This window comes from Caulobacter sp. GW456-12-1-14-TSB4, from assembly GCF_059424195.1.
The window spans coordinates 108,997-163,065 of the sequence record NZ_JBWKZF010000010.1; the positions used below are offsets into that span (position 1 = coordinate 108,997).

Below are 54,069 nucleotides of genomic sequence, written 5' to 3' on the forward strand. Positions count from 1 at the left end.
GGCATGTCGGTCGCGATGGCCGCGGCCAAGATCATCCAGAGCATGAACGTCCCCCTCGTTGAGGTGACGCTGCCAACGCACGGTGGCGGAATCTTGACGCGCCACCCAGGGGCGATCCGCGTCAGAGGAAATCGTCGATCGCCTTGCGCTTGGCCTTCGCTTTCGGCCGTTCCCACATCACGCCGGGATAACCCTTCAGCGGGACCAGCTTGCCGCCGCCGTATGCCCAGTCCGGGGCTTGATCCAAGGCGGTGTGGTAACGCGGCTCGCGGCCGGTCCGCGTGTCGAACAGGGCGCGCGGCAGGTTGATCATGGTCGGGGCGCGCTTGCGCTCCATGAAGATCGGCGTGCCGCAGCGTGAGCAGAAACCGCGCGTCGTGCCCTCATGTTCGTGGTGCGTGACGAGCTCCTCGCCCTCCAGCCAGCGGAAGCGGCTGCGATAGCTGGCGGTGTAGGTGACATAGGCGCAGCCCTGGGCGCGGCGGCTGGCGGCCGAATGGTCATGGAACGACCACCGCGCCGGCACGCCGATGGCCACCCGCACCGCGCCGCACGCGCACGCCCCCTCGGCTTCCTCGGCGGGCGGTTTGAGGGGCTTGGGCATGGCGGTCTCCGGCTGGTCGATTCCGGATAGTCCTTGCTGCTGCCGTATCTGTCAGGAGGGTAACTTGACCCGACGACGATCCTCCCGGCTCTCTTGAGGGTAGGGGAGAAACACATGGCCACCTGGTACGAACGCAACATCCTGCCCAAGCTGCTGTGCTGCGCCTGCGGCGCGCCGGCCATCCGCGAGCAGCGCGAGAAGATCGTGCCGCTGGCGCAGGGGCGCGTGCTGGAGCTGGGCATCGGCGGCGGCTTGAACCTGGCCTTCTACGACCCCGCCAAGGCGACCAGCGTCACCGGCGTCGATCCGCATCCCGAACTCCGAGCCATCGCCCAGGCCGCGCCGCGCGCCGAAGGCCTGGCGGTCGATGTTCAGGCCGGCGAAGCGGAGACCCTGCCGTTCGAGAACGCCAGCTTCGACACGGTGCTGTGCACCTTCACCCTGTGCTCGGTGCACTCGCCGTCGGCCGTGCTGTCCGAGGCCAAGCGGGTGCTGAAGCCTGGCGGCAAGTTCCTGTTCTGCGAGCACGGCCTGTCGCCCGACGCCGGCGTCTCGCGCTGGCAGCGGGGCCTGGAGCCGCTCTGGAAGCGGCTGGCCGGCGGCTGCCACCTGACCCGCCCCGTCACCACCGCCATCGAGGCGGCCGGCTTCAAGCTGGACGAGGCGCGCCGGTTCTATGTCGACAAGACCCCCAAGCCGCTGGGCTGGTGCGAACAGGGCGTCGCCAGCCTAGCCTAGGATTTTCTCGACCCAGGCCGGCACGACCTCACTGGCTGGGCCGTAGACCTTCTCGTCGAACACATAGGCATTCGCGGAAGGCTCCAGATTGATCTCGCAGGTGGCGATCCCCATCGCCCGCGCCTCATCGACGAAACCCGCCGCCGGATAGACCGAGCCCGAGGTGCCGATCGAGACGAAGAGGTCGGCTTCGGCTAGCGCGTCCCCAATCTCCTCCATGAACAGCGGCATCTCGCCGAACCACACCACGTGCGGCCGCGCGCCCTCGGCCCGGCCGCAGGCCTCGCAGACCGCCTCGGCCGTCAGCGGCTCGGCGTCCGGCCGCGTCGCCTGGCAGTGATGGCAGCGGGTCACCGCCAGCTCGCCGTGCATGTGGATCACGCGCTTCGATCCGGCCTTCTCGTGCAGGTCGTCGACGTTCTGGGTGCAGAGGAAGAGGTCATCGCCCAAGGCGGCCTCCAGTCGCGCCAGCGCGACATGGGCCGCGTTCGGTTGCGCGTCCGCGAGATTGGCGCGGCGGGCGTTGTAGAAGTCCCGCACCAGGGCCGGATTGCGCGCGAAACCCTGCGGCGTGGCGACCTCCGACAGGTCGTACTTCGTCCACACTCCATCCTTGTCGCGGAAGGTGCCCAGGCCGCTCTCGGCCGATACGCCGGCCCCGGTCAGCACGAAGATCTTCATTCCGTCCTCTGATTTTCCGCGCCGCAGCAAAGGTGACGCTGCCGTCATTTTTAATTTGACCCGCCCGCTCACTTGAGTTGACAGTGTTTAGATCGCCGAGAGACCGCGCAAGACGGACCCGGCGGGATGGACGTCACCCAGGCCGACAGGGAGCGCCGACATGACCGACAAGAACATCACCAAGGACGCCATGTACGACGCGGTCGCGCCGGACGATTTCGAGTCGATGCTCGAACTCGACCGCTACGGCAACCGCTCCAGCGCGTTCGACAAGATCATTTCCGCGACCCACGACCACTTCTGGGATCCGCTGGACAAGACCTATATCGACTTCGACGAGCCGTTCGACATGGAGAACCAGGCCCTGGTTCCCGAGGACATGGTCATCGCCCTGTCGACCGACTACGTCTCCAACCACCTGTCCGACCCGAAGACGCGCATCCGCTTCATCAACCAGTCGGTGCTGCGCAGCTTCTCGTCGATCCTGCACGGCGAGCAGGGCGCGCTGAACCTGTCGGCCAGCCTGTGCCACGTGCTGAAGGACCAGGGCGCGCAGGAATACGCCGCCAACCAGACGCGCGAGGAAGCCCGCCACGTCACGGCCTTCGCCAAATACATCAAGGCCCGCTGGGGCAAGCCGGTCGAGTGCGGCCCGGCCCTGAAGACCCTGCTGGTCGAGATCATCGGCGCGCCCGAGGTCTACAAGAAGATCATCGGCATGCAGATGCTGGTCGAAGGCCTGGCCATGGGCGCCTTCGCGACGTTCTACAACAATATCAACGACCCGGTCGGCAAGAAGCTGTTGCAGCTGGTCATGACCGACGAGGCCTTCCACCACAAGTTCGGGAAGATCTGGGCCGACCGCACCGTGCCCAAGCTGACGCCGGAAGAGCACGCCATCATCGAGGACTGGGCGGCGCACTGCTTCCAGACCCTGCTGTTCAACCTGGTCTCGCCGCACCAGCAGCTGGACCTCTATGCCGCGTTCGGCCTGGATCCCGACAAGGTGGTCGAGGAGTACGGGAAGATCATGACCGACGACGTACGTCGGGAGAACATGAAGGAGCAGACCAACATCTTCCGGGTGCTGGTCAAGACGCTGCTCAACGCCGGCATCATCACCGACCGCACCAAGGCCTTCTACGCCATGTACGTCGACATCGACGAACTGAAGAGCGAAGGCGACCGCATGGTCGGCGACGACATCGCCGAGGAAGGCATCCGCCACCTGCAGGCGATCAACTTCAAGGATCGGCCCCTGTCGGGCGTGAGTATCGCGGCCGAGTAAGAAAAAGGTCGGGCGTGAGCATCGCCGCCGAATAGTCGGAACTTCCGACAACCCACCGCGTTTGGGCGGACCGAGGCAAAGGTCCGCCCATGCTTTTCTCCAAGACCCTCGTGCTGATCCTGGCCGCGTCCGCGTTGAGCGGCAGCGTGGCCCTGGCGGGCGCACAACCGCCCGCCAAGCCCATCGCCGCCACGTTCTATTCCGGCCGCTGGTACGAGATCGCCCGCACGCCCAACGCCGGGCAGCGCGACTGCGAGGCCCCGACCACCGACTTCACGACGGAAGGCGGCAGCTTCAAGGTCCGCCAGATCTGCCATCGCGGCTCGGCCCTGGGTCCGGAGAAGGTGTTCTCGACCACCGGCAGGATCATCCAGGGCAGCCAGAACACCCGCTTCACGATGAGCTTCCTCGGGGGGCTGAAGAAGCAGGAATACTGGGTCCTCGACTGCGCCAACGACCACAGCTGGGCGATCATGGCCACGCCGGGCGGCAACTATGTCTGGCTGATCGCCCGCGCGCCCGACATGCCCGCCGCGTCGCAGGCCGTGGCGGTCGAGCGGGTTCGAGAACTGGGCTACGGCAAACTGGAATTCCCGCAGCACCCGCCTGGCGGGGCCGGCGCGTGAGGCCGCTCCTCGCCGCCTTGAGCGCCCTGGCCCTGACCGCCTGCGTCGCCGGCCCGGTCGGCAATCCCAACCCGCCGCAGCCGGCCAAGAGCGTCGACCTCGATCGCTATGCCGGCCGCTGGTACGAGGTCGCGCGCTACGACATGCGCTTCGAAAAGGGCTGCGAAGGCGTCACCGCCGACTATTCCAAGCGCCCCGACGGCCTGATCCGCGTGCTCAACACCTGCCATCAGGGCGCGGTCGATGGACCGGTCAAGGTGTCCGAAGGCAAGGCCAAGATCGCGGACGCGGCCACCAACGCCAAGCTGAAGGTCAGCTTCTTCGGCCCGTTCTTCGGCGACTACTGGGTGCTGGACCACGCCGACGACTACAGCTGGTCGATCGTCGGCGAGGGCTCGGGGAAGTACCTCTGGCTGCTCTCGCGCAAGCGCCCCGCCGACGCCGACCGCGCGGCGCTGACGGCCCGGGCCAAGGCGCTGGGCTATGACACGGCGCTGCTGCGGCCGACGAAACAGCCCGCCCCCTAGTCGATCAGGCCCAGCGCGATCAGGCTCTCCGCCGAGGCCACGATCGCCTCCTCGGCCGGGCGTGGCGACCAGCCCAGCAGGCGGATGGCCTTTTCGCTGGTGGCGTTCATGGTGACGCCCAGGAACGGGACCAGGGCCTTGAGGGCCGGATTGCCGGCCGCGGCGCCCAGGCGGACGACCGTGTTGGGGATGTCCTTGGTCGTGACCTTGGCGGCGGCCGCGCCCATCCGGCGCTTCAACACCGCCGCCACTTCGCGCATCCACAGACTCTCGCCGGCGATGGCCAGGAAGCGCTCGCCGTTGGCGGCCGGGTGGGTCATGGCGCGCAGGTGCAGGTCGGCCACATCCCGAGCGTCGACGAAGCCGGAATTGACCTTCGGGCAGCCCGGCAGGCCATCCAGCATCTGCTTGATCAGCCGGATGGAGTGCGAATAGTCCGCGCCCAGCACCGGACCCATGACGGCGGTGGGGTTGACGGCCGACAGCTCCATCCCCCGCCCCTCGGCCCGGATGAACTCCCAGGCGGCGCGTTCGGACAGGGTCTTGGATTTCTGGTAGGGCGCGACCTTGTCGTTCAGCTCGCTCCAGTCGGTCTCGTTGAACGGCCGCGTCATCGGCGCGTGGCCCATGCCGACCGCGCCGAAGGCCGAGGTCAGCACCACCCGCTTGACCCCCGCGTCCCGCGCCGCCCGCAGCACCCGGAAATTGCCCTCGACGGCGGGGACGATCCATTCGTCCTCGCTGGCGTAGTCGCCCGACGGCGTGGGCGAGGCGCCGTGCAGGACATAGGCGCAGCCCTCGACGGCCTCGGCCCAGCCGCGATCGTCCTCCAGGTCGGCCGTGGCGAACTCCAGGCGCTCGCCCGGCTCGGCGCCGCCGACTTTCAGATAGGCCCGCACCTCGGCCTCGCGGGCGGGCGTCCGCAAGGTGGTGCGCACGCGATAGCCTTGGGCCAGCAGGGCCAGAATGCAGTGCTGGGCGATGAAGCCCGTGCCGCCGGTCACCAGAACCAGATCGTCTCGCATGGATGTCTCCTGATCGATGGCCAGAAGCTATCGACCGACGTCGGGACGGAGAATGCTTGTCGATCCGCATTACTTTCGCGAAAATCCGAGAATGATCATCGACCCGTTCTCCGAGATCCTCAGCCTGACCCAGGCCCGGGCCGTCCACGCTGGCGGCTTCTCGGCCGGCGGGCCGTGGGCCATCCGCTTCCGCTCGCGCCACCGCATCAAGATGTCGGTCGTGCGGCATGGCGGCTGCTGGTTCTGGTTCGAGGACGAGCCGGAGACGGCGGTGCGGCTGGAGGCCGGCGACATCGGCCTGCTCACCGCTCAGCGCACCTATGTCATGGCCAGCGCGCCCCAGAGCGCTTTGGGGCTCGAGCCCGTCGAGGCGACCAGCCTGTTTCCCTCGACGGGCCTGGTGAACGAGGTGCTGGGCGACGGCGCGGACTTCGGCTTCATCGGCGGCCATCTCCTGCTCAATCCATTGAACGGCGGACTGCTGGCCGACGTCCTGCCGCCCTGGCTGCACATCAAGGGCGGATCGCCGGAGGCCGCCGCCTTCGGCTGGCTGCTCACCCGGCTGATCGACGAGGCGGCCGGCCAGCGGCCCGGCGCCCAACTGGCCTCGGAGCACCTGGCCCAGCTGCTGTTCACCGAAATCCTGCGCTCGCACCTCGACACCGGCGGGCCGCTGCCGGCCGGCTGGCTGCGGGCCCTGGCGGACGCACGGACCGCCCCGGCGCTGCGCCTGATGCACGGCGAGCCCGGCCGGGACTGGGGCCTGGAGGACCTCGCCAAGGCCTGCGCCATGTCGCGGACCTCGTTCGCCGCCCACTTCAAGACGGTGTCGGGCAAGGCGCCGCTGACCTATCTGACGGAATGGCGGATGCGCCTGGCCGAGCGGGCGCTGCGCGAGGACACCACCGCCGTGGCGGTGATCGGCCAGTCCCTGGGCTATTCGTCGGAAAGCGCCTTCAGCAACGCCTTCAAGCGCGTGACCGGCAGCTCGCCGCGCGCCTATCGCGGCCTCGCGAGGCAGGCGTGGGTCGCGGCCTAAGTCCACTTGTCACGCGAACAAAGCTGGAACATGATCGCGCCGTGGACGTGATCATCGACATGCGGCCGTCGCGGCCCGAGACGACCCTCACCGTGACCCGCGGCGCCGCGCGGCTGCTGATCGACCTGGGCTACGCGCCACTGGCCGAGGTGACCTTGCCGAACGGACGACGGGCCGACCTGATGGCGCTGGGTCCCAAGGGCGACGTGCTGATCGTCGAGGTGAAGTCGGGATTGGAGGACTTCCGGGTCGACCGGAAGTGGGGCGAATACGCGCCCTATTGCGACGCGTTCTATTTCGCCGTCGCGCCGCATTTTCCGGAAGGCATCCTGCCGGACGAACCGGGGCTGGTCGTCGCCGACGGCTTCGGCGGCGCGGTCGTGCGCGAGGCGCCGGTCACGCCGCTGGCGCCGGCCCGTCGCAAGGCGCTGACGCTGGCGTTTGCGCGCCTCGCGGCCTTGCGGGCCGCGGGCGTGAACGCGGAGCGGTTGACGCTCTGAAGGACCGAAACCCCGCCTGGAGTTTATCCTCGGGCCGACCTTGGTCGGACCCGGGGGACAAGCTCAGGGTGAGGTTTCTAGTGATCCGCAGTCGTCCTCATCCTGAGCTTGTCGAAGGACGAGGACGGGCCCGCTAGTCCAGATTCCGCGCGATCAGGAAACCAACGCCGAGCCCGATCGCGAACGCGCCGAGCGCGACACCAACCGGATGCTCTTCAGCGGCGTGGTGAGCCACCTGCGCCTTGTCGCGGGCATAGGCCGCGCCGACCTTGGCCTTTTCCGAGGCGAAGGTGCGGGTCTGCTGGGCGACTTCGCTGGCGGTCTCGCGGGCCGACTTCACGGCCTTGGTGACCGCTTCCTTGGCCTGCTTGGTCTTTTCGGCGGTCGTCTTCTTCGCGCCATCCAGCGCGGCGGCGGCCGACGAGGTGTCGGGGGTGAAGCTGCTGATATCCGTCATGGGGGAGGCTCCTCGGCTTGACTGGGACCTAACCCCTGGGACGCGGTTTAGTTCTCTCGCACCACCTTCAAAACCGCTTCCCCATAACGGTCCAGCTTGCCTTGGCCGACCCCACCGGACTTGCCGAGCGCCGCCAGGGTGGCCGGGCGCGCGGCGGCGATCTCGGCCAGGGTGGCGTCGTGGAAGATGACATAGGGCGGCACATGCTGGGCCTGGGCCTGCTCCTTGCGCCAGGCGCGCAGGGCCTCGAACAGGAGCTGGTTCTCGAGCGGGATGGTGAGAGCCTTGCCCTCGCGGCGCTTGCGCGCGCCCGTGGCGCGGCCGGTCTCGGGGGCCTCGGCCATCTGGCGCAGGGCCACGCGGCGCTCGCTGCGATAGACCTGGCGCACGCCCTCGACGTCGCCCAGACCGATCAGCGGCCGGCCGTCATTGGGGTCCTCGCGCAACAGGCCCTCGAAGATCAGGGTGTCGAAGAGGTCGCGCCACACCGGCTGGCTGAACTCGCGGCCGATGCCGAAGGTCGGCAGTTGCGCCTCCTGCGGCGTGACGTCCTTGGTCTTGCCCATCAGGTGCTCGATCAGCCGTCCGCGCCCGAACCGGCCGCCCATGCGGTGGACGGCCGACAGCGCCTTCTGGGCCGCCTCGGTGGCGTCGATCCCGGTCGGCGGCGCGACGCAGATATCGCAGACGCCGCAGGGGGCCACGCCCTCCTCGCCGAAATAGCGGCGGACAGCGGCGGCGCGGCAGGTGACGCCCTCCATCATCGAATAGAATTGGCGCAGCTTGCGCGACTGGGCGTGCTTGACCTCGTCGGGCGCGTCCCTGGTGTCGATGCGGCGGCCGGCCCAGGCCATGTCGGCGGATCCGTAGAGGGTGATGCCCTCGGCCGGCTGGCCGTCGCGGCCAGCGCGGCCGACCTCCTGCCAATAGGCCTCGATGGCGGCCGGCGGGTCGGCGTGGATCACGAAGCGGACGTCGGGCTTGTCGACGCCCATGCCGAACGCGATCGTCGCCACCATCACCGCGGCGTCGGCCTCCAGGAAATCCTCCAGCCGCTTGGCGCGGACGGCCTTGTCGAGGCCGGCATGGTAGGCCAGGGCCGCGACGCCCTCGGCATTGAGCTTCTCGGCCAGCTTCTCGGTGGAGTCGCGGCTGCCGGCATAGACGACGCCGGCCCGGCCGGGACGCTCCAGGACGAGCTCGACCACGCGGTCATGGCCCTTGCCGCGCTTGCGCTCGGCGCTCAGGGCCAGCTCGGGGCGAGCGAAGCTGTCGACGAACTCGGCCGCGCCCTGCAGGCGCAGTTCGGCGCGGATGTCGTCGCGGGTGCGGGCGTCGGCGGTGGCGGTGACCGCCAGGCGCGGCACATTGGGGAACAGCTCCGCGAGACGACCCATCATCCGGTATTCGGGCCGGAAGTCATGACCCCACTGGCTGACGCAGTGGGCCTCGTCGACGGCGATCAGGGCCAGGTCCGTGCGCGACAGCCGGTCCAGCATCCACGGCTGCATCAAGCCCTCGGGCGAGAGGTACAGCATGTCGACCTCGCCGGCGTTGACGCGCCGCCAGATGTCGCCGCGCTCTTCCATCGAGACGTTGCTGTCCAGCCGTTCGGCCGCCACGCCCGCCTGGCGCAGGCCCTGGACCTGGTCGGCCATCAGGGCGATCAACGGCGAGATCACCAAACCGAGGCCAGGCCGGATCAACGACGGGATCTGGTAGCACAGCGACTTGCCGCCGCCGGTGGGCAGCACGGCCATGGCGCTGTGGCCGGCCAGGATCTCGCTGATCACCCCGGCCTGCATGCCTCGGAAGTCGGCATGGCCAAAAGTGCGCCGCAGGACGTCGCGGGCGTGGTCGAGTTCGGGGGATTCGGGAGGAACGTACACGGGGGCTCTTTTGACAGCCTCGGGCGGCGAGGCCAAGCACGACTGGTCGCCGTCTGACGGAGCTAGGAACGCCATGGTCGTTCGCCGTTTGTTTCCTCAATTAGAAGTGGCAACATGGCGCCGAGAGAGCGCCGCCACAAGCGCGCCTTAAGCTTCGTTCACTTCTCGTCAATCTTGTCGCGCGTTGTGTGGGCTTGGGCTAAACGAAACGCGCTTGAGATCGACGCGCGGGATACAGGACGACCATGGCGAACGGACCCTTCGGCGGGAACAAGGCGGCTCGGCCGCAGCGCACCCCGCTCCAGGCGCTCGTCTATTGGAGTACGGTCCTGGGCGTCTGGGGCCTGATCTTCGTCGTCGCCTTCTTCGCGGTGTTCGCCAGCGACCTGCCCGACACGTCCAAGCTCTACGACGTCAAGCGTCAGCCCTCGATCAACTATCTGGACCGTTCGGGCGCCCTGCTCGCGGTGCGCGGCAGCCAGTACGCGCCGCCGGTCGATATCGACGCCCTGCCGGACTATGTGCCGGCCGCCTTCGTGGCGATCGAGGACCGCCAGTTCTATCACCACATCGGCTTCAACCCCTGGGGCATCGTCCGGTCGCTGGCGTGGAACGCCACCCATGACGGCCCCCAGCGCGGCGGCTCGACCATCACCCAGCAGCTGGCCCGCAACCTGTTCCTGAGCCCGGCCCAGAACTATCGCCGCAAGGCCCAGGAGCTGATCCTGGCCGTCTGGCTGGAGCTGAAGTTCAGCAAGAAGCAGATCCTGGCCCTCTATATGAACCGGGTCTATTTCGGCGCCGGCGCCTACGGCATCGAGGCCGCCTCGCAGCGCTATTTCAACAAGCCCGCCAAGGACCTGACCATCGGCGAGTCGGCCCTGCTGGCCGGCATGATGAAGGGCCCGGCCCGCTATTCGCCGGTCTCGGCCAAGGAACGCGCCGCCCGCCGCGCCACGATCGTTCTCGATGAGATGGTGCGCATCAAGGCCATCACGCCCGAGCAGCGCGACGAGGCCTTCAAGACCCCCGTGCAGGTCTCGGCCACCCTGGCCAACCAGCGCGCCCAGTACTTCACCGACTATATCGACGCCCAGGTCCGCTCGCTGGTCGGCGAACCGACCGAGGACCTCGTCGTCGAGACCACTCTGGACCTGCCGATCCAGGTCTCGGCCGAGCGCGCCGTGAAGCTGGGCGTCGACGGCCACGAGGCGCAAGGGGTGCAGCAAGCGGCCCTGGTCGCCATCGACGGCGAAGGCCGCATCCGCGCCTATGTGGGCGGCGCCGACTACGCCGAGACCCAGTTCGACCGCGCCACCACCGCCCGCCGCCAGGCCGGCTCGGCCTTCAAGCCGTTCGTCTACCTGACCGCCATGGAACAGGGCCGCACGCCCGCCGTGATGGTCGTCGACGAGCCGGTCAAGATCGGCAACTGGGAGCCGAAGAACTACACCAACAAGTACCTCGGCCCGATCACCCTGCAGACGGCCCTGGCCCAGTCGATCAACACGGTCGCCGCGCGCCTGGCCAACGAGGTCGGCACCAGCAACGTCGCCGCCACCGCCCGTCGCCTCGGCATCACCAGCAAGATCCAGCTGGACCCGTCGATGGCGCTGGGCGCGGTCGAGGTCTCGCCGATGGAGATGGCCCAGGCCTACGCCCCGTTCTCGAACGGCGGCTTCCTGGCCAAGGGCTACGGCATCGAACGGATCCGCACCGCCAGCGGCAAGGTCCTCTATGACCATGGCGTCGACAAGCAGGCCCGCTCGGCGGTGATCGGCTCGCCGGCCCTGCAGTACATGAACCAGATGATGCGCCAGGTCGTGGCCTCGGGCACCGGCACGCGCGCCAAGGTCGCCGGCTACGACATCGCCGGCAAGACCGGCACGACCAGCGACTACAAGGACGCCTGGTTCGTCGGCTACACCGGCGGCTTCGTCACCGCCGTCTGGACCGGCAAGGACGACAACACGCCCATGAAGCGTGTCACCGGCGGCGGCGCGCCCGCCGAGGTCTGGCGCACCTTCATGGCCGCCGCCCTGCCCCGCCTGAAGGCCACCCCGATCCCGGGCGGCACGGTCGAGCCGCCTCCGGTCGAGAACACCGACCCGATCGGGGATTTGATGAACCCGACGCCGGGACCGGAAGGTCCCGCCGCCGAGACCCCGGCCGGCACCGCCCCGCCGGTGGATCAGCTGCCTTACTGATAGATGCTCCCCTTCCGGGGGAGCTGTCGCGGAGCGACTGAGGAGGCCATCTGGGCATAGGCCGCGCTGCCCCTCCGCCCCTCCAGGCCACCTCCCCCAACGGGGGAGGATCTTCCATCCTAGGCCCCGATCGCGTGCAGCTCCGCCGCGTGGGCGCGCAGCCACGCGCGGTGGGGCGCTGGATCACCGGCCAGTTCCTCGCACAGCGCCCAGAAGCGCGGCCCGTGATTGGCCTCGATCAGGTGGGCGCATTCGTGGGCGGCGACGTAGTCGGCCACCACCGCCGGGGCCAGGATCAGCCGCCAGCTGTAGCGGATCGCCGCCGGCGTACGCGAGGTGGCCGGACGGCAGGAGCCCCAGCGCGCCTTCGGATCGGCCACCGCCACCGACGGCATCGGCCGGCCGAGCGCCGCCGCATGGATGGCGGTGCGCTCGGTCAGCACGGAAAGCGCCTCGCGCTTGGCCAGGCGGATGACCTTCAGGCTCCAGTTGGCGTCGTCGGGCGCGACGATGCGGTCGCCGTCGATCCTGGCGCGGCCGGAACCGACCTCCAGCCGATAGGCCTGGTCGTTCAGGCGCAGGACGCCGCCGGGGGCCAGGTTCATCCGCTCGGGCAGGGCCGCCAGCTGCTTGGCGATCCAGCCGGACTTCTCCTGGGCGAAGGCCACGGCCTCGTTCAGGCGCTTGAGGTTGGGGGCCAGGGCGACGATCTCGGACTTGGCCCTGTCGACGCGCAGCGAAATCCGCCGCGCCCGGCCGTCCACCCGCAGGCGAACCGGCCAGCCGCCGATCTCCAGTCGATCACCGTCGGAAAAACGTTGGGCCTTGAGCGCGAACATCAGCGCCTAAGATCGTGTGCGCCGAGGCTCGCCGCAAGCGTCCTTAGCGTTACGCCTCTTCCTCGAAGTGCGGGTCGCACTTGCGGATGAACTTGCGCACGCGCGGATAGATCTCTTCCCGGAAGCGGCGGCCGTTGAACACGCCGTAGTGGCCGACATTGGGCTGGACATAGTCCAGCTTCAGGTCGTCGGGAATGTTCGCGCACAGGGTGTGGGCGGCTTGGGTCTGGCCGATGCCGGAGATGTCGTCGTTCTCGCCCTCGACCGTCATCAGGCCGATGTCGGTGATGGCTTCCGGCTTCACCAGGGTCCCGCGATGCATCAGCTCGCCCTTCGGCAGCAGGTACTGCTGGAAGACGATGTCGATGGTCTGGAGGTAGAACTCCTCCGTCAGGTCCAGGACCGACAGATACTCGTCGTAGAACTCCAGGTGCTTGTCGGCGCTGTCGCCGTCGCCCTTCACCAGGTCGGTGAAGTAGCGACGGTGGGCCTCCTGGTGACGCTCGGCGTTCATGCTCATGAAGCTGGCCAGCTGCACGAAGCCCGGATAGACGCGCCGGCCCGCGCCCGGATAGGGCGGCGGCACCGTGTAGATCATGTTCGACTGGAACCAGGTGAACGGCTTTTCCTCGGCCAGCTGGTTGGTCACGGTCGGCGACAGGCGCGCGTCGATCGGCGAGCCCATGAAGGTCATGCTGGCCGGGCGCGACGGGTGGTTCTGCTCGGCCATCAGGGCGGCGGCGGCCAGCACCGGCGGACCCGGCTGGCAGACGGCCACCACGTTCGGACGCGGGCCCAGCGCGGCCAGCATCTGGATGATGTGGTCGATATAGTCGTGGAAGTCGAAGCGGCCTTCCAGCACCGAGACGTTGCGGGCGTTGACCCAGTCGACGATGAACACCGAATGGTCGGGCAGGAACGCCTCGACCGTACCCCGCAACAAGGTCGCATAGTGGCCCGACAGCGGCGCGACGATCAGCACGGCGGGGTCGAGGCTGAACTTGCCGGCCCGGCGCATGTCGGCCATGTCTCGGTCGAACTGGATCACGCGCGCCCAGGCGCTCTGCCAGACGATGGTCTCGCGGACGCGGACGTCGACCTGACCGATCTTGACCGTGTCGATGCCCCACTTCGGCTTGCCGTAGCGCCGGGTGATGTTGGCGAACAGGTCCGCCCCGGCGTGCAGGCGCCGGCCCACGGCCGTGTCGGCGGCCGGATTCAGCGGCGATCCCCAGAAATCCCGGGCCGCCAGCGCCATCTGGCGCATCGGGGTGGAGGCGTAATAAGCCGCTTCGTGAAGAGCGTAGAGCATGGCGCATCCGCGATGTTGCATCGCAACATAGCACGTCAGAACCTAACGGAGTCTACCTTTCGCAGCGATTTGCGCCGCGTCATGGCGTCGCTTCACGGTGAGGTGGTAGCGGTCACGGGGCTCGCCGCTTCAGAGCGCCGCCCGCAGCCAGACGAGATCATCCAGGCCGGTAGCCTTGAGATCGATGTCATCGCCTGCCAGCGTTCCGTACTGAAAGCCTTCCAGACAGTCCGGGTACCCGTCCTTCAGCCACAGGACGAAGCCCATGATCAGGACCTCGCCTCCGACCCCGATCTCGGCGTTGGGCGCATCGACCATCTGCATCGCCACGGGCGGCAGGACCCTCTCGACCTCGAACGTTGTGTAGAAACCGTGGCCGGTATTGTCCCGCTCGGTCAGCCTCGCCGTCGCCAGAAGTGCGCCCAACCATTCAGCGACGCCGGGCTCAGCGTCGCACATCTGGGCGAAAACCGTCCGCTCGAGACCCGTGAACTCCAAAGGCGCTCCTACCCCTCGCGCATCGCGTCCGAAATCCGCCGTGCGATGTCGGCCGGCGGCAGGTTGTAGGGGATCACCGTCTTGAAGCGGCCCTTCTCGTCCATCAGGTAGATCGCCGTCGAGTGGTCCATGGTGTAGCCGGGGCCGTCGCCGACCTTGGCGTAATAGACCTTGTAGGCCTTGGCCGCCGCCTGGACCTGTTCCTGGGTCCCCGTCAGGCCGATCGTCGTCTTGGGCACATAGTCGGCCGACAGGTAGGTCTTCATCTGCTCGGGCGTGTCGCGGGCCGGGTCGATCGAGATGAAGACGATCTGCAGGTCCTTGGCCTTGGGGCCCAGCTGGTCGGTCGCCGCCGACAGGCCTTGCAGCGTGCCCGGGCAGACATCGGGGCAATAGGTGAAACCGAAGAACACCGCGCTCCATTTACCCTTCAGCGCCTTCTCGGTGGTCGGGGCGCCGTCCTGGTTCACGAGCTGGAACGGTCCGCCCACCGTCACGGCGGGCTCGGACTGAAACACCCCGGCGCGCCACGCCAGGCCAGCGGTCACCGCGAGGCCCACGACGCAGGCCAGGATCAGGAGAAGGCGATGACGAGGCATGTGCATTTCATCCTTTTATTGCCGCTTGTCCTTTTGCTCTCGCAAAGCGCGCAATTCTGGACAATCCTGCGACCATGACTGACGTATCGTTCGCGAGAACGCCCGACGATCAGCGTCACAGAGGGCTCGATAAGCCCGGTGACGAACCGGCGCAAGACGACGCCTGGTCCTGGACGGCTCCAGGGCTGCGTCGCGGACGCTTAAGGGTACGCACACTTCTGGCGCAGCGCTGGCTATGGGTGGTCGGCCAGACCGCCGTCCTGCTGATTTCCGGCCTGGCCCTGAAGCTGCAGGTGCCGTGGGCGCTGTGCTTCACCCTGATCGCCCTGTCGGCCTGGCTGAACGTGCTGCTGGGCCTGGCGTCCAGCGGCCAGCGCCTGGCCCGAGACGGCGAGGCCACCGCCCAGATCGCCTTCGACATCCTGCAGCTGTCGGGGCTGATCTACCTGACCGGCGGGGCGCACAATCCCTTCGCCCTGCTGCTGATCGCGCCGGTGACCCTGGCGGCGGCGACCCTGCCGGCCCGCTACGCCATCGGCCTGGGGGCGCTGGCCATCGCCTCGACGGTTCTGCTGGCCCTCTTCCACATGCCGCTGCCGATCGTGAACGGCCAGCCCTGGCCCTACACCCCCAGCCCGCTGATGCTGTGGACCATCGTGGCGGCGCGGATCGTCGGCATCATCCTGACGGCGGCCTATGCCTGGCAGGCGGCCAGCGAGTCCGCGCGGATGGAGCTGGCCCTCAACGTCACCGAGACCGTGCTGGCCCGCGAGCAGAGGCTCTCGGCCCTGGGCGCCCTGGCCGCCGCCGCCGCTCACGAGCTGGGCACGCCGCTGGCGACCATCTCGGTCGTGGCCCGCGAGATGGCGCGCGGCGCGCCCGACGACCAGACCCGCGAGGACGCCGAACTGCTGATCGGCCAGGCCGCCCGCTGCCGCGAGATCCTCCAGCGCCTGACCGAGATGCCCGAGGCCACCGACGCGGTGCACGAGCGCATGAGCCTGGTCCAGCTGGTCCAGGACGTGATCGAACCGCACCTGGTGCACGGCGTGCGCGTGGAGGCGGTCGTCAACGGCCCGTCCGGCGAGACCGCGCCCGACATCTGGCGGCGCCCGGAAATCATCCACGCCATGACCTCGATCGTCGAGAACGCCGTCGATTTCGCGCGTGGCGAGGTGCTGGTGATCGCCCGTTTCGACGCCCGCTACATCGTCATCGAGGCGCGCGACGACGGTCCGGGCTTCTCGCCCGAGGTGCTGGCCAAGCTGGGCGAGCCCTATGTCACGACACGTCCGGGCGCGGAAGGCTCGCGGACGGGGCATATCGGCATGGGTCTAGGCTTCTTCATCGCAAAGACCTTGCTGGAACGAACGGGCGCGACGGTGGATTTCCGTAATGGTCGCCGGGGTGGGGCGGTCGTTTCGGCGCGCTGGCCTCGGCCGGCCTTAGAGGCCCCCGGCTTTACGGGGGCTTGAGTGTTTCGCGGAAGCGCGAAAGTATGGGTTGTTATTTGGCCTGTTGAGTATTGGCGCTGGGGAGGCGCGGACTTCTATGGCGGATATCGGTGAGCTGGTTTCGGCGCTGCCGGACAAGACGCTGCTACTGTTGGACGATGACGCTCCGCTGCGGACCCGATTGGGTCGCGCGCTGGAGCAGCGTGGGTTCGAGGTGACCTTGGCCGCTTCCGTGGCCGAGGCCCTGACGATCCTGCGCAGTCATGCGCCGGCCCACGCGGTGCTGGACATGCGGCTGGAGGATGGCTCGGGCCTGAAGGTCGTCGAGGCCGTGCGCGACGCCCGCGCCGACGCCAAGGTCATCATGCTGACCGGCTATGGCAACATCGCCACGGCGGTGGCGGCGGTGAAGGCGGGGGTGGTCGATTACCTGTCCAAGCCGGCCGACGCCGACGACGTGGCTCGCGCCCTTCTGGCCGCCAAGGACGCCGCCCCGGCCCCGCCGGAAAACCCGATGAGCGCCGACCGCGTGCGGTGGGAGCACATCCAGCGCGTCTACGAGATGTGCGGCCACAACGTGTCGGAAACGGCCCGGCGGCTGAACATGCACCGGCGGACCTTGCAGCGGATCCTGGCGAAGCGCGCGCCGCGGTAGATGCTCCCCCTTCGGGGGAGCTGTCGCGGAGCGACTGAGGGGGCAGCGCCGGCATAGGCAATGCTTGGCGCGATCTGGGTTAGCGCCGCGCTGCCCCCTCCGGCCCTCTGGGCCACCTCCCCCAGCGGGGGAGGAGAACCCGTCAGCGCATCACATCGCCGATATACCCCCGTCGACCTTGATCTCGGCGCCGGTCATGAACTTGCTCTCGTCGCTGGCGAGATAGAGCACCGCGTTGGCGATGTCGTTCGGCTCGCCGATGCGGCCCAGCGGCACCTGGCGGGCCAGCTTGGCGAAGGCCTCCTCCTTGCCGAACCGGGCCGAGAACCCGTCCAGGATCGGCGTGTCGATGAAGGTCGGGTGGATGGAGTTCGAGCGGATGTCGAGCTTCATCTTGGCGCAGTACAGCGCGATGTTCTTGCTCAGCAGCCAGACCGCCGCCTTCGAGGCGTTGTAGGCCGGCGAATTGCCGTTGGCGATCAGGCCGGCGATCGAACTCAGATTGATGATCGAGCCCGGCTGATGGGCGCGCATGTGAGTCAGGGCGTGCTTGGCGCCCAGGAACACCGAGTCGACATTGACCGACATGACCTTCTTCCAGAGCCCGAAATCCAGGCTCTCGATGGGCCCATCGCCGCCGATGCCGGCGTTGTTGACCAGCACCGAAAGGCCGCCCAGATCGCCGGCGGCCTTTTCCAGCACCTCGATCCACTGGTCTTCCTGGGTGACATCCAGCTGATAGGCGAAGGCCGTGCCCGCGCCGTGGGCGGCGTTGATCTCGTCGGCCACGGCCTGCGCGCCGGCCAGGTTCAGGTCGGCCAGGGCGACCTTGGCGCCTTCGCTGGCCAGCATCCGCCCGGCCGCCGCGCCCAACCCTTGCGCCCCGCCGGTGATGAAGGCCTTCTTGCCGGCGACCCGGCCCGTGCTCTGCGCCATGCGGCGTCCTCCCGATTATAATTCAAACGGGAGTTTGAACTGGGATGGAACGCGAGGGAAGGGCCGATCTTGAGCGCCCCCTCCGTCACAGCGCGTATTCGCGCCACGCCACCTCCCCCGTTTCACGGGTGAGGAGAAGACACCCATCTCCTCCCCTGCGAAGCGGGGGAGGTGGATCGCTGCGGATACGCAGCGAGACGGAGGGGGCGCTTAGGCCGCCGCCCCGTCCATGAACTTCGCCAGTTGCACGTCCAGTTCCGTCACGCCGTCCGCGTCATGCGTCGTCAGCAGCACCTCGACGCGGTTGTAGACGTTGAACCACTCGGGGTGATGGTCGAGCTTGTCGGCCATCAGGGCCACGCGGGTCATGAAGCCGAAGGCTTCGTTGAAGTCGCCGAACTTGAACGTCTTCGCGATCGCGTCCTTGTGGTCCGGCGCGGCGCTCCAGCCGTCGAGCTGGGCGATCGCGGCTTGCGCGCCGATCTTGGGACGGGACATGGGCTTCCTCCGAAGGTTTGACCCTCAGAACGACAATCCGGTCGCCTTCGCAAGGTCGTCCAGCAACTGATCCTCGGTCGAGACCTTGATCGCCTTCATGCCCAGGGCCGCCGCCGGCTTGCAGTTGATGCCGAGGTCGTCGAGATAGACGCAGGCCTCCGGCGCGACGTCCAGCCGCTCGCACATCATCTGGTAGATGCGCGGGTCGGGCTTGCGGACACCGGCCTTGGAGCTTTCGATCACCGCGTCGAACAGGCTCATGATCTCGCCGACCGCCAGGGCCTTGTCGGCGCTCTGGGCCATGCCGGGGCCGTGGCCGGTCGGGACGTTGTTGGTGATGCAGCCGACCTTGAACCGCGCCTTGCAGGCCTTCAGCGCCTGCAGCACCCGGGGCCGCAGGTCGCCATAGAGCAGCGGCAGCACCTCGGACCCGCGCACGGCGTGACCCAGGCGCGTGGCCTCCTCCAGGAACAGGGTGTCGAAGGCCGCCGCGTCGATCTCGGCCCGCTCGAATTTCGCCCAGGCGTTCACGTCGCCATCGGTGGCGTTGACCGTGCGGATGAAGTCCTTGGGCAGGCCGCGTTCGGTCTCATAGCGACGGAAGGCCTCGAACGGCGAGGTCGTGAACACCCCGCCGAAATCCCAGATCACCGCCTCGATCGCCATGGCCGCCCTCAAACAGATGTTTGATCCACGCTACTCGTCCCGGCCGACGAGGGAAAGCCCGTCACGGCTACGCTCGCGCGATGGGTGAAAGCGCGGTTGCGATCCCTCCGGAAATGTTTTGTTAACCACTGTCCGGAGTCGCCCATGCCTATATTTCGCCGCCTGACCACGATCGCCCTCGCCACGGCCGCCGCCTTGACGGCCGCGCCGGCGCTGGCCGGCTCGCACCATGGCGGCGTCGGCGGACCTCCGGGCCCGGAAATCCTGCCGCCCAACGCCGCGCCCGGCCAGTGCTTCACGCGCCGGGTCACGGGGCCAGGCGGCGCCTACCGCTGGGACCGCACCGAGTGCGACAGCGCCTATAGCGGCTACGGCCACGGCTATGGCCAGTCGGGCTATGGCGGTCGCCTGGATGTCCAGACCGGCTACGACTATGGCTACCAAGGCGGGAGCGGTTACGCGCCCGACTGCGGCTGCAGCGGCTATGGCGGGGGCTATACCGGCGGCGGCTACCAAGGCGGCTACGCCTATGGCGGCGGTTACGCCGGCGATCGCTACGGCGAGCGCCGCTACGACAGCCGCTCTTCCCAATCTCAGTACGAGTACGAGCGCAGTTCGTATGACAGCGGTTACGCCTATGGCCGTGGGGGCCAGGGCGTGAACTATCCGCCGTCGTATGGCTACGACCCTCGTTTTTACGGCTATGGCGCCGCCGGGCGCGACGAGGCCGGTTACCTGATCTGGCCCGGAAAGGCGCCCTAAACCCAAACCGGGTGGCGCCGCCCTTGCGCCGAGAGCGTCGAAACGCACCAAAATGGGACGGGGGAACTTTCAATCATGCGCACGCCAAGCCGGCCGTTTTTCAAGGCCTATGAACTGGTCGCCATCGCGGTCTTCATCGTCGCGGGGGTGGTCGTCTGTCGGATCGGTCTGATCTACTGACGCACTGATCGCGAAGTCGGCGGGGGCCGCTTCGCTTCAAATTGGAACAGGATCGCCGGGCTCACGCGTTGTGTGGGTTCAACCGGAGCCACGATCCTGTCCACCGCCGACGTCATGCCCGCGCCCAAGCCGCCCCGGAACCCGTTCCGAGGGCTGTCCAAAAGCGCGCGCATCGGCATCGGCGCGGCCCTGACCCTGGTCGCGGCGATCGTCATCTTCCTGTGGATCTTCGACTGGAACTGGCTGCGTGGTCCGATCGGCCGCTACGCCTCGGCCCAGCTGCAGCGCGAGGTGGTGATCGCCGGCGACCTGCGCGTCCACCCGTGGTCGTTCTCGCCCAAGGCCGAGGCCTACGGCCTGCGCATCGGCCAGCCGGCCTGGGCCAAGTCGGTCGATCCGCAGGCCGGCCAGATGGCCCAAGTCCAGCGCGTGGCGGTGCAGATCAAGATCCTGCCGCTGCTGCGCGGCCAGGTCATCCTGCCGTTCCTGGCGGTGGACAAGCCGCAGGTGCGCCTGCTGCGCGCCCAGGACGGCCGGGCCAACTGGACCTTCGGCCCGAAGAAGAGCGATAAGCCGCTGAAGCTGCCGGCCATCCAGCGCTTCGTCATCAATGACGGCCAGCTGCGCGTCGATGACCGCAGCCGTGGCGCGCTGTTCGTCGGCACGGTCAACGCCCAGGAACGCGCCGGCGAGAAGGGCGGCCGCTTCGTGCTGGAGGGCAAGGGCAGCCTGAACAAGGCCGGCTTCGTGGCGCAGGTCAGCGGCGGCCCGCTGCTGAACATCACGCCGGACAAGCCCTATCCGTTCGACGCCCAGATCCAGGCCGGCTCGACCCGCATCACTGCCGAGGGCGCGGTCAACAAGCCGTTCGACCTGGGCCGCTTCGAGACCCAGGTCAGCATCTCGGGCGCGGACCTGAACCGCCTGCACGACCTGATCGGCCTGACCCTGCCCAACACCCCGCCCTACAAGATCTCGGGCCACCTGGTCCGCAAGGGCGACCGCTACGACTTCGAGAAGCTGGCCGGCCGCGTCGGCGACAGCGACATCAGCGGCGACCTCTTCGTGCTGACCGGGCGCGAGCGGCCCTATCTGGAGGCCGACCTGCGCTCGCGCCGCCTGGACTTCGACGACCTGGGCAGCCTGTTCGGCGCGGCACCCGCCACCGGTCGCGGCGAGACCGCCTCGGCCGGCCAGAAGGTCGAGGCCGCCCAGCGCGACGCGACCCAGCGCCTGCTGCCCGACGCCACCCTGCAGGTCGACCGCATCCGCGCCATGGACGCCAAGGTCAGCTACCGCGCCGAGACCGTGAACGCCCCCAACCTGCCGCTGCGCAAGGTCAGCGCCGAGGTCGTGCTGGACAAGGGCGTGCTGACCGTCGATCCGCTGGCCCTGACCTTCTCGCGCGGCGATTTGAAGGGGAAGGTCCGCCTGGACGCCCGTCCCGAAGTGCCGAAGACCGACATCGACGTGCGCCTGCTGAACGCCCGCCTCGAGGACTTCATCCCGTTCAAGAGCGACGGCAAGCCGGCCATCGAGGGCGCGGTCCTGGCCCGGGCCAAGCTGACCGGCACCGGCAACAGCGTCCATCGCGCCGCCTCGACGGCTGATGGCTCGGTGACCCTGGTCGCCCCGCGCGGCCAGATCCGCCAGGCCTTCGCCGAACTGCTGGGCGTCAACGCCTCCAAGGGCCTGCTGCTGCTGCTGTCCAAGAGCGACAAGGAGACGCCGGTGCGCTGCGCCGTCGCCGACTTCGACGTCAAGAACGGCGTCATGACCACCAGCACCCTGGTCGCCGACACCGGCGTGGTGCTGGCCAAGGGGCGTGGCACCGTGAACCTGGCCACCGAGCGGATGGACTTCCGCATCGAGGGCGACAGCAAGAAGCCGCGCCTGGTGCGCCTGTTCATCCCGATCACCATCAAGGGCCCGATCATGGCCCCCAAGCCGGGCCTGGACGTCAGCAAGACCGTGGGCCAGGGCGGCATCGCCGCCGCGCTGGGTTCGCTGGTCAACCCGCTGGCCGCCCTGCTGCCCTTCGTCACCACCGGCGAGGCCAAGGACGCCGACTGCGCCGGCCTGGTCAGCGCGGCCCGCCAGCAGGGCGCGCCGGTCAAGGCCAGCCAGACCACCCCAGCCAAGGCGAAGAAATAGCCAGGTTACGATCCACGATTGCAAATGGCGAGACTTTCACCCTAACGTGAAGCTCTGTTGAGCGACCGGAGGGGGACCATGAAGAACCTCGTCATCTGCTGCGACGGCACCTGGCAGGAACTGAGCCAGAAATTCCCCACCAACGTCACCCGCCTGACGCGGGCGCTGGCCTCGACCGCCACGCAGGGCGCGACGAAGGTCCCGCAGATCACCTTCTATGACGACGGCGTCGGGGTCGGGACCGGGGTGCTGGACAAGGCCACGCGCATCCTGGGCGGGGCGCTCGGTCGGGGCCTGGACCGCAAGATCGCCGAGGCCTACGAGTTCCTGGTCCTCAACTACGAGCCCGGCGACCGCATCTACATCTTCGGCTTCAGCCGCGGCGCCTACACCGCCCGCAGCCTGGCTGGCCTGCTGCGCCAGGTCTGGATCCTGAAGCGGATCAACGCCTCCGAATGCGAGCGGGCCATCGAGCTGTACCGCTCGCACGACAAGGACGCCGTCGAGATCCGCCGCTTCCGCCAGAACTTCTGCCACGAGGCCGCCACGGCCCTGGAGGAGCGGACGTTCAACCCCGACAGCCCGGCCAAGACCGTCGCCGCCGCCAAGCGCGAGGAGACCGGTTGGATCCAGTTCCTGGGCGTCTGGGACACCGTCGGCTCGCTGGGCATCCCGCGCGGCCTGCCGTTCTCCGAACAGATCAACGGCAAGTACGAGTTCCACGACACCAGCCTGTCGCGCTTCGTCTTCAACGCCCGCCACGCGGTGTCGATCGACGAGAAGCGCGAGACCTTCACGCCGACCCTATGGACCAACCTGGACGGCCTCAACGCCAATGCCGACGCCAGCGGCCTGCCTTACGAGCAGCGTCCCTACCAGCAGCGCTGGTTCCCCGGCGGCCACGGCGCGGTCGGCGGCGGCGAGTCGGACGGCGGCATCTCGTTGCCGCCCTTGCTGTGGATGATCGAGAGCGCCCAGCGCGCGGGCCTGGCGTTCGATCCCGACCAGGTGGCGACGTTCGAGGGCGCGGCCGATCCGCTGGCGTCGCTGCGCTCGGGCGACCGCAATGTCGGCTCGATCATCCTCGAGGCCGTCGGCCAGAAGGACCGCGACGGCCCGACCACGCTGGACGAAGTCTCCGAGGCGGCCCGCACCCGCTGGAAGAAGGCCGATCCGGCCTATCGGCCCAAGACCCTGTCGCATGTGGCCGGGGCGCTCAACGCCCTGCCCTAAGCGTCTTGCCACAAAACAATCACAGCCCAAGGTGGAGCTTTTGATCGCCTGGCGTGTTTAGGCCAGGCCGAGCCGTGTAGCTCGCGCCAAAGCTTAAGGACGCATCATGGCTTTCATCCCCCTGCTCGCGCTCGTCGCCGGCCTCGCCGCCGAACCGCCGATCCAGATCACCGGCATCGAGCAGCGGAACACGATCGCCTGCGACGGCCGCTCGGTCATCGTCGCGGGCACAGACCACGAGCTGACCTTCACTGGCGCCTGCGCGGGGCTGAAGCTGACGGGCACGGGCAGCACGGTGACCATCGACCTGGCGCCGGGCGCGGTGGTGTCGGTGACCGGCACGGACCAGACGGTGCGCTGGCGTTCGGCCAAGCCGCCGAAGGTCAGCATCACGGGTGTCGACAACCATGTGAGCAAGGCGCCGTAAAAGCCTAAATCCGTTCTTCCCGGCGAAGGCCGGGACCCAGCTGGAGGAGCGCTGACTGGGTTCTAGGGGCTCAATGCTTCTCCATCCCACCCCAGCGCTTTGAGATCTGGGCCCCGGCTTTCGCCGGGGAGACGGCTGCTGGGCGTTCGCGCGGACTTGCCCACTGGCAACCCACCGCTATCTTCCCCGCACCAACCTCTCTTTGTGTGGTTCATGTCCGAGATTGTGCGCGAGGCGCGGGCCTAACAGGCTCCGAGCTTCGGTTCGAAAGTCGATAGGCCCGCTATCCGCCCGCGCTCCGCTGGCCGGATGCGCGATCGTATGCCTCGATCTCTCGGACAACCCCTTGAACATCTCCAAACCGCAGCAACGCACGCTGCACGCCCTGGCCCAAGGCGGCCGGATCGAACTCGAACGCGACGACCACGGCAAGATCGTCGCGGCCGACTGCATCACCCGCGACGGCTGGGCGCTGACCGACTGCTCGGTCGGCGTCTTCCAGTCGCTGAAGCGCAAGCGGCTGATCGCCAGCCAGGACGGCGGGCCCTACCGTATCACCCGGCTGGGGCTGGGCAGCCTGCGGGCGCAGCTCGACAACCGGGTGGGGGCGAGGGCGTGGTGAGGCCGCCCACCCCCACTTGTCATCCCGGAAGCGCGTAGCGCTGTCCGGGACCCAGGGGCCGGCGCACTGCGGTGACCCCTGGGTCCCGGCTCTCCGCTTCGCTGCGGCCGGGATGACAAGCTATTGGGACGGTTGGAATTCTACAGCAGCTTATAAAACAGCACCCGCGCGGCGCCGTAGTCGCGCGCGTCGATCTGCTCGAAGCCCTCAAGCACAGGGTCCACCTCCCCGCGTCCCCGCTCGAACATCACGATCGCGCCGGCGGCCAGCCACTCGTGGGCTCTCATCTCAGCGACGGCCTTCTCGCCCAGGCCCTTGTTGTAGGGCGGGTCGAGGAAGGCGATGTCGAACGGGGCGCCGGCGCTGGCGGGACGCGGCCCCAGGTCGGTGGCGTCGCGGCGGTGAACGCGGGTGACGCCGAACAGGTGCATGGCGTCGATGTTCTCGCGGATCGCGCCGCGCGCGGCGTCGTCGGTCTCGACGAACAGACAGAACCCGGCTCCGCGCGACAGGGCCTCCAGCCCCAGCGCGCCCGAGCCGGCGAACACGTCGATGACCCGCGCGCCGTGCAGCTCCGGCGCCCAGGCGGCGTGCTCCAGGATGTTGAACACGGCCTGACGGGCGCGGTCGGAGGTGGGGCGGGTCGTGCCGCCTGGCGGCGTGACGATGGCCTTGCCGCGATATTGGCCCGAGACGATGCGCATCAGGCGGCGGCTTCCGGAGCTGACTTAGCGGCCAGGCGACGGCCGATGAAGTTCAGGCCCAGGACCAGCGCCGCCAGCAGGGCCCAGCCCCACGGCTTGACCAGGCTGAAGATCGTCAGGCCGCACATCAGGCCCGGCAGCAGCGCCACGCGCAGCAGCACGAACAGGGCCTCGCCCGTGGGCATCGGCTCGGTCAGCTTGCCGACGAAGGCCGCATAGGCCCAGACCAGGCCCATGGCCAGGCCGATCAGCGCCACGTGGCCGACATAGATCAGCACGGCCTCGCCGTCGGGCTTTTCCCACAGCATTTCGGTGCTCAGCGGCAGCAGGGCGATCAGGCCCAGCACCACGAAATTGAAGACATCCAGGCCGCCATTGGCCCGGAGCAGTCGGGCGAACACCCGGCGGTGGCTGAACCAGGAGACCCCGATCGTCGCGAAGCTGACAGCATAGGCGGTCAGCTTGTGGCCCATCTGATGGAACAGGTCCGGCACGCCATGCCAGTGCTCGGGCGGGTGGATCTCGATGGCCAGCAGGGTGATGGCGATCGCGAAGACGGCGTCCGAAAACAGCACCAGCCGATGCAGATGCCCCGCGCCCGTGTCGCCCTTGCCCGAAACCCCGTCACTCATGCCCATTCCCCATACTTGGCCCTTACAACCCGTAACCGGATGTGTGCCGTCCTCCGCGCCCTGCGGCAAGCACGCGCTTTACAAGATCGCGGCCCTTCCCTCTTAGTCGCCCAGATAGCAAGGCGATCAAGCAGAGGCGATCGGGCGATGCGGATGGGCGAGCTGATGGAGGCGGTGAAGCGTTCGCGTTTCCTGGCCGACCTGTCGCCCTATGACCGCGACCCGTGGCGCACCGTGTTCGCCGTGCCGGTCGGCATGCTGGCCGGCGCCGTGGCGGGCCTGCTGGGCGCGATCACCGCCACCCTGATCGGCCTGCTGGTGGTCAGCGGCCTGGACGGCGCGCCGGCGGCCGGCGATCTCTTCAGCATCTTTTCCGATCCGAACCTGACCGAGCCGACGGCGCGGCAGTCGCTGTTCTTCCTGGCCGTGCTGGCGGGGGTGAACCTGGGCGCGGCGGTCGGTTTCGTGTTCGCGGCGGGCGCGATCCACCACCGCCGCATCACCGACTACGTCAATCGCGGCCAGCCGGTGCGCTGGCGGCTGCTGGTCGGCGGCCTCGTCTTGGTCGGCGTGGTGATGGGCGCCATCGCCGGAATCGCCGGCGCCCTGGGCCAGCCGCTGGACGCGCCGCTGTGGAAGGTCTCGCCGAACCTCGTGGGCCGCACCCTCTATGCGGCCCTGGCCATCGCCCTGCTGGTCCTGGCCTCGGCCGCCGAGGAGCTGGTGTTCCGAGGCTGGCTGCTGAAGCAGAGCGCGGCCTATATCCGCGACCCCATCGTGCTGATGGCCCTGAACGGCCTGCTGTTCGCCGCCATCCACTTCGACCCCAACATCGACGCCTTCCTGGTCCGCGCGGCCATGGGGGCGGGCCTGACCTGGATGGCGCTGCGCCTGGGCGGCATCGAACTGGGCATCGGCGCCCACGCGGCCAACAACGCCGTGATCCTGCTGCTGATCCGGCCGATGACCACCCGCCCCGACGCCCCGCACGAGTTCAAGGCCGGCCTGATCGCCAGCGCTCTCGTGGTGCTGGCCGGCTTCATCGGCGTCGCCGAGCTGTCGGTCCGCTGGCCGGCCCTGCGCAGGTGGACGCGGACGTCCTCGACGCCGGCGGCGGCTTAGCCGCCAGAGCGCCCCCTCCGTCACGCTGCGTATCCGCAGCGCGCCACCTCCCCCGTTTCACGGGTGAGGAGAAGATAGCTACTCTCCTGCCCCGCTTGCGGGGGAGGTGGATCGGCGCGGATACGCGACGAGACGGAGGGGGCGCTGCTGCGGTGGGTTCGATTTACCGCTTCGGACCACCGCGCGGGGGCGCGGAGCCCCGCGACGGCTTGGCCGCGCCCCGACGCGGGGCCGCGCCCGGACGCGGGGCCGCGCGACCCGGCTTTTCCGACACGCGACGCGCCGCGCCGTCAGCCGGTTTCGCGCCAGGACGCGCCGCCGCCGGCTTGCCGCGCATGGCGGGCTTGCCGATGTCGATGAACTTGCTCTCGATCGACTTGGGCGCGCGCTTGGCCTTCGGCGCCGCGATGCCCTTGCTGGCGCCCTTGGCCGGGGCGTGGGGCGAGACCTTCTTCTTCGGCTTGGCCCAGCCGGCCTTGTAGACCGGCTTCTCGGACTTCTCCGGCGCGTCGAGCACCACCGCGCGGTCGGCGCGCGGCGCGCCCCGGCGCTGCAGGTCGCCGCCGCCCGGCGTGCCGGGGGCCTTCACGGCCGCGGCGATGCCGCCAAACTTCGGACGATCGCCGGTCGGCATGTTCTCTTCGGAGACGATGCCTTCCATCAGCTCGCGGATCACCCGGGGGCCGACCTCCTCGATCTGGCCGGCTTCCAGCGGGCCCAGCGCGAACGGGCCGTAGGACATGCGGATCAGGCGGTTGACCTTCAGGCCCAGGGCTTCCAGCACCTTGCGGACTTCGCGGTTCTTGCCTTCCGACAGGCTGACCGTCAGCCAGATGTTCTTGCCGCCGCCGGCCTTGTCGTGGGCCTTGTCGATCTTGGCCTCGATGGCGCCGTAGGTGACGCCCTCGACAGTGATGCCGTCCTTCAGCTTGTCGAGCTTGGCCTGGGTGGTGTCGCCGAAGGCGCGGGCGCGATAGCGACGGACCCAGGCGTTGCTGGGCGTCTCGAGCGCGCGCGACAGCTCGCCGTCATTGGTCAGCAGCAGCAGGCCTTCGGAGTTCAAGTCGAGACGACCGACCGAGATCAGGCGCGGCAGCTCCTTGGGCAGCGAACCGAACACCGTCGGCCGGCCCTTGGGGTCGTTGTGGGTGGTCATCAGCCCGGTGGGCTTGTGGTAGCGGAAGATCCGCGTCGGCTCGCGCTCGGCCACCAGTTGGCCGTCGACGGTCAGGAAGTCGCCGGGCTGGACCTTCACCGCCGGGGTGGTCAGCACCTTGCCGTTGATCGCCACGCGACCGGCTTCGATCAGCCGCTCGACCTCGCGCCGCGAGGCCACGCCGGCCCGCGCCAGGGCCTTGGCGACCCGTTCGCCGGGACCGCCGTCCAGCTCTCCGTCTTGACCGTCGAGGTGAGGCTCGTACAGGGGATCGTGTGGCTTGGTCATTTTCGGCGTCCTTCTCGGGCTGGGCGCATCTCTCGATGGGCTTTTTCAGCTAATGCACACCGATCAGGACCAGGATCAAGACCACCGCATGATGCGCCTGGCGCTGGACGCCGCCCGCGCGGCGGCCGAAGCCGGTGAAACCCCGGTCGGCGCGGTGATCCTGGATCCCAAGACCGGCGAGGTGATCGCCACGGCCGGCAACGGCCCGATCGCCGCCCACGACCCCACGGCCCATGCCGAGATCGCGGCGATGCGGGCAGCCGCCGCCAAGCTGGAGAACTACCGCCTGACCGACCTCACCCTGGTCGTGACGCTGGAGCCCTGCGCCATGTGCGCCGGGGCGATCAGCCATGCGCGGATCGGACGGGTGGTGTTCGGGGCCGAGGACCCCAAGGGCGGCGCGGTCGTGCACGGCCCGAAGTTCTTCGCCCAGCCCACCTGTCACTGGCGGCCGGAGGTGACCGGCGGTGTCTTGGCCGAGGAGAGCGCCGATCTGCTGCGGAGCTTCTTTAGAGCTCGAAGGAAATCCAAGACCTAACCCCCCATCCGCTCATCCCCGCGAAAGCGGGGACCCAAGCGGCGTGAAGGGTCTGACCCACGGCCTCACCACAACCCGATCATCAGCTTGGGTCCCCGCTTTCGCGGGGATGAGCGGGATTGGTTAGCTGAGCAGGGTCGAGCCGATCAGAACCTTGGCGCCCGGCTTGCCGACCACCTGGTCGCAGGCCTTCTGCAGCTCACGCACCACATAGTCCATGTCCGGAGCCACGCCGCCACGCAGGCCGGCGGCATAGACCATCAGCACCTGGGCGAAGGCGGCGCGCAGGCGCGGGGTCGAGGCCTGGGCGCGGGTCATCAGCACGGGGTCCTTGGCCTCGATGCCGGTCTCGACCGTCATCACGCCCCGGCGGCCGTCGCGGCGCAGGACCACCGCATTGATCGGGTCCAGCGCGAAATAGGTCGGCGGGGCCTTCTTCTCCTCGCCGCCGCCATGGCCGGCGAAGGCGACGCTGGGCGCGGCCAGGGAGCCGCCAGCGAGGGCGGCGATCAGGGCGATCGGGAGGAGGCGTGTACGGCGCATGCCGCCTTGTATCGCGTCGTGGTTGACGTCCTCTTTACGTCTGCGGGCGTACGCAAAGGCGTTAACCACGAGTCGTCGCGACGCCCCCAAAGCGATCGGGAAGCGCGCGCACGTCGCAGGAGGCAGACCTTGGGCCGTTTTTCCCCCAAATCCCTCGATCTGGACGGCAAGGTGATCCTGGTCACCGGGGGCACCGGCTCCTTTGGCCGGCGCTTCATCGAGACCGTCCTTCGCCGCTATACGCCGCGGAAGGTGATCATCTATTCCCGCGACGAATTGAAGCAGAGCGACATGCAGCTCGAAATGCGCGAGCAGTTCGACGAGGCCACCTACGGCAAGCTGCGCTTCTTCCTGGGCGACGTCCGCGATCGCGAGCGCCTGACCCTGGCCCTGCGCGGCGTCGATATCGTCATCCACGCCGCGGCCCTGAAGCAGGTGCCGGCGGCCGAATACAATCCGTCCGAGTGCATCCACACCAACGTGCTGGGCGCCGAGAACGTGGTCTGGGCCAGCCTGAACAACGCCGTGAAGCAGGTCGTGGCCCTGTCGACCGACAAGGCCTGCAACCCGACCAACCTCTATGGCGCGACCAAGCTGGCCTCGGACAAGACCTTCGTGGCGGCCAACAACCTGTCGGGCGACATCGGCACGCGCTTCTGCGTCGTGCGCTACGGCAATGTGGTCGGCTCGCGCGGCAGCGTCGTGCCGCTGTATCGCCGTCTGCTGAGCCAGGGCGCGACCGAGCTGCCGGTCACCGATCCGCGCATGACCCGCTTCTGGATCACCCTGAACGAAGGCGTCGACTTCGTGCTGTCGTCCCTGACCATGATGCGCGGCGGCGAGATCTTCGTGCCGAAGATCCCCTCCATGGCCATGCCCGACCTGGTGAAGGCCATGTCGCCGGACGCCGGCATGAAGGTGGTCGGCATCCGCCCCGGCGAGAAGCTGCACGAGATCATGATCAGCGCCGATGACGCGCGCTCGACCGTCGAGTTCGAGGACCGCTTCGCCATCGAGCCCAACTTCGCCGAGTTCGGCCGCACGCCCTATTCCGCCGCCGACGGCGCCAAGCCGGTGGCCGAGGAGTTCTCGTACAGCAGCGACAACAACCACGACTGGCTGAGCCCCGAAGGCCTGCTGGCCATGCTGGAGGAAAAGGCGGCGCGATGAGCGGCTTCCTCCCCTACGGCCGCCAGACGATCGAGGACGATGACGTCGCGGCCGTCGCGGAGGCCCTGCGCGGCGACTTTCTCACCACCGGCCCGACGGTCGAGGCCTTCGAGACCGCCTTCGCGACGAAGGTCGGGGCGGAACACGCCATCGCCGTCTCGAACGGCACGGCGACTCTGCACCTCGCCATGCTGGCCCTGGGGATCGGTGAAGGCGATGTCTGCGTCGCGCCGTCGGTCACCTTCCTGGCCACCGCCAACTGCGCCCGCTATGTCGGGGCCGAGGTGGTGTTCGCCGATGTCGATCCCGACAGCGGCCTGATGACCCCCGACACGCTCGCCCGCGCCCTGAACGGCGCGCCGGGCAAGCGGATCAAGGCGGTGCTGCCCGTCCATTTGCGTGGCGACGTCTGCGACCTGCCCGCGCTGAAGGCCATGGCCAGCGCGTCCGGCGCGGTGCTGGTCGAGGACGCGCCCCATGCGCTGGGCTCGGTCGGGACCTTTGGCGGCGTCGAACACCCCGTCGGCGACGGCGCCTATTCGGCCTTCGCCAGCTTCTCGTTCCATCCGGTCAAGACGCTCGCCACCGGCGAAGGCGGCATGCTGACCACCAACGACGCCGAACTGGCCGCCAAGGTCCGGCTGCTGCGCTCGCACGGCATGGTCCGGCCGGACGGCGGCGATCCGTGGTGGTACGAGATGCCGGAGCTGGGCTTCAACTACCGCATCCCCGACGTGCTCTGCGCCCTGGGCCTGTCGCAGCTGAAGAAGCTCGACCGCTTCGTCGCCCGCCGTCGCGAGCTGACGGCGCTCTACGCCAAGCTTCTCGCCGAACGGACGCCGCGCGTGCGGCTGGCCAGCAGCCCGGCCCATTCGAACCCGGCCCTGCATCTGCTGACCGTGCTGATCGACTTCGAGGCCGAGGGCCTGTCGCGCCGGACGGTGGTCGAGAGCTTGAAGGCCCAAGGGATCGGGACGCAGGTCCACTACATCCCGGTCCACCGGCAGCCCTACTACGTCAACCGCCAGGGCCTGGCCGACCTGCCCGGCGCGGACGCCTGGTACGCGCGGTGCCTGACCCTGCCGCTCTATCCGACCATGACCGACGGCGATGTCGAGCGGGTCGTGAACGCGCTGGCCGGCATCCTCGGCTAGGCCGGCGCGCTGACCTGCGTCACCGGCGTGATGTCGGTGAACTTGGCCACGTCCCCCAGCACCTCCGGCGCCCTCGGGCCGCCCAGCGACGCCTGCAACGCCGCCGCATCGCGGAAGGTGATGTTGACGATCACCACGAACGGCGCCGGCGAGCCGTCCGGACCGGGCAGCCCCTTCAGCACCTGCACGTCGGTCAGGCCCGTCGGCGTGAAGGCCTCGCGCACCAGCGGGATGTGGGTCGCGTCGTAATAGGCCTGATCGAACTTCGCGCCGGGCGTGGCGGGATAGAGGACAGTGAACACGACCATGGCGGTCTCCTCGGGATGAGGGCGGCAGCCTACGCGGCGCCGTCGGGGAAGAGGCAAGGCCATTAAATTAAGTTCAGGCGCCTCCGTTCGCCACCGCCCGGCCCTCTAAGCTTCAGTAGCTAATCGAGGGGCCCCATGTTTCGTACTGTTCGCGTTCTCGCCGTCGGCGCGCTGGCCATGATCGCCGGCGCCGCCCAGGCCCAGGACTACCGCCCGACCTTCCATCCCGACACGCTGAAGGGCCCGCCCGCCGGCAAGGCCAACGAGGTGCTGGTGCTGGGCTCCACCCACCTGTCGGGTCTGGCCAAGACCTTCGACATGGGACTGCTAGCCCCGCTGGTCGATCGCCTGGCCGCGTGGAAGCCGACCGGCATCGCCACCGAGGACCTGTCGGGCCTGCAATGCGACGCCCTGCGCCGCTATCCGGCCCGCTACGCCGCGACGGTGAAGAGCTATTGCTACGACCCCAGCAAGGCGGGAGCGGCCGTCGGCCTCGACGTGCCGGCCGCCAATGCCGAGGCCGAGCGCCTGCTGGCCGCCTGGCCGGCGCAGCCGACGGCCGCCCAGCGTCGACGCCTGGCGGCGGTGTTCATCGCGGCCGGCGAGCGCAACTCGGCCCTGGTGCAATGGCTGCGGTTGCCGGAGGCCGAACGCCACGCCGGCGACAGCCTCAATGACGAACAGGCCGCCTTCCTGGAAAGCTTCAAGACCCGCCGCAACGAGACCACCCTGATCTCCGCCGTGCTCGCCGCGCGCCTCGGCCACGAGCGCCTGTGGAGCGTCGACGACCACACGGCCGACACCCCCGACAGCCCCGATCCGGTCGTGCAGAAGGCCTTCGAAGCCGCCGTCATGAAGGCCTGGGACAACCCCGTCAGCCACGCCCGCCGCGCCCAGGACGAGAAGCTGCAGGCCGATCTCGCCAAGCCGGACGGCGTGCTGAACCTCTACCGCGCCTACAACAGCGCCGACGCCCAGATGCAGGCCTTCAAGGGCGACTTCGGCGCCAACTTCGTCGAGCCCTCGCCCGAGGGTTTCGGCCGCCAATATCTGGGCTACTGGGAGACCCGTAACCTGCGCATGGTCGGCAATATCCGCGACGTGCTGGGCCAGCATCCCGGCATGCGGCTGCTGGCCATCGTCGGCGCCTCGCACAAGGGCTACTACGAGGCCTATCTGAACCAGATGCACGACGTGCGGCTGGTCAGCGCGGACGTGGTGCTGAAGTAGAAGGCCACATCAAAACACCTCATACTTGTATAAATCCGTGATTTCACCCAAAGTGGCATGAACCAGACATGCCGGGGGCGGGAGTCATGGGTCAGCTGCAGACGATCGACGTTTCCGCGCTGGACGGCGCCGAACTCGGGATGGTGGAAGCGGGCGAAAGCTGGTGCTTCCAGGCCAAGGGCCGCTGGTGGGACGCGTTCGTCCCCTGCGGCCCGGACGGCTACCGCTTCTTCCTGGCGGATGTCCTGGACTTCTATCCAGTCCACAAGGACCGGCCGCTGTTCGAGTTGACCGCCCAGGTCGCCGGGCATGACGAGCTCTATGCTGTCGGACGCTCGGCGATCGTCACCTTCAGGCAGTCGGGCGTGGTCAGGCTGTTCGCCAACGACGTTCCCGGGTTCGAGAAGAACAACAGCGGCAAGGTCAGCGTCACCTACGGGACCTGCGACTGCCCGGCGCCGCCAGTTGACGACGGCCGACATGACGGCTTGCCGGGCCTGTGGACCCAGCTGCGCGACACGCTGGACAAGACTCGCGGCGTCGCTTCGGCCGCCATCCTGTCGCTGGGCGTCTGCGCCGTCCTGGCCTGGGTGCAGCAAGGTCGCGACCTGGTGCGCACGGTCGCCGAGGACCGCTTCTCGACCCAGCAGGTGCTGTTCGCCCTGACCTTGCTGTTCCTGGCGATCCAGACCTGGATCTGGCCGCGGATGATCATCGCGTCGAACTACGGACGCGACCGGGAGACCTGGAAGCCGCGCCGCTTCCTGGAATGGACGCCCCGGGTTCTGGGGGCCCTGCCCTTCGTGCTCATCACCATCGCCGTCTGGCAGAACCCGGCTCGCAACACCGGGCTGGTCGCCGCCCTGGTGGCGATCGGGGTGGCCTTCTTCCTCGCCATCATCAAGCAGTACGACATGCGCCGGGCCTTGCGCGCACGCCGGGGCGGCGGCGATCCGCTGAAGGTGGGTCGCGCCTGGGTGATCTCCAGCGCCGCGCTTGGCGTGGGCGGCATGATCTGGGCGATCTTCTGGCCGGTCGGCTTCGGCTGGACCCTTGGCGCGCCGGCCGTGGTCTTCCTGGGCGTGGGCTGCATCATCCCGGCCATCGCCGTGCTGGTCCAGACCGGCCAGGCGGCCCGCATCCCGGCCCTGCCGGCCCTGCTGGTCATCGCCACGATCTTCAGCCTCTGGGTGGACAACCATCCGGTCGGCTGGCGCGCGCCCGGGACGCCCATCCTCGCCGCGCCCGAGCAGATGACCTTGGACCAGGCCTACGACCTCTGGGCCAAGCAGACGCCGGTGACGACGGCCGACGGATCGCGCGTCATGGTGCTGGTCGCCTCGGAAGGCGGCGCCTCGCGGGCCGGCTACTGGACGGCCGAGGTGCTGGGCGCGCTGCACGAGAGCACGGGCGGCGCGATCGACCGGAACCTCTTCGCCATCAGCTCGGTCTCGGGCGGCAGCGTCGGCGCCATGGGCTATGCCGCCACCCTGCAGGATCGGTCGGGCCTGACGCCGAGAGAATTCCGCGACGCGGTGACTCGCTTCGCCGGCCATGACTTCCTGAGCCCGACCATCGGCGGGATGCTGTTTCCCGACCTTCTCCAGCGGTTCCTCCCGGTCGCCGTCATGCCCGACCGCGCCCAGGGCCTGGAACAGGCCTTCGCCGAGGGCTGGCGCGAGACCTGCGCGGCGGGACCGGGCCACTGCGCCACGCCGGACCTTCTGTCCGGCGGCTTCGCGCGCCTGACGCCGGACGAGAAGGCCTGGCGGCCGATCGTGATCGTAAACGGCGCCAGCGAGGAGCTGGGCCGGCGCATCCTGACCAGCCGCGTGCGGTTCTCACCGCCCCAGATCGACGCCGACGACTTCTATGACGTGGTCAAGCGCGACGTCCCGGCCTCGACCGCCATCCACAACGGCGCCCGCTTCCCGTGGATCAGCCCGGCCGGGACCCTGACCCAGCCGGGCGGCAAGGCCTTGGGCCACATCGTCGATGGCGGCTATTTCGACGGGGCGGGCGTCGAGGTGCTGCGCGAACTGGACCCTACCCTGCGCGCGATCGCCGAGCGCCGGGGGCACAAGCTTCGGATCGTCTTCATCTATATCGGCTATCGCGAGCGGGTCACCGAGGCGCTCGAATCCGCCGAGACCAAGCCACCCGAGCGCACCACCGATCGCGTCCTGAACGAGGTTCTGGCTCCGCTCAGGGCCGTGTTCAGCAGCCGCTCGGCCCATGCCGGCCACCTGCTGCGCGAACTCAAGGTGCAGGTCTCGGGCAACCGGGCCGACATCGACCCCACCACCTATTCCTCGACGCCCCAGGCGCACTACGAGCCGGTGCTGCTCTGCAAGAAGTCAGCGGATCGACGGAATCCGGCGATCGTGGCGTTCGAGCCGCCGATGGACTGGGCGCTGTCGGAATGCGCCAGGCTCTACATGCGCAAGGCCACGGGCGCGGGGCTGACGGAAAAGCAGCGGAGGGTCTGCAGCAAGGTCCTGGACCAGCCCCTGCCCTGCCAGCCGAACGTCACGGCCGCGCTGGCGCGGATCGTCCGCCAGGCCGAGGGCGGACCGCCCGAGCCGCCGCCCTTCAGACCCTAGGCCGCCTGCGCCACCAGGGTCTTGAGCAGGTCCATGGTCTGGGGCGAGCCGGCCAACTGTTCGCGCGAGCTCGGGTCACGGGCCAGCTTCAGAGCCTCGAAGCGGGCCTTGTCGGCGACCGGACCGGTGGGACCGGCCTCGCCCAGGGCCAGCTTGGCCAGCAGTTGCAGGCGATGCGGCAGCGGCGCGGGCGCGCGGACCAGCATGGTCAGCAGACGCGAGTCGGCCTCGATCAGCGCGCCGATATCGCCAAGCTTGGCGCACAGCGGCTCGAAATCTTCGCGCACGATGCCAGACCGCGTCAGCTGGCGCTGCAGGCCGGCCAGATTGCTGAGCTTGGCGACCGGCGAGTCGGGACCGGCGCGCAGCTCCTTCTCGAAGCGCATGGCGCTGATATTGGCGTTCAGCCAGCGGGAGACGTTGCGCTTGTTGACCGCGCCCATGACGTTCTCGGCCAGGCGGATCAGCATCTTGATCTCTTCAAGGGCCGAACGATCGCGCCCCAGCAGCGCCTCGATGAAATCGCCGTTCAGGAGGGTCTTGGAGCGGGCCGTGAAGGCGCCCTGGATGTCCTCGGCCTGGAGGATGCGGCCGGCGGCGGCCGTCAGGCTCATGGCCAGGGCGCGCAGATATTCGATCTCGGCCTCGGCGTCCGACGGCTTGAGGCGACGCACGCCGTTCAACTCGGTCAGCACGCGCTCGGCGATGGCCTTGCGCACCGAGGGGAAGTTGTCGCCCGACAGCCATTCGCTCAAGCGTCGGGCGGTGCCCGACAGATCCGGCATCACGGTGCGGACGCTGGCTTCGATCTTGATCAGGGCTTCGACCGCGACGCCGCCGGTCAGGCGGGTCATGGCCGCCAGGGTGACGCCCAGGTCCTCGTTGCTCGTGTCCAGCAGGTCGGCCATGCCGGCGCGCGAGCCGATGATCTCGGCCAGCGGCTGCTCGATGGCGGCCAGGGCGCCGACGCGGGCGCGCGGGTCTTCAGGCGCGGCGTCGGCCAGGTCCAGCAGGCGGGCGATCTTGGCCGACCACGAGACGGCCGGAGCGATCGAGGCGGCGACGCCGGCCCCCAGCAGGAAGGCGCGATCCGGGTCGGCGACCAGGCGCTGAGCGGCCTTGGCGAACCCTTCCTTGTCGAGATCCGGCAGGGCGCCCTTCTTGAAGGACTTGTTGAGGTTGGCGATCGTGCGCTCGACCAGCCCCTGGAAGTGGCGGATGACCTCGTGCACGGTCTGGCCGCGCGCCTCGGCTTCCGGAATGGCGATCTTCTGCAGGGCGTGCTGCAGGTCGGTGCCGGACGCTTCGAGCTTCTCGACGAGGTCCGGGCGGTGCAGCAGTTCGAACGGCGTGGCCTTGTGGCGGGCCAGGAAGCCTTCCAGCAGGCGGCCGATCCGGTCGCGGGCGTGGGAGGTGTAGAGGTCGGCCGGCTGCACGCACAGGGGGTCGCGGTCCTCCACCTCCTTCTTGGGCTTGCCGCCATCGACCATGCCCTTGGTGAAGATGGCGATCGACCGGTACTCGCCGGTCGACTCGTCGAGGGTTTCCTTGCTGACGCGCACGGCCACGGCGCGGTTCTGCGCGAGGACGTCCTCGGCGACCTGCAGCGCATGCGTGCGGTTTTCCGAGGCGATCTCGAGCGTCCACTGCGCGCCGACTTTCCGTCGGACAAAGAGTTCGTAGTGAACCTGGCCCATGCTTGCCCCGCTGAAGGTGACCTCACTATGGGTCCCGAGACCTTAAGGTGAGGTTGAGGGCCGGGTTTGACGCATTGGCGCCTTGGCGGCGCCGCAAAGCCCCAGGAAGAAGCAGGGAAAGCTTTACCGCGCCGCGCGTTGAAGCCAGGACGTTCGACCGATAGGATCGGCCGACGCAAGAAAAGGCTAAGGACAAGATCAACCAGATGGCCGCCATCACGCTCATTGACGACGACGAGAACATCGTCGCCTCCGTCTCGCTGGCCCTGGAAAGCCATGGCCACGCCGTGAAGGCCTATTACGACGGGGTCGCCGGCCTGGAAGGGGTCGAGGCCAGCCCGCCCGACTTGGTGATCCTCGACGTGAAGATGCCTCGCATGGACGGCATGGAGGTGCTGCGGCGCCTGCGCCAGACGTCCGAGATCCCGGTGATCATGCTGACGTCCAAGGACGACGAGATCGACGAGATCCTCGGCTTCAACCTCGGCGCCGACGACTACATGCACAAGCCGTTCAGCCAGCGCCTGCTGCTGGAACGCGTGAAGGCCGTGCTGCGCCGCGCCCGCCCGGACGACGAGGACCTGGCGCCGATGGCCGGCTCGGCCGCCGCGGCGGCGGGCTCCAAGGTCATGAAGCGCGGCAAGCTCACGCTGGACCCGGCCCGCCACGACAGCCTGTGGGACGGCCGCCCCGTGCGCCTGACCGTCACCGAGTTCCTGCTGCTGCAAGCGCTGGCCCAGCGCCCCGGCTTCGTGAAGAGCCGCGACAACCTGATGGACGCCGCCTACGACGATCAGGTCTATGTCGACGACCGCACGATCGACAGCCACATCAAGCGCATGCGCAAGAAGTTCCGTCAGGTCGATCCCGAGTTCGACTCCATCGAGACCCTGTACGGCGTTGGCTACCGTTACCGCGAAGCCTGAGCCGGCGCTTCCCGAAGGCTCCAAGGAGCCCCGGAAGCGCTTCGTCTGGCCGCGCGGGTCGCGGCTTGGCAGGCTGATCATCGTCCTGAACGTGCTGGCCCTGGCGATCGTCATCGTCGGGGCCCTGGTGCTGAACGAACTGCGCAGCGGCCTGGTCGCCGCGCGCATCGACAGCCTGACGACCCAGGGCGAGCTGATCGCCAACGTCATCGACCAGACCGCCACGGTCGGCGAGCCCGAGCCGGCGCTGGACCCCTATGTCGCCAGCCAGCTGCTGCAGGTGCTGTTCATCCCGCGCAACCAGCGCGCCCGCCTGTTCGACGCCCACGGCAAGGCCCTGGCCGACTCGTTCGTGGTGGCCGACCGCGTGGACTGGAAGGTGCTGCCGCCCGCTCGGAAACCCGGCGACAAGGACACCGCCCCGCACCTGACCCCCGCCGCCCAGGCCCGCGCCGAAAAGGCCCGCAAGGCCCTTTCCAGCGAGATCGAGCGCGCCATGAAGGGTCGCCCCGTGGCCGGCACCCGCATGTCCGAGGACGGCGAGCGGGTGGTGTCGGTCTCGATCCCCATCCAGCACGTCCGCGCGGTGCTGGGCGTGCTGACCCTGGAAGCCGGCGACGTCGACGAGATCATCTCGGCCGAGCGCAAGGCCCTGCTGCCCTTCATCATCGTGGCCATGACCGCGATCCTGGTCTCCAGCGTGCTGCTGCACCGCCTGATCGCCGTGCCCGTGCTGCGCCTGGCCCGCGCCGCCGACCACGTGCGTCTGCAAGGGGCGCGCGCCATCTCCCTGCCCGACATCTCCGAGCGCCGCGACGAGTTGGGCGACCTGTCGCGCTCGCTGGAGGACATGACCCATTCGATCTCCGAGCGCATGGACGCCATCGAGCGCTTCGCCGCCGACGTGGCCCACGAGATCAAGAACCCCCTGACCTCGATCCGCTCGGCCATCGAGACCCTGGACCTGGTCACAGACCCCGCGGCCCGCGCCCGGCTGCTGGCCATCCTGCAGAACGACGTCAACCGCCTGGACCGCCTGGTCACCGACATCTCCAACGCTTCGCGCCTGGACGCGGAGCTGTCGCGCGAACATCCCAAGGCGTTCGACCTGGTCAAGCTGCTGGGCGAGGTCTCCGGCCTCTACGAAGCCCAGCTCCGCCCCGGCCCGGCCCCGGGCAGCGTCCGCGTGAGCTTCGGGGTCGAGGGACCGCGGCCGATCCTGGTCCTGGCCCGCGAGACGCCGATCGGCCAGGTGTTCCGCAACCTGATCGACAACGCCCGCTCGTTCAGCCCTGACGACGGCGAGGTGCGGGTCTTCCTGATCCGCCCACGCGGCAAGGCCACCGTCATCGTCGATGACGACGGTCCGGGGATTCCCCCCGACAATCTCGAGACCATCTTCGAGCGCTTCTACACCTCGCGCCCCAAGGGCCGGGCGTTCGGCGGCAATTCGGGCCTGGGCCTGTCCATCGCCCGCCAGATCGTCGAGGCCCACGGCGGCGCCATCCACGCCGAGAATCGCAAGGACGAGGCCGGCGCGGTGGTCGGCGCCCGCTTCGTGGTCGAGCTGCCGGAAGTGCGCGAGTGATTCGGCCAGAGACCCGTCACGCCGGCCTGATCGCCCTGCGCCAAGGCGGCCCGTGGCGCGGCGTCCTGATCGAGGGCCCGTCGGGGATCGGCAAGAGCGATCTGGCCTTGCGCGCTCTGGACGCCGGCTTCCGGCTGGTCGCCGACGACCGCGTGGTGACCTTCGCGTCCGGCGGCCGCCTCTACGGCAAGCCCCCCGAAACCCTGGCGGGCTTGTTGGAAGTGCGCGGCCTGGGCGTGATCGACGCCGTCGCCCTGCCCTTCTGCCAGATCGCCTTGGTCATCCGCTGCGTCGCCGAGCCCGCCGCCGTCGAGCGCCTGCCCGATCCGCGCACCGAGACGATCACGGGTGTTTCCGTTCCCGTTTTCGACCTGTGGCCGCGAGAACCCTCCGCCCCCTTGAAAATCCGACGCATGATGCAGTCTCTTGGAGTCGCTCCCTAACGAGCGTATCAAGGCCGCCCGCGCGACCCTCTCCCGGCCGCGACGGAATGGGGATCCCTGTTGAGATACAAGGCATGATCGGGCTCGTGATCGTGACGCACGGGCGTCTGGCGGAAGAGTTCGTCTCCGCGATGGAGCATGTGGTCGGGCCGCAGGCCGCCGTGAAGGCGATCTGCATCGGTCCCGAGGACGACATGGAACGCCGCCGCTCCGACATTCTGAAGGCCTGCGCCGCCGTCGACGACGACGGCGACGGCGTCATCCTGCTGACCGACATGTTCGGCGGCACGCCCAGCAACCTGGCCATCTCGGTCATGGAGCAGACCAAGGCCGAGGTCATCGCCGGCCTGAATCTGCCCATGCTGATCAAGCTGGCCAGCGTGCGCCAGCGCGAGACCCTGCAGGCCTGCGTCGCCCACGCTCAAGAGGCTGGACGCAAGTACATCTCCGTGGCCTCCTACGTGCTCGCCGGGGAAAAGTAGGGCATGGCTTCAAGAACGGTCGAGATCGTCAACGAGCGCGGCTTGCACGCGCGGGCCTCGGCCAAGTTCGTGAAGTTGGCGTCGGGTTTCGACGCCGAGGTGACGGTCAGCCGCGAGGGCTCCTCCGTCGACGCCCGCTCGATCATGGGCCTGATGATGCTGGCCGCCGGCATCGGCTCGACCATCGACATCACCGCCGAGGGCCCGGAAGCCGGGTCGGCGGTGGAGGCGCTGTGCGAGCTGGTGGCGAATAGGTTCGACGAGGAGCGGTAGCGCCGAGAGGCGGCTACGGGTGGAAGCCTGCCACTAGTCTCACTAAGCTGAGCCCTGCTGAAGTGGCGGTTGGAGAGCTACCGTGTTCGAGGGTCGTGAGTGGTTTGCCGTGCCCGCAGCACCGCGAGAACTGCTGGATGAGCTAAGGCAGGTCGCGCCCATAGAGCTGCCAGCTTCTTACTATCAGCTCCTGGCCTTTAGTGATGGTGGTGAGGGTCCACTTCCAGTGAACCCGTTCAACTTGTGTCTTGATGCTTCTAACCAAGTCACTGAGGCTATCCGAACCAAGAACTACGCTCAATCGGACCTTGCCGGTTTCATTGTATTCGGCGGTAATGGTGGGGGTGAACTTTTAGCGTTTGATGTGCGAGACGCAGCCCCTTGGCCTATTGTCACCATTGATTTGGTGGTTGGCGCTGCATCCGCCGCGCAGGTCGCCCCCGATTTTGATGCGTTCGTGGAATTGATTGGTCGCGAATAGCCGTATGCACGAACGTCCGTGTTGGGTCGCCTTCCGACCTTGGTCGGTGCGATCCTTAAATCTCTTGGAGGCTGCAGCGTGCAGGGCTGAGCAGGTCAGTCCGCCGACACCGCCTCCGGCGGCCGCACGCGGCGACGCGGAGCGTCGTCCTTGAGTGACCTGATCAGCCCTGCGACCGTCTCGCCGTGAGATGTAAGGAGGGCGCTCTTCCGGGGTCGGAAGAGCTTTCCCACGAAGCGGAAGACCCCCGAGGCCGGATCGCGAACGGCGCAGTTCGCGTTGTAGGGGCATGGCCCCGCTTGGGGCGTCCCTCGGAGCCTCCTCATGAACCGCCTTGTCCTGCCGCTGACCCTGATCATCGCCCTGACCGGCCTCGCCGCCTGCGACAAGGAAGCCGGGCGCAAGCAGGAAACCGTGGGCAAGGTCGAGTCCGGCGTCGGCAAGATCGTCGGCGACAAAGACCTGAAGTCCGAAGGCAAGAAGGACAAGGTCGCCGGCAACTTGAAGCAGGGCGAGCTGAAGGACGCGGTCAAGGACGCGAAGAAGTAGGGAGAGCCTCCACCTGAATCCCTCTCTCTTTGAGAGAGGGAGGGGCCCGCGCCGTAGGCGTGGGAGGGTGAGAGGTTAGGCGAAGCCCGTGGACGATCTTGGCGCTGTTGCAGAGCTCAGTGCCGGCACGCCGTCGAACCTCGTAACCCCTCACCCCAACCCTCTCCCTATGGGAGAGGGAGCCTATTACGGGGATTGAGCGGCCTCCATCCTCGGCGTTCGCGAGATCGAAGCCCCCGAAATCAATCACTTGTCGATTTTACGCAGCCCTGAATGATCCGCGTTCAGCGCCGCCCCATACTCTTCCTCACCTGACAGCGCGAAAGGGACGTCCGGCCGGCGATCGTGACGGCTGTCAGGGGTGGTCGAGCGGGTAGCGTTCATCGGTGCGGAGGAAACTTCGCAACTGCATCCCTCTAGCGGCGGTCGGCCCTGGAACACAGAAACGACGTGGGATGTCGGGTCGATGGCGCGGCAGGCACGGGCTGAAATCGCCTGTGCGTTCCGGACGAGGCAGCCAGCCTCTCCGCCCGTCGGAGGCGATGTCGGAAGCGGGTTAAAACCCCGCGCTTCGAGGGCTTCCGGATAACGGCCGCGCGGAGCGCTCTGGCTTCGTCGAAACGGTATTCAACTTCCACATTCCGGGCGTGGCCCGGCGCTCCGCGGTCCCTTTCACGAACTTCAGCGGCCCGCCGCGTGAAGCGGCGGAGCCGTGTCGCCGCCCTACTCCGCCGCGACGATCTCGTGCTGGTGCTCGTGCGCCTTGGCCTCGACCTGCACCTTGCCGCCCATCGGGCGCAGGTCCAGGTCCTGGAACAGCTTGCTGTCTTCGTCCAGGCCCGGCAGCGGCGTCGTCAGCAGCTTGCCGCCGACGAAGATCGAGTTGGCGCCGGCCATGAAGCACAGGGCCTGCAGGTCGCGGCTCATGCCCTCGCGGCCGGCCGACAGGCGGACCATCGATTTCGGGCAGACGATGCGGGCGACGGCGATGGTGCGGACGAACTCGATGGAATCGATGGCCTTGCCCTCGGCCAGCACCTTGTCGCCCAGCGGCGTGCCGCTGACCGGCACCAGGCCGTTGATCGGCAGGCTGTCGGGGTGCGACGGCAGGGTGGCCAGCTGATGCAGCAGGCCGGCGCGGTCACGGCGGGTCTCGCCCATGCCGACGATGCCGCCGCAACAGGTGCTCATGCCCGCGTCGCGGACGTGGGCCAGGGTGTCGAGGCGCTCCTGGTAGGTGCGCGTGGTCACCACGTCCTTGTAGTAGTCCGGACCGGTGTCGAGGTTGTGGTTGTAGTAGTCCAGGCCGGCTTCCTTGAGGGCCTTGGCCTGGTCGGCGGTCAGCATGCCCAGGGTGGCGCAGGTCTCCAGGCCCATGGCCTTCACCTCGCCGATCATCGCGGCCAGCTTGGGCAGGTCGCGATCCTTCAGCTCGCGCCAGGCCGCGCCCATGCAGAAGCGCTGGGCCCCGCCGTCGCGGGCCGCGCGGGCCTTGGCCACCACGTCCTCGGTGGCCATCAGCTTCTCGGCCTTGAGGCCGGTCTTGAAGTGGGCCGACTGGCTGCAATAGCCGCAGTTCTCGGCGCAGCCGCCGGTCTTGACCGACAGCAGCTGCGACAGCTGCACTTCCGACGGGTCGAACCATTCGCGGTGCACGGTGGCGGCCTGGAAGACCAGCTCCATGAACGGCAGGTCGAACAGGGCCTCGACCTGAGCGAGGGTCCAGTCATGGCGGGGGGAAGCGTTGATCTGACTCATGGCGCGAACGTTTGGACCCGCGTCAAACACTTGGCAAGACGCAGGCGACGCGGCATCACCTTGCGGGAGCAGACGCGCGTCCCAGGAGTTGGTCAGGTCATGGATCGCGAGATCGAACTGAAGTTCCTGATCCCGCCCGAGGCGGCGCCGGAAGCCCTGGCCCATCTGCGCGGCGAAGGCGCGGTGCGCCAGCTGGACGCCACCTATTTCGACACCCCCGGCCACACGCTGCGCAAGGCGGGCTTTGGCCTGCGGGTGCGCGACGGCGAGGGCGGCCGCAAGCAGACCCTGAAGTCGGCCTCGGCCGGCGGGGTATTTTCGCGCGGCGAATGGGAAGAGGCGATCGCCGGCCCCGATCCCGACCCCGACGCCCTGTCGCGCACCCCGGCCGCGGCCATGCTGGCCGGCCAGACCCTGGCGCCGGTGTTCACCACCCGCGTCGAGCGCACCGTGCGGCTGGTCCAGGTCGGCGAGGCGATGATCGAGGCCGCCCTCGACCGGGGCGAACTGCTGGCCAAGGGCCGGCAGGCCGCGGTCTGTGAGCTGGAGCTGGAGCTGAAGAGCGGCCCGGCCAGCGCCCTCTTCGACCTGGCTCGCGACGTCGCCCGGCACGTGCCGCTGCGGCTGTCGCTGGTCAGCAAGGCCGAGCGCGGCTACGGCCTGGCCGCCGGCGATGCGACCGCCTCGCCGCGCCGGCAGGCCGCGACGCTGGACCCCCGCGCCACCGTCGGCGAGACGCTGCAGACGCTGGGCCATGCCGACCTCGCCCATCTGTGCTCGGCGCTGGAATCGCTGCGCGAGCGGCCCGAGCCCGAAGGCGTCCACCAGGCCCGCGTCGCCACACGGCGGCTGCGGGCGCTGCTGAAGATCTTCAAGCCCCTGGCCGAAGACGCCGCCGCCCAGATCCTCGACGATGGCCTGCACTGGCTGGCCGGCGAGTTCGACATGGCCCGCGACCTTGACGTCTTCATCGGCGAGGTCTGGGAGCAGGCGCGCGACGGAGCGAAATTCGACGGCCGCGACGACTTCGAACGCGCCCTGAACGCCGCCCGCGCCAACGCCTATCTGCGGATGGAGGCGGCGCTGGCCAGCCCCCAGGCCCGCGACGTGCTGCTGGAAGCGGCCGCCTGGCTGGAGACCGGCGCCTGGTCGACCGATCCGCATCTGGCGGCTTTGCGCGACAGCCGCGCCGACGCCTTCGCCGCGCGGGTGCTGGACCATCGCCTCAAGCAGGTGAAGACCCGCGCCAAGGCCTTCGACAAGCTCGACGCTCATGAGCGCCATCGGCTGCGCCTGAAGGGCAAGACCCTGCGCTACGCCGCCGAGGACCTGAGCCCGCTGTTTCCCGACCATCCCAAGCGCGTCGAACAGTTCCTCGAGGCGTCGCGACGCGTGCAGGACACGCTGGGCGCTCTGAACGACCGCAGCGTCCGCCAGACCTTGGTCGAGACCGTGGCCCAGGGCGACGCGGCCCAGGTCCGCGACGTCTCGCGCGTGGCCTTCGCCGACGACGAGGACGCCCTGATCGACGCGGCCCGCGCGGCGCTGGACGACCTGCTCGACGCCAGGCGGTTCTGGTGAGGAGAGGCCTCGCCGAACGACAATATCTGACACAGAACCGCCCTAGAGCGCGGAGCATGGATCGCCTGAAACTCACCGCCAGCCTGCTGGCCCTGATCATCGCCACCCCCGCCCTGGCCCAGACGACGCCGCCCAGCGTCGGGGTCGTGGGGGCTACCGTCCCGACCGCCCAGGGCGGCGCCAACGGCGTGGTGCTGCTGCGCGATCCGGCCGATCCGGCTCGCGGCGTCATCGCCGCCAGCGGCGAACTGGGCGGGCTGGAACTCTACGGCCTGGACGGCCGGCGCGCCGGCGCGATCCCCGGCGGCGAGGTCTACGCGATCGACGCCCGCGAGGACGGCAAGCGGGCTTTGATCGCCGCGCTCGACCGCCAGGCCGGCCGCCTGCGCCTGTTCGCCCACGACTACGCCACGGGCGAGACCTCGGCGATCGACGCCAAGCCGCTGATGCTGGGCTTTTCGGGCGAAGGCGTCTGCCTGCACCGCAGCGCCCGCGACGGTGCGCTCTACGCCTTGGCCATGAGCCGCGACGGCCGGCTCGACCAGTGGCTGCTGTTCGCGGCCGCCCCGAGCGACAAAATGGGCGGCAAGCTCGACGGCCGCGTCGTGCGCCGCCTGACCCTGTCGTCGGAGGCCAAATACTGCGTCGCCGACGACGCCAGCGGCGCGCTCTATGTCGCCCAGCAGGCGGTCGGAATCTGGCGCTACGACGCCGATCCCGAGGCCGAGCCCGTGCCGGTCATCGTCGACATCAACCGCCTGGGCCACCTCGCCAGCGAGGTCGGCGGCCTGGCCATCCTCAACGGCGGCAAGGGTGGCGACTACCTGGTCGCGGCCAATGCCGACGCCGGCGACTACACGGTCTATGACCGCAACGCGGACGACCGGTTTGTGGGCGGCTTCAAGGTCGCGGGAATCGAAGCCGCCTCAGGCCTGTTCGGCGTCCGCGCCCCGGTTGGCGCGAGCCTGCCGGGCGGCGCCCTGCTGATCGCCGACGACCGCAAGGCCGGGGCCAACAGCAAGATCGTCTCCTGGCGCGAGGTCGTCGCGGCCTTGAACCTGTCGCCCGGCCACGATGCGCCGGAAGTCGCACCGTCCAAGCTCGCCTTGGTCCAGCCGACCATGGAGACCCAGCCGGTCGACCACGACGGAGACGCCGCCGACGATCCGGCCATCTGGGTCCACCCGACCGATCCGGGCCGCAGCGCCATCATCGCCACCGACAAGAAGGGCGGCCTGCTGGTCTACGACCTGTCGGGCCAGCGGCTGCAATATCTGCCCGACGGCAAGATGAACAATGTCGATCTGCGCGGCGGCTTCAGGCTGGGCGGCAAGACCGTGACCCTGATCGCGGCCAGCGACCGGACCCGCAAGGCGATCGCGCTCTACACGATCGATCCCGACACCCGCCAGCTGACCAGCGTCGCCGACGGCGTCCAGGCCACCGGCCTCTCGGACCCCTACGGCCTGTGCATGCACCAGGACCGCAAGGGCGGGACCTTCGTCTTCATCAGCGATCCCGATGGTCTCGTCCGGCAATGGAAGCTGATCGCGACGAAGGCCGGCAAGGTCGCCGCCCAGCCGGTGCGTGACATAAAGTTCGACACCCAGACCGAAGGCTGCGTCGCCGACGACGAGACCGGCGCGCTCTATGTCGCCGAGGAGGACCTCGCGCTCTGGAAGCTCGGGGCCGACGCCAAGGCCGGCCAGGCCCGCAAGGCCATCGCCCGCGTCGCGGACAATCCAGCCTTGAAGGACGACCTAGAAGGCGTCGGCCTCTACGCCCAGGCCGGCGGCAAGGGTTATCTGGTCGTCTCCAGCCAGGGCAATAACAGCTACGCGGTGTTCCGGCGCGAGGGCGACAACGCCTATGTCGGCGGCTTCGCGGTCACCGCGAACGGCGACAACGGCGTCGATGGGATCTCGGAGACCGACGGCCTGGAGGTGACCAGCGCCTCGCTCGGCGCGGGCCTGGAAGCCGGCGCCTTCGTGGCCCAGGACGGCCGCAACATCTCGCCGCCCGAGCACCAGAACTTCAAGCTCGTGCCGTGGACGGCCATCGCCGCGAAGCTGAAACTGCAATGAGGCGGGGTCCGGAAACACGACGCTAGGATTGCGGATTCCGGGCCGCTTTGAACGGGTCGGCGTGGAGCGCGCACTCATCCAAGGCGGCCCGCCCCGCCGGCCAAGCGCCCTCACCCGACCCGCGACGGCGTCCCCCAAGGTCGCGGTTCCCGTGCGACGGCGCTTGGCCTTCCTCTCTCACGTCGCGACGCGACGAGGAGCCGCGATGGCCAAGCGCCTGTTCGACGTCCTGCTGTCCCTGGCCCTGTTGATCCTGACCGCGCCGATCCTCCTGATCGCCATGACGGCCATCTGGGCCCAGGATGGCCGTTCGCCGCTGTTCATGGGCATGCGGGTCGGACGGGGCGATCGCGACTTCCGCATGGCCAAGCTGCGCTCGATGACCGTTGGCTCCGAGTTCAAGGGCGCGGCCTCGACCACTCGCTCCGACGCCCGCATCACGCCGCTGGGCCACGTCCTGCGGCGCTGGAAGCTCGACGAACTTCCTCAGTTCTGGAACGTGCTGCGCGGCGACATGAGCATCGTGGGTCCGCGCCCCAATACGCGCCGTGGAGGCGTGGATCGCTATACCGCCCAGGAGATGCGGCTCTTGAGCGTGCGCCCCGGCATCACGGACCTGGCCTCGATCCTGTTCGCGGACGAGGCGGAAATCCTGGACGGCGCGGCCGATCCCGACGCGCTCTATGACGAGGTCATCCGCCCGTGGAAGAGCCGCCTGGGACTGCTCTACATCGAGCGTCGCACCTTCTGGATCGACCTGCGCATCGTCGCGCTGACGGCGTTGGGGGCGATTTCGCACGGCGCGGCGCTGCAGGGCGTCGATGCGATCCTGGAAGAGCTGGGCGCCAGCGATGAGCTGCGTCTGGTCTGCCGTCGTTCCGCGCCCCTGCCCCGGGCCGAGCCGCCCGGCTACGCGGCTTGATCGTCCGCTTCTATCGCCGGCAAGGCGGGGCGGCGGCGCAGCCGGCGGCGCTTCCGTCCGGCTGGTCCTCGCGGATCTGGGCGCCCGGCGAGCACGGCTTCCCACCGGTCGGCTCGCGCCGCGCCAGCAACTGGGTGTGGTGGGCGTTCGAGGTCCTCGGGGTCTTCAGTCGTCCCGGCTTCTTCGAACTGACGCTCTGGCGCGAGGACCGCCTGGCCCACCGGCTGATCGTCACACCACGCTGGTCGCGCTTTGCGTTCATGGACCCCGGCGATCTTCAGATCGGCGATGTCTGGACCCATCCCGACTTCCGAGGCCAGGGCCTTGCGCGCCAGGCGCTGGCCATGGTCCAGGCCCTGACCGATCCTGACGACCAGCTCTGGTACCTGGTCGAGGCCGACAACGCCGCCTCGATCCGCCTGGCCCGGGCCGCCGGCTACGCGCGGGTCGGGGACGGCCGCCGCACCCGCCCGCTGGGCCTGTCGCCGTTGGGCCGCTTCCAGCTGGACTAGCGACGGATGACCATCACCTCGGCCACCGATCCGGCGTGGTTCGGCGCATCCGCGCCCCGCACGTGGAAGGCCAGCCACTGCCCCGCGCAGCCGCCGGAGACCTCGAACTCACCACTCGCGCCCTGTCCTGCCGCCAGGGGCTGATCCAGCTTCAGGATCTGCGCGCCGCCCGTCTCGCCGCAGGTCAGGGTCCAGTAAGGCGGCGTCGCGTGATCGTCGGCGGCGGCCGTGCGGACGCTCAGGCGATAGCCGCCCGCCGGAAGGGTGAGGAGCTGGGTCGCCACCACCCCGCCGGCCCCGCCCATGGCCTGGTAGGCCAGCACCGCACGACCCCCGGCGACGTCGCGCGTCGCGGAGAGCTCGCCGCTCTCGATCAGCCGCCAGCCGAACGGATACGTCTGGTCGGGGTGCGCGAAGTCGGGGTCGGCCAACAGGGCCTTGGCGGCGGGATGGAAGGCGTCATGCGCGCGGCGGGCGTCGGTGAAGGCTCCCTGAGCGACCAGCTCCCCGACCAGAGCCTGATCGATCCCATCGCGTTTCAACGCGGCGCGGTCACGGACCTTCAGCACCAGGTCGGTGACGCCCGGCGGCGCATGGCGTTCGACCACCGCGTCGTGCAGGAACATCGCCCGCCAGTCGCTGGGCCGGTCCAGCAGTCGGGCGATCGGCCCGGCCAGGCTGGGGTCCGAAGCCGCGTTGGCCAGCACCGGGAACAGGATCGGCGGCGCCGCCGACGATGTGCGCAGGGCGATGTCGAAGTCCTTCAACGCGGCATTGACGTCGCCGGCGTCCACCGCGTGCTGAATCAGCCAGACGCGAGTCCCGAGGCTGCGCCGGCTGATCTGATCGGAGAGGAAGAACAGCCGAGCCGCGCGCGCCTTGTCCCCGGCGGCCTCGGCCCGCAGAGCGCGCAGCTCGACAGCGGCCGGCAGGGTGACGTCGCGAGCCAGGGCCCGGTCGACGAGGTCGCGCACGGCCGCTGGCGACGCGCCCTTGTCGATCTTGGCGCGCGCCGCCTGCAGGGCCAGCCGGGCGTCGGCGGGATGGAGCGCGGCGGCGCGGACCGGATCGCTTCGCCCCAGCTCGATCGCTACGCCGTCGCGCACGATCAGGACCAGGGCGGCCGCGACGCCCAGGGCGATCAGCGACCGCGCGACGATCGCCCCCGCGCCCATCTCAGCGGCCGTAGTCGTAGTCGAAGCCGTAGCCGTAATCCAAGCCATGGCCAGTCTTGCGGGCCTCGAACTTGGTCAGCACCGCGCCCAGGATGTGAGCCTGCGAGGTGCGCAGACGGGCCAGGGCCGTGCGCACGGCGCCGGCCGGCGTCGCGCGAGCCTCGACCGCGTAGATCACCCCGTCCACCGCCGCGGCGACCAGCGGCGCATCGGCCAGGCCGATCACCGGCGGGCTGTCGACGATCACGTGGTCGAAGCGCTCCTTCAATCGCTGGACCAGCAGGGCCAGGCGATCGCCCATCAGCAGGTCACCGGCGTTGGGCGGCTGCGGGCCGGCGGTCATCACCCACAGGCCCCCATGGTCGGTCTGGTGCAGGGCGCTGTCCAGGTCCTCGCCCCCCGACAGGAAGTTGCTGACCCCGACGCCGTTCTTCAGCCCGAACGCCGAGTGGATCGAGGGCGAGCGCAGATCGGCGTCGATCAGCACCACCTTGCGGCGGGCGCGGGCCAGGGACTGGGCCAGGGCGATGGTCGTGGTCGATTTGCCCTCGCGCGGACGCGTGCTGATGACCGCAATCGCCTTGGGCGCGCCCTGGGCCGTCGACAGCTCCAGATTGGCCTGCACGGCCAGATAGGCCTCGACCAGCTTCGAACGCGGGTCGCGCAGGGCCAGCAGCGGATCCTCCAGCTGCGTCTTGGGCGCGACGCCCAGCAGCGGCAGGCCCAGCTTCTCCTCGAGATCGGCCGGGTCGATGACACCCTCGTCGATCTGCTCCAGGCCGGCGGCGACAAGGGTGGCGATCAGGCCGCCGCCCAGCATGGCGAGCAGCAGGTTGACCAGCAGTCTGGGCGAGGACGGACGCTCCGGCAGCCGGGCCGGATCGACCACGGCGACATTGTTGTTCTCGATGCCGCCGGCGACGCCGATCTCCTTATAGCGCTGCAGGAGGGCGTTATAGAGTTCGCGGTTGGTGTCGGCGTCGCGCTGGTAGATGTTGTACTGGATGCTGCGGCGGCGCAGGTCGGTCAGGTCGCCCTTGAGGCCATGCACCCGCCCCTCCAGCGTCCTTTCGCGCATCAGGCTCGACTCGTAGGCCTGCCGCAGCGAGACGCGCACACGCCCCTCCTCCTGGGCGATGGAACGGTCCAGCGCCTCGATCTGCGAGGCCAGGGCCAGGGCCTGCGGATAGTCGGGGCGGAACTGCACCATCAGCTTGGCGTACTCGCCGGCCGCGTCGGCGCGCTTCTGGCGCATCGAGGCGATGGCGTCGTTGGTCAGGGCGATGCTGCTGGCGTCGGGGCGCTTGGCCTCGTTCAGCCGGCTCTCGGCGACGATCCGTTCGGCGGTCGCCACCTCCAGGGCCGAGTTGATGGCGATCAGGTCGTCGGTGACCAGCGAGCGTCCGCCGACCGCCGCCCCACCCGTGTTGGGGTCGATCGGCGACGGCAGGTTGATGATGCCATGCTCCGAGGCGTAGGCGACGAGGTCGCGTTCGGAGATTTCCAGCTTCTCGCGCAGCTGCTCGATGCGGCTTTCCAGGAACTTGCGGGCATAGCTGGAGGCCTCGAACCGGCGCTCCAGGGTGCTGGCGATGAAGTCCTCGCTCCAGGTCTTGGCGATCTTCTGCGACAGGACCGGGTCGGGCGTCACCGCCCGCACATCGACCAGGCTGGAACCGCGCACCGGCGCGACGCCGACATGCAGCAGCAGGATCTTGCCGGCGATCTCGGCGCGCTTGGCGCGTGCGGCCGGATCGGCCTTGCCGCCCTCGAACAGGTCCCGGCGGCCGAACAGCTTGAAGAACCCCGGATCATCGACCACGCCCAGGTCGCGGGCGACCCGTTCGGCCAGAACCTGGGTGCGCAACAGGCCGTACTGTGTCTGGTAGAATTCCTGGTCGCCGATGCTGGTGTCGCGCTCGACGGCGTCGATCTTCACGACCCGAGCGGTCTCGCGTGAGATTTCCAGCCGCGCGGTCGAGGCGTACTGGCGCGGCATGGCCAGGGTCAGCACCACGCCGACCAGGGCGCCGGCGGCGACACCGCCCAGCAGCACCCAACGCCAGCGCACGGCGGCGCGCAGCAGCCGGCGCAGCGGCGGCGGTCCGACATGGGCTTGGCCGTGGGCGGTCGACTCGCCGGACTTGCCGGTGAAGAGCGTCACTTCGCTGGACGCGAGCCCGAGCATCTGGGGCGAGACCCGTTCCATGCGTTTTAGAATCTTTCCAGGGCGAGGATGAGCGGCGTGGTCAGCAGCGGGGTGATCTGCAGGAACTGCTGGAAGTGGCGACGGGCCACGGAGTCGCCGACGATGATCACGTCGTTGGCGTAGATCTTCGGGTCCGCGTACATCCCGCGCCGGATGGCGCCGAGGTTGTAGAGCCCGGCCAGGGACTGGCCGTCGACCATGCGGAAGACCACAACGTCCTCCAGGCGGGCGAACTCACTGGTCCCCTTGGCGGTGGCCACGGCGCGCATCAGCGACATGTTGCCGACGACGGGGTAGCTGCCCGGCTGGGTCACCTGGCCATCGACCGTGAAGACCTGGCTGGTGGTCTCCTCCAGGTTCACCGTGACCTGCGGGTCGCGCATGAACTTGTCGCGCAGCTTGCCGGCGATGATCGCGGCCAGCTCGGAGGGCGTACGGGCCGAGGCGTCGATCTCGCCGATCAGTGGCATCGACAGGCGCGCGGCCGCGTCGGTCTGGAACTTGCCCGACAGGTCCTCGACGCCGAAGACGACGATCGACAGCTTGTCCAGCGGACCGATCCGGTAGGCGGTCGTGGCCGCCACTAGGTCCGCGCCGCTCGGCGGCGGCAGCTCGGCCTTCTGGGCCACGGCCGCGGGGCCTTTCAACTCGCCCAGACGCGGCTCCTCGGCGCAGGCGGCCAGCAGCAACGCCCCGCCGATCAGGAGGAAGGAGCGACGCTGCATCAGAAGCGCATGCGCAGCGAGGCCTGGAACACGGTCTGGCCCTCGAACGGCGAGGTCAGGCCGCCCAGGGTGACGCGCGTGCCCCGGCTGGAACGGACGTTCAACGCCTCGAACAGCGCGGTCATGCGGTCGTTGATCGGCACGCGGGCGGCGGCCGTCAGCGACCAGCCGTCCTCGCTGTTATTGGCGGCCATCCGGCTGCCGCTCTCGTTGGTCGAGAAGGCCTCGGCGCGGCCGGTGACGGCGACGTCGCCGATCATGTGGGTGACCAGGACGTAGGAGGACTGGAACTTGGTGTGGATCCAGCGCCCGCCATTCTCATCGAAGCCCATGATGGTCGAGCCGGTCATGGCCTGGGCCAGGAGCCTGGTGTTGGAGCCAAGGTCGGCGTTGAAGCCGACGTTCCAGAACCGGGTGCGCCAACCCCACTGCAGGTCGTGATTGAAGGCCTCGGGATCGCCTCTGTTGTCATAATAGAAGACGGACGCCCCCCAAGGCTGCGGCGGGCGGTAGTCCAGGCGGCCATAGAAGCCGGGCCTGTTATCAAGCTCGATCGTCGACTTGGTCTTGTTCTGCTGGGCCCGGGTGAGGAAGGCGTTCAGCGGCGGCAGCTGGAAATAGCCGTCGGCCGTCGCCTTCTCGTCGTGCAGGGCCCAGCCCCGGAACGACAGCAGCGTGCCGGAGGTATCGTTGAAGCCGAAGACGCCAACCGTGGCGGTCAGCTCGCTCTGGCCGACGGCGGCGTGGACCGTACCCTCGCCGCCCAGGACCTTCACTTCTTCGCCCACCCAGGCGTTGAT

56 protein-coding genes and 1 pseudogene (2 of these 57 cut by a window edge) are annotated in these 54,069 nt (G+C 68.9%); 32 read left to right on the plus strand and 25 right to left on the minus strand.

All coding sequences use genetic code 11. The features are described 5' to 3' along the window. On the minus strand, positions 1 to 44 hold the 5' portion of the coding sequence (locus AC07YH_RS11955) for a DUF6624 domain-containing protein (protein WP_494747207.1). It extends 661 nt beyond the left edge of the window; only the first 44 of its 705 coding nucleotides appear in the window; its start codon is at positions 42 to 44; the stop codon falls past the left edge of the window. A gap of 77 nt (positions 45 to 121) precedes the next feature. Further along, positions 122 to 604 (minus strand): GFA family protein, encoded by a 483-nt coding sequence (locus tag AC07YH_RS11960; protein ID WP_494747208.1) that lies wholly within the window; start codon positions 602 to 604, stop codon positions 122 to 124. A gap of 114 nt (positions 605 to 718) precedes the next feature. Between AC07YH_RS11960 and AC07YH_RS11965 the strand changes: the two genes are divergently transcribed. Further along, a complete protein-coding gene (locus AC07YH_RS11965; protein WP_494747209.1) occupies positions 719 to 1,342 on the plus strand; it encodes a class I SAM-dependent methyltransferase in 624 nt (207 codons plus the stop codon). Here the strand turns inward: AC07YH_RS11965 and AC07YH_RS11970 are convergent. Beyond that, positions 1,334 to 2,023 carry an NAD-dependent deacylase gene (locus AC07YH_RS11970; protein WP_494747210.1) on the minus strand — a complete coding sequence of 230 codons (690 nt, stop codon included), beginning with the start codon at positions 2,021 to 2,023 and terminating at the stop codon, positions 1,334 to 1,336. The genes AC07YH_RS11965 and AC07YH_RS11970 overlap by 9 nt on opposite strands. Positions 2,024 to 2,183: 160 nt before the next feature. On the opposite strand from AC07YH_RS11970, the gene AC07YH_RS11975 reads away from it, so the two are divergent. The 3 genes from AC07YH_RS11975 (at position 2,184) to AC07YH_RS11985 (ending at position 4,464) form a co-directional block, all read left to right on the plus strand. After that, positions 2,184 to 3,311, plus strand: coding sequence for a ferritin-like domain-containing protein (locus tag AC07YH_RS11975; protein ID WP_494747211.1), 1,128 nt, complete (start codon positions 2,184 to 2,186; stop codon positions 3,309 to 3,311). Between the two features lie 89 nt (positions 3,312 to 3,400). Beyond that, positions 3,401 to 3,937 (plus strand): lipocalin family protein, encoded by a 537-nt coding sequence (locus tag AC07YH_RS11980; RefSeq protein ID WP_494747212.1) that lies wholly within the window; start codon positions 3,401 to 3,403, stop codon positions 3,935 to 3,937. Then, positions 3,934 to 4,464 carry a lipocalin family protein gene (locus tag AC07YH_RS11985; protein ID WP_494747213.1) on the plus strand — a complete coding sequence of 177 codons (531 nt, stop codon included), beginning with the start codon at positions 3,934 to 3,936 and terminating at the stop codon, positions 4,462 to 4,464. Before AC07YH_RS11980 ends, AC07YH_RS11985 begins: the two co-directional genes overlap by 4 nt. Here AC07YH_RS11985 and AC07YH_RS11990 read toward each other — a convergent pair. Then, positions 4,461 to 5,489, minus strand: a complete 1,029-nt coding sequence (locus AC07YH_RS11990; RefSeq protein ID WP_494747214.1) for an SDR family oxidoreductase — start codon at positions 5,487 to 5,489, stop codon at positions 4,461 to 4,463. The genes AC07YH_RS11985 and AC07YH_RS11990 overlap by 4 nt on opposite strands. 91 nt (positions 5,490 to 5,580) lie before the next feature. Here AC07YH_RS11990 and AC07YH_RS11995 point away from each other — a divergent pair, with 91 nt between their 5' ends. Together AC07YH_RS11995 and mmcB are read left to right on the plus strand one after the other, a co-directional pair. Beyond that, positions 5,581 to 6,528, plus strand: a complete 948-nt coding sequence (locus AC07YH_RS11995) for an AraC family transcriptional regulator (protein ID WP_494747215.1) — start codon at positions 5,581 to 5,583, stop codon at positions 6,526 to 6,528. 41 nt (positions 6,529 to 6,569) lie between these two features. Continuing rightward, a complete protein-coding gene (gene mmcB, locus AC07YH_RS12000; protein ID WP_494747216.1) occupies positions 6,570 to 7,028 on the plus strand; it encodes a DNA repair putative endonuclease MmcB in 459 nt (152 codons plus the stop codon). A 133-nt stretch (positions 7,029 to 7,161) separates the two neighbouring features. Here mmcB and AC07YH_RS12005 read toward each other — a convergent pair whose 3' ends face one another. Both AC07YH_RS12005 and recQ read right to left on the minus strand, forming a co-directional pair. Further along, positions 7,162 to 7,485, minus strand: coding sequence for a hypothetical protein (locus AC07YH_RS12005; RefSeq protein ID WP_494747217.1), 324 nt, complete (start codon positions 7,483 to 7,485; stop codon positions 7,162 to 7,164). 47 nt (positions 7,486 to 7,532) lie between these two features. Continuing rightward, the gene (recQ, locus tag AC07YH_RS12010) at positions 7,533 to 9,374 is read right to left on the minus strand and encodes a DNA helicase RecQ (RefSeq protein ID WP_494747218.1); all 1,842 of its coding nucleotides are present in this window, start codon (positions 9,372 to 9,374) and stop codon (positions 7,533 to 7,535) included. 245 nt (positions 9,375 to 9,619) lie between these two features. Here recQ and AC07YH_RS12015 point away from each other — a divergent pair, with 245 nt between their 5' ends. Next, entirely contained in the window at positions 9,620 to 11,581 is a 1,962-nt protein-coding gene (locus AC07YH_RS12015; protein WP_494747219.1) for a transglycosylase domain-containing protein, read from the plus strand. 119 nt (positions 11,582 to 11,700) lie between these two features. On the opposite strand, the gene AC07YH_RS12020 is transcribed toward AC07YH_RS12015, so the two are convergent. The 4 genes from AC07YH_RS12020 to AC07YH_RS12035 all read right to left on the minus strand — a co-directional run bounded on the left by AC07YH_RS12020 (position 11,701) and on the right by AC07YH_RS12035 (position 14,829). After that, the gene (locus tag AC07YH_RS12020) at positions 11,701 to 12,420 is read right to left on the minus strand and encodes a M48 family metallopeptidase (RefSeq protein WP_494747220.1); all 720 of its coding nucleotides are present in this window, start codon (positions 12,418 to 12,420) and stop codon (positions 11,701 to 11,703) included. A 49-nt stretch (positions 12,421 to 12,469) separates the two neighbouring features. Beyond that, positions 12,470 to 13,732 (minus strand): polyhydroxyalkanoate depolymerase, encoded by a 1,263-nt coding sequence (locus AC07YH_RS12025; RefSeq protein ID WP_494747221.1) that lies wholly within the window; start codon positions 13,730 to 13,732, stop codon positions 12,470 to 12,472. A 129-nt stretch (positions 13,733 to 13,861) separates the two neighbouring features. After that, complete coding sequence (locus AC07YH_RS12030) at positions 13,862 to 14,230, minus strand: hypothetical protein (RefSeq protein ID WP_494747222.1); 369 nt, start codon at positions 14,228 to 14,230, stop codon at positions 13,862 to 13,864. 8 nt (positions 14,231 to 14,238) lie between these two features. Then, a complete protein-coding gene (locus AC07YH_RS12035; protein WP_494747223.1) occupies positions 14,239 to 14,829 on the minus strand; it encodes an SCO family protein in 591 nt (196 codons plus the stop codon). A gap of 74 nt (positions 14,830 to 14,903) precedes the next feature. Between AC07YH_RS12035 and AC07YH_RS12040 the strand changes: the two genes are divergently transcribed. Then, entirely contained in the window at positions 14,904 to 16,304 is a 1,401-nt protein-coding gene (locus AC07YH_RS12040; protein ID WP_494747224.1) for an ActS/PrrB/RegB family redox-sensitive histidine kinase, read from the plus strand. A gap of 76 nt (positions 16,305 to 16,380) precedes the next feature. Next, on the plus strand, positions 16,381 to 16,938 hold the full coding sequence (gene spdR, locus AC07YH_RS12045) for a stationary phase response regulator transcription factor SpdR (RefSeq protein ID WP_494623259.1): 558 nt from the start codon (positions 16,381 to 16,383) through the stop codon (positions 16,936 to 16,938). A gap of 150 nt (positions 16,939 to 17,088) precedes the next feature. Here the strand turns inward: spdR and AC07YH_RS12050 are convergent, their stop codons facing one another. The 3 genes from AC07YH_RS12050 to AC07YH_RS12060 form a co-directional block, all read right to left on the minus strand. Then, positions 17,089 to 17,874: an SDR family oxidoreductase gene (locus AC07YH_RS12050; protein WP_494747225.1), complete on the minus strand. Its 786-nt coding sequence runs from the start codon at positions 17,872 to 17,874 to the stop codon at positions 17,089 to 17,091. 210 nt (positions 17,875 to 18,084) lie between these two features. Further along, entirely contained in the window at positions 18,085 to 18,372 is a 288-nt protein-coding gene (locus AC07YH_RS12055) for a 4a-hydroxytetrahydrobiopterin dehydratase (protein ID WP_494747226.1), read from the minus strand. 24 nt (positions 18,373 to 18,396) lie between these two features. Continuing rightward, entirely contained in the window at positions 18,397 to 19,038 is a 642-nt protein-coding gene (locus AC07YH_RS12060; RefSeq protein WP_494747227.1) for an HAD-IA family hydrolase, read from the minus strand. A gap of 144 nt (positions 19,039 to 19,182) precedes the next feature. Between AC07YH_RS12060 and AC07YH_RS12065 the strand changes: the two genes are divergently transcribed. From AC07YH_RS12065 to AC07YH_RS12090, 6 genes are all read left to right on the plus strand, one after another. Then, a complete protein-coding gene (locus tag AC07YH_RS12065) occupies positions 19,183 to 19,800 on the plus strand; it encodes a hypothetical protein (protein WP_494747228.1) in 618 nt (205 codons plus the stop codon). Between the two features lie 75 nt (positions 19,801 to 19,875). Then, the gene (locus AC07YH_RS12070) at positions 19,876 to 19,980 is read left to right on the plus strand and encodes a hypothetical protein (protein WP_494747229.1); all 105 of its coding nucleotides are present in this window, start codon (positions 19,876 to 19,878) and stop codon (positions 19,978 to 19,980) included. Between the two features lie 72 nt (positions 19,981 to 20,052). Further along, positions 20,053 to 22,134 (plus strand): AsmA family protein, encoded by a 2,082-nt coding sequence (locus AC07YH_RS12075; protein WP_494747230.1) that lies wholly within the window; start codon positions 20,053 to 20,055, stop codon positions 22,132 to 22,134. Between the two features lie 78 nt (positions 22,135 to 22,212). Continuing rightward, on the plus strand, positions 22,213 to 23,367 hold the full coding sequence (locus AC07YH_RS12080) for a T6SS phospholipase effector Tle1-like catalytic domain-containing protein (protein ID WP_494747231.1): 1,155 nt from the start codon (positions 22,213 to 22,215) through the stop codon (positions 23,365 to 23,367). A gap of 106 nt (positions 23,368 to 23,473) precedes the next feature. Continuing rightward, entirely contained in the window at positions 23,474 to 23,794 is a 321-nt protein-coding gene (locus AC07YH_RS12085) for a DUF3060 domain-containing protein (RefSeq protein ID WP_494747232.1), read from the plus strand. Positions 23,795 to 24,140: 346 nt separating this feature from the next. Beyond that, positions 24,141 to 24,416, plus strand: a complete 276-nt coding sequence (locus AC07YH_RS12090) for a YjhX family toxin (RefSeq protein ID WP_494747233.1) — start codon at positions 24,141 to 24,143, stop codon at positions 24,414 to 24,416. Between the two features lie 140 nt (positions 24,417 to 24,556). On the opposite strand, the gene rsmD is transcribed toward AC07YH_RS12090, so the two are convergent. Continuing rightward, a complete protein-coding gene (rsmD, locus tag AC07YH_RS12095) occupies positions 24,557 to 25,120 on the minus strand; it encodes a 16S rRNA (guanine(966)-N(2))-methyltransferase RsmD (RefSeq protein WP_494747234.1) in 564 nt (187 codons plus the stop codon). Next, positions 25,120 to 25,752, minus strand: a complete 633-nt coding sequence (locus AC07YH_RS12100; protein WP_494747235.1) for a TMEM175 family protein — start codon at positions 25,750 to 25,752, stop codon at positions 25,120 to 25,122. Before AC07YH_RS12100 ends, rsmD begins: the two co-directional genes overlap by 1 nt. 153 nt (positions 25,753 to 25,905) lie before the next feature. Between AC07YH_RS12100 and AC07YH_RS12105 the strand changes: the two genes are divergently transcribed. Then, positions 25,906 to 26,874, plus strand: a complete 969-nt coding sequence (locus AC07YH_RS12105) for a CPBP family intramembrane glutamic endopeptidase (protein ID WP_494747236.1) — start codon at positions 25,906 to 25,908, stop codon at positions 26,872 to 26,874. Between the two features lie 20 nt (positions 26,875 to 26,894). Here AC07YH_RS12105 and AC07YH_RS12110 read toward each other — a convergent pair. Further along, positions 26,895 to 27,026: pseudogene (locus tag AC07YH_RS12110) on the minus strand (hypothetical protein); the annotation flags it as partial. Positions 27,027 to 27,037: 11 nt separating this feature from the next. Then, the gene (locus AC07YH_RS12115) at positions 27,038 to 28,318 is read right to left on the minus strand and encodes a pseudouridine synthase (RefSeq protein ID WP_494747237.1); all 1,281 of its coding nucleotides are present in this window, start codon (positions 28,316 to 28,318) and stop codon (positions 27,038 to 27,040) included. Between the two features lie 52 nt (positions 28,319 to 28,370). Here AC07YH_RS12115 and tadA point away from each other — a divergent pair, with 52 nt between their 5' ends. Beyond that, the gene (gene tadA / locus AC07YH_RS12120; protein ID WP_494747238.1) at positions 28,371 to 28,856 is read left to right on the plus strand and encodes a tRNA adenosine(34) deaminase TadA; all 486 of its coding nucleotides are present in this window, start codon (positions 28,371 to 28,373) and stop codon (positions 28,854 to 28,856) included. A gap of 123 nt (positions 28,857 to 28,979) precedes the next feature. Here the strand turns inward: tadA and AC07YH_RS12125 are convergent, their stop codons facing one another. Next, positions 28,980 to 29,399, minus strand: a complete 420-nt coding sequence (locus AC07YH_RS12125) for a hypothetical protein (protein WP_494747239.1) — start codon at positions 29,397 to 29,399, stop codon at positions 28,980 to 28,982. A 129-nt stretch (positions 29,400 to 29,528) separates the two neighbouring features. Here AC07YH_RS12125 and pseB point away from each other — a divergent pair, with 129 nt between their 5' ends. Together pseB and pseC are read left to right on the plus strand one after the other, a co-directional pair. Next, complete coding sequence (gene pseB / locus AC07YH_RS12130) at positions 29,529 to 30,569, plus strand: UDP-N-acetylglucosamine 4,6-dehydratase (inverting) (protein ID WP_494623289.1); 1,041 nt, start codon at positions 29,529 to 29,531, stop codon at positions 30,567 to 30,569. Continuing rightward, positions 30,566 to 31,723 carry a UDP-4-amino-4,6-dideoxy-N-acetyl-beta-L-altrosamine transaminase gene (gene pseC, locus AC07YH_RS12135; RefSeq protein ID WP_494747240.1) on the plus strand — a complete coding sequence of 386 codons (1,158 nt, stop codon included), beginning with the start codon at positions 30,566 to 30,568 and terminating at the stop codon, positions 31,721 to 31,723. Before pseB ends, pseC begins: the two co-directional genes overlap by 4 nt. Here the strand turns inward: pseC and AC07YH_RS12140 are convergent. Next, the gene (locus AC07YH_RS12140) at positions 31,720 to 32,031 is read right to left on the minus strand and encodes an EthD family reductase (protein ID WP_494747241.1); all 312 of its coding nucleotides are present in this window, start codon (positions 32,029 to 32,031) and stop codon (positions 31,720 to 31,722) included. The genes pseC and AC07YH_RS12140 overlap by 4 nt on opposite strands. Before the next feature lie 135 nt (positions 32,032 to 32,166). On the opposite strand from AC07YH_RS12140, the gene AC07YH_RS12145 reads away from it, so the two are divergent. Then, positions 32,167 to 33,261 (plus strand): DUF5694 domain-containing protein, encoded by a 1,095-nt coding sequence (locus AC07YH_RS12145; RefSeq protein WP_494747242.1) that lies wholly within the window; start codon positions 32,167 to 32,169, stop codon positions 33,259 to 33,261. A gap of 86 nt (positions 33,262 to 33,347) precedes the next feature. Next, on the plus strand, positions 33,348 to 35,864 hold the full coding sequence (locus AC07YH_RS12150) for a hypothetical protein (RefSeq protein WP_494747243.1): 2,517 nt from the start codon (positions 33,348 to 33,350) through the stop codon (positions 35,862 to 35,864). On the opposite strand, the gene AC07YH_RS12155 is transcribed toward AC07YH_RS12150, so the two are convergent. Continuing rightward, entirely contained in the window at positions 35,861 to 37,561 is a 1,701-nt protein-coding gene (locus AC07YH_RS12155) for a hypothetical protein (protein WP_494747244.1), read from the minus strand. The two genes, AC07YH_RS12150 and AC07YH_RS12155, sit on opposite strands and share 4 nt — an antisense overlap. 206 nt (positions 37,562 to 37,767) lie before the next feature. On the opposite strand from AC07YH_RS12155, the gene chvI reads away from it, so the two are divergent. The 7 genes from chvI to AC07YH_RS12190 all read left to right on the plus strand — a co-directional run bounded on the left by chvI (position 37,768) and on the right by AC07YH_RS12190 (position 42,303). After that, a complete protein-coding gene (gene chvI, locus AC07YH_RS12160; protein WP_494747245.1) occupies positions 37,768 to 38,487 on the plus strand; it encodes a two-component response regulator ChvI in 720 nt (239 codons plus the stop codon). Next, a complete protein-coding gene (gene chvG, locus AC07YH_RS12165) occupies positions 38,462 to 40,075 on the plus strand; it encodes a two-component sensor histidine kinase ChvG (RefSeq protein WP_494747246.1) in 1,614 nt (537 codons plus the stop codon). The genes chvI and chvG overlap by 26 nt, the downstream gene beginning before the upstream one ends. Further along, entirely contained in the window at positions 40,075 to 40,518 is a 444-nt protein-coding gene (locus AC07YH_RS12170; RefSeq protein WP_494747275.1) for an HPr kinase/phosphorylase, read from the plus strand. Before chvG ends, AC07YH_RS12170 begins: the two co-directional genes overlap by 1 nt. 74 nt (positions 40,519 to 40,592) lie before the next feature. After that, entirely contained in the window at positions 40,593 to 41,000 is a 408-nt protein-coding gene (locus AC07YH_RS12175) for a PTS sugar transporter subunit IIA (protein ID WP_494747247.1), read from the plus strand. A 3-nt stretch (positions 41,001 to 41,003) separates the two neighbouring features. Continuing rightward, positions 41,004 to 41,273, plus strand: a complete 270-nt coding sequence (locus AC07YH_RS12180; RefSeq protein WP_494623307.1) for an HPr family phosphocarrier protein — start codon at positions 41,004 to 41,006, stop codon at positions 41,271 to 41,273. A gap of 82 nt (positions 41,274 to 41,355) precedes the next feature. Continuing rightward, entirely contained in the window at positions 41,356 to 41,754 is a 399-nt protein-coding gene (locus tag AC07YH_RS12185) for an SMI1/KNR4 family protein (RefSeq protein ID WP_494747248.1), read from the plus strand. Positions 41,755 to 42,078: 324 nt separating this feature from the next. Beyond that, the gene (locus tag AC07YH_RS12190; protein ID WP_494747249.1) at positions 42,079 to 42,303 is read left to right on the plus strand and encodes a CsbD family protein; all 225 of its coding nucleotides are present in this window, start codon (positions 42,079 to 42,081) and stop codon (positions 42,301 to 42,303) included. Positions 42,304 to 43,026: 723 nt separating this feature from the next. On the opposite strand, the gene bioB is transcribed toward AC07YH_RS12190, so the two are convergent. After that, positions 43,027 to 44,061 (minus strand): biotin synthase BioB, encoded by a 1,035-nt coding sequence (gene bioB / locus AC07YH_RS12195; protein WP_494747250.1) that lies wholly within the window; start codon positions 44,059 to 44,061, stop codon positions 43,027 to 43,029. Between the two features lie 99 nt (positions 44,062 to 44,160). Here bioB and AC07YH_RS12200 point away from each other — a divergent pair, with 99 nt between their 5' ends. The 4 genes from AC07YH_RS12200 to AC07YH_RS12215 all read left to right on the plus strand — a co-directional run bounded on the left by AC07YH_RS12200 (position 44,161) and on the right by AC07YH_RS12215 (position 49,160). After that, positions 44,161 to 45,642: a CYTH and CHAD domain-containing protein gene (locus AC07YH_RS12200; protein ID WP_494747251.1), complete on the plus strand. Its 1,482-nt coding sequence runs from the start codon at positions 44,161 to 44,163 to the stop codon at positions 45,640 to 45,642. A 56-nt stretch (positions 45,643 to 45,698) separates the two neighbouring features. Further along, a complete protein-coding gene (locus AC07YH_RS12205; RefSeq protein ID WP_494747252.1) occupies positions 45,699 to 47,726 on the plus strand; it encodes a phytase in 2,028 nt (675 codons plus the stop codon). A gap of 205 nt (positions 47,727 to 47,931) precedes the next feature. Continuing rightward, the gene (locus AC07YH_RS12210; protein ID WP_494747253.1) at positions 47,932 to 48,648 is read left to right on the plus strand and encodes a sugar transferase; all 717 of its coding nucleotides are present in this window, start codon (positions 47,932 to 47,934) and stop codon (positions 48,646 to 48,648) included. Then, positions 48,645 to 49,160, plus strand: a complete 516-nt coding sequence (locus tag AC07YH_RS12215; protein ID WP_494747254.1) for a GNAT family N-acetyltransferase — start codon at positions 48,645 to 48,647, stop codon at positions 49,158 to 49,160. The genes AC07YH_RS12210 and AC07YH_RS12215 overlap by 4 nt, the downstream gene beginning before the upstream one ends. Here AC07YH_RS12215 and AC07YH_RS12220 read toward each other — a convergent pair. The 4 genes in view from AC07YH_RS12220 to AC07YH_RS12235 are tightly spaced (at most 5 nt apart) and all read right to left on the minus strand, a layout consistent with a single transcriptional unit that may run on beyond the window. After that, entirely contained in the window at positions 49,157 to 50,383 is a 1,227-nt protein-coding gene (locus tag AC07YH_RS12220) for a hypothetical protein (protein WP_494747255.1), read from the minus strand. The genes AC07YH_RS12215 and AC07YH_RS12220 overlap by 4 nt on opposite strands. After that, positions 50,337 to 52,544 (minus strand): GumC family protein, encoded by a 2,208-nt coding sequence (locus AC07YH_RS12225; protein ID WP_494747256.1) that lies wholly within the window; start codon positions 52,542 to 52,544, stop codon positions 50,337 to 50,339. Before AC07YH_RS12225 ends, AC07YH_RS12220 begins: the two co-directional genes overlap by 47 nt. 5 nt (positions 52,545 to 52,549) lie before the next feature. Next, entirely contained in the window at positions 52,550 to 53,269 is a 720-nt protein-coding gene (locus AC07YH_RS12230) for a polysaccharide biosynthesis/export family protein (RefSeq protein WP_494747257.1), read from the minus strand. Next, on the minus strand, positions 53,269 to 54,069 hold the 3' portion of the coding sequence (locus AC07YH_RS12235; RefSeq protein ID WP_494747258.1) for a hypothetical protein. 522 nt of this gene lie beyond the right edge of the window; 801 of the gene's 1,323 nt are visible here — the last part of the coding sequence; its start codon lies off the right edge, out of view; its stop codon occupies positions 53,269 to 53,271. The genes AC07YH_RS12230 and AC07YH_RS12235 overlap by 1 nt, the downstream gene beginning before the upstream one ends.

What these genes read in the sequence shown, in the direction of transcription:
- AC07YH_RS11960 (WP_494747208.1), bottom strand. Translation starts at nt 604, where the DNA reads ATGCCCAAGCCCCTCAAACCGCCCGCCGAGGAAGCCGAGGGGGCGTGC.
- AC07YH_RS11965 (WP_494747209.1), top strand. Translation starts at nt 719, where the DNA reads ATGGCCACCTGGTACGAACGCAACATCCTGCCCAAGCTGCTGTGCTGC.
- AC07YH_RS11970 (WP_494747210.1), bottom strand. Translation starts at nt 2,023, where the DNA reads ATGAAGATCTTCGTGCTGACCGGGGCCGGCGTATCGGCCGAGAGCGGC.
- AC07YH_RS11975 (WP_494747211.1), top strand. Translation starts at nt 2,184, where the DNA reads ATGACCGACAAGAACATCACCAAGGACGCCATGTACGACGCGGTCGCG.
- AC07YH_RS11980 (WP_494747212.1), top strand. Translation starts at nt 3,401, where the DNA reads ATGCTTTTCTCCAAGACCCTCGTGCTGATCCTGGCCGCGTCCGCGTTG.
- AC07YH_RS11990 (WP_494747214.1), bottom strand. Translation starts at nt 5,489, where the DNA reads ATGCGAGACGATCTGGTTCTGGTGACCGGCGGCACGGGCTTCATCGCC.
- AC07YH_RS11995 (WP_494747215.1), top strand. Translation starts at nt 5,581, where the DNA reads ATGATCATCGACCCGTTCTCCGAGATCCTCAGCCTGACCCAGGCCCGG.
- AC07YH_RS12005 (WP_494747217.1), bottom strand. Translation starts at nt 7,485, where the DNA reads ATGACGGATATCAGCAGCTTCACCCCCGACACCTCGTCGGCCGCCGCC.
- AC07YH_RS12015 (WP_494747219.1), top strand. Translation starts at nt 9,620, where the DNA reads ATGGCGAACGGACCCTTCGGCGGGAACAAGGCGGCTCGGCCGCAGCGC.
- AC07YH_RS12020 (WP_494747220.1), bottom strand. Translation starts at nt 12,420, where the DNA reads ATGTTCGCGCTCAAGGCCCAACGTTTTTCCGACGGTGATCGACTGGAG.
- AC07YH_RS12025 (WP_494747221.1), bottom strand. Translation starts at nt 13,732, where the DNA reads ATGCTCTACGCTCTTCACGAAGCGGCTTATTACGCCTCCACCCCGATG.
- AC07YH_RS12035 (WP_494747223.1), bottom strand. Translation starts at nt 14,829, where the DNA reads ATGCCTCGTCATCGCCTTCTCCTGATCCTGGCCTGCGTCGTGGGCCTC.
- AC07YH_RS12040 (WP_494747224.1), top strand. Translation starts at nt 14,904, where the DNA reads ATGACTGACGTATCGTTCGCGAGAACGCCCGACGATCAGCGTCACAGA.
- spdR (WP_494623259.1), top strand. Translation starts at nt 16,381, where the DNA reads ATGGCGGATATCGGTGAGCTGGTTTCGGCGCTGCCGGACAAGACGCTG.
- AC07YH_RS12050 (WP_494747225.1), bottom strand. Translation starts at nt 17,874, where the DNA reads ATGGCGCAGAGCACGGGCCGGGTCGCCGGCAAGAAGGCCTTCATCACC.
- AC07YH_RS12055 (WP_494747226.1), bottom strand. Translation starts at nt 18,372, where the DNA reads ATGTCCCGTCCCAAGATCGGCGCGCAAGCCGCGATCGCCCAGCTCGAC.
- AC07YH_RS12060 (WP_494747227.1), bottom strand. Translation starts at nt 19,038, where the DNA reads ATGGCGATCGAGGCGGTGATCTGGGATTTCGGCGGGGTGTTCACGACC.
- AC07YH_RS12065 (WP_494747228.1), top strand. Translation starts at nt 19,183, where the DNA reads ATGCCTATATTTCGCCGCCTGACCACGATCGCCCTCGCCACGGCCGCC.
- AC07YH_RS12070 (WP_494747229.1), top strand. Translation starts at nt 19,876, where the DNA reads ATGCGCACGCCAAGCCGGCCGTTTTTCAAGGCCTATGAACTGGTCGCC.
- AC07YH_RS12080 (WP_494747231.1), top strand. Translation starts at nt 22,213, where the DNA reads ATGAAGAACCTCGTCATCTGCTGCGACGGCACCTGGCAGGAACTGAGC.
- AC07YH_RS12085 (WP_494747232.1), top strand. Translation starts at nt 23,474, where the DNA reads ATGGCTTTCATCCCCCTGCTCGCGCTCGTCGCCGGCCTCGCCGCCGAA.
- rsmD (WP_494747234.1), bottom strand. Translation starts at nt 25,120, where the DNA reads ATGCGCATCGTCTCGGGCCAATATCGCGGCAAGGCCATCGTCACGCCG.
- AC07YH_RS12100 (WP_494747235.1), bottom strand. Translation starts at nt 25,752, where the DNA reads ATGAGTGACGGGGTTTCGGGCAAGGGCGACACGGGCGCGGGGCATCTG.
- AC07YH_RS12105 (WP_494747236.1), top strand. Translation starts at nt 25,906, where the DNA reads ATGGGCGAGCTGATGGAGGCGGTGAAGCGTTCGCGTTTCCTGGCCGAC.
- AC07YH_RS12115 (WP_494747237.1), bottom strand. Translation starts at nt 28,318, where the DNA reads ATGACCAAGCCACACGATCCCCTGTACGAGCCTCACCTCGACGGTCAA.
- tadA (WP_494747238.1), top strand. Translation starts at nt 28,371, where the DNA reads ATGCACACCGATCAGGACCAGGATCAAGACCACCGCATGATGCGCCTG.
- AC07YH_RS12125 (WP_494747239.1), bottom strand. Translation starts at nt 29,399, where the DNA reads ATGCGCCGTACACGCCTCCTCCCGATCGCCCTGATCGCCGCCCTCGCT.
- pseC (WP_494747240.1), top strand. Translation starts at nt 30,566, where the DNA reads ATGAGCGGCTTCCTCCCCTACGGCCGCCAGACGATCGAGGACGATGAC.
- AC07YH_RS12140 (WP_494747241.1), bottom strand. Translation starts at nt 32,031, where the DNA reads ATGGTCGTGTTCACTGTCCTCTATCCCGCCACGCCCGGCGCGAAGTTC.
- AC07YH_RS12145 (WP_494747242.1), top strand. Translation starts at nt 32,167, where the DNA reads ATGTTTCGTACTGTTCGCGTTCTCGCCGTCGGCGCGCTGGCCATGATC.
- AC07YH_RS12150 (WP_494747243.1), top strand. Translation starts at nt 33,348, where the DNA reads ATGGGTCAGCTGCAGACGATCGACGTTTCCGCGCTGGACGGCGCCGAA.
- AC07YH_RS12155 (WP_494747244.1), bottom strand. Translation starts at nt 37,561, where the DNA reads ATGGGCCAGGTTCACTACGAACTCTTTGTCCGACGGAAAGTCGGCGCG.
- chvI (WP_494747245.1), top strand. Translation starts at nt 37,768, where the DNA reads ATGGCCGCCATCACGCTCATTGACGACGACGAGAACATCGTCGCCTCC.
- AC07YH_RS12175 (WP_494747247.1), top strand. Translation starts at nt 40,593, where the DNA reads ATGATCGGGCTCGTGATCGTGACGCACGGGCGTCTGGCGGAAGAGTTC.
- AC07YH_RS12180 (WP_494623307.1), top strand. Translation starts at nt 41,004, where the DNA reads ATGGCTTCAAGAACGGTCGAGATCGTCAACGAGCGCGGCTTGCACGCG.
- AC07YH_RS12190 (WP_494747249.1), top strand. Translation starts at nt 42,079, where the DNA reads ATGAACCGCCTTGTCCTGCCGCTGACCCTGATCATCGCCCTGACCGGC.
- bioB (WP_494747250.1), bottom strand. Translation starts at nt 44,061, where the DNA reads ATGAGTCAGATCAACGCTTCCCCCCGCCATGACTGGACCCTCGCTCAG.
- AC07YH_RS12200 (WP_494747251.1), top strand. Translation starts at nt 44,161, where the DNA reads ATGGATCGCGAGATCGAACTGAAGTTCCTGATCCCGCCCGAGGCGGCG.
- AC07YH_RS12205 (WP_494747252.1), top strand. Translation starts at nt 45,699, where the DNA reads ATGGATCGCCTGAAACTCACCGCCAGCCTGCTGGCCCTGATCATCGCC.
- AC07YH_RS12210 (WP_494747253.1), top strand. Translation starts at nt 47,932, where the DNA reads ATGGCCAAGCGCCTGTTCGACGTCCTGCTGTCCCTGGCCCTGTTGATC.
- AC07YH_RS12220 (WP_494747255.1), bottom strand. Translation starts at nt 50,383, where the DNA reads ATGGCTTGGATTACGGCTACGGCTTCGACTACGACTACGGCCGCTGAG.
- AC07YH_RS12225 (WP_494747256.1), bottom strand. Translation starts at nt 52,544, where the DNA reads ATGGAACGGGTCTCGCCCCAGATGCTCGGGCTCGCGTCCAGCGAAGTG.
- AC07YH_RS12230 (WP_494747257.1), bottom strand. Translation starts at nt 53,269, where the DNA reads ATGCAGCGTCGCTCCTTCCTCCTGATCGGCGGGGCGTTGCTGCTGGCC.